Source organism: Paraburkholderia phenoliruptrix, assembly GCF_047325075.1.
Taxonomy (GTDB): Bacteria; Pseudomonadota; Gammaproteobacteria; order Burkholderiales; family Burkholderiaceae; genus Paraburkholderia; species Paraburkholderia phenoliruptrix.
In genome coordinates this window covers 1,765,622-1,822,356 of the sequence record NZ_CP168531.1, presented here as the reverse complement: position 1 = coordinate 1,822,356, position 56,735 = coordinate 1,765,622, and the positions used below count along the sequence as shown (strand labels likewise).

The 56,735-nt window shown below is 64.6% G+C and carries 53 protein-coding genes and 1 pseudogene (2 of these 54 running past the window's edge); 13 read left to right on the top strand and 41 right to left on the bottom strand.

All coding sequences use genetic code 11. The features are described 5' to 3' along the window. The 8 genes from der to ndk form a co-directional block, all read right to left on the bottom strand. Positions 1–748 carry the 5' portion of a ribosome biogenesis GTPase Der gene (der, locus tag ACEN8U_RS20350; protein WP_013588883.1) on the bottom strand. Its footprint begins 590 nt before the window's first position, so the window shows 748 of its 1,338 coding nt (coding positions 1–748); its start codon is at positions 746–748; its stop codon lies beyond the left edge, outside the window. 408 nt (positions 749–1,156) lie between these two features. Continuing rightward, a complete protein-coding gene (gene bamB, locus ACEN8U_RS20345) occupies positions 1,157–2,302 on the bottom strand; it encodes an outer membrane protein assembly factor BamB (RefSeq protein WP_015003157.1) in 1,146 nt (381 codons plus the stop codon). Positions 2,303–2,364: 62 nt separating this feature from the next. Continuing rightward, positions 2,365–2,994: a YfgM family protein gene (locus ACEN8U_RS20340; protein WP_015003158.1), complete on the bottom strand. Its 630-nt coding sequence runs from the start codon at positions 2,992–2,994 to the stop codon at positions 2,365–2,367. A 46-nt stretch (positions 2,995–3,040) separates the two neighbouring features. Continuing rightward, positions 3,041–4,381 carry a histidine--tRNA ligase gene (gene hisS / locus ACEN8U_RS20335; RefSeq protein WP_015003159.1) on the bottom strand — a complete coding sequence of 447 codons (1,341 nt, stop codon included), beginning with the start codon at positions 4,379–4,381 and terminating at the stop codon, positions 3,041–3,043. 2 nt (positions 4,382–4,383) lie between these two features. Continuing rightward, the gene (ispG, locus tag ACEN8U_RS20330) at positions 4,384–5,718 is read right to left on the bottom strand and encodes a flavodoxin-dependent (E)-4-hydroxy-3-methylbut-2-enyl-diphosphate synthase (RefSeq protein ID WP_015003160.1); all 1,335 of its coding nucleotides are present in this window, start codon (positions 5,716–5,718) and stop codon (positions 4,384–4,386) included. Positions 5,719–5,801: 83 nt separating this feature from the next. After that, complete coding sequence (locus ACEN8U_RS20325) at positions 5,802–6,890, bottom strand: helix-turn-helix domain-containing protein (RefSeq protein ID WP_041745546.1); 1,089 nt, start codon at positions 6,888–6,890, stop codon at positions 5,802–5,804. 216 nt (positions 6,891–7,106) lie between these two features. Beyond that, entirely contained in the window at positions 7,107–8,258 is a 1,152-nt protein-coding gene (rlmN, locus tag ACEN8U_RS20320; protein WP_041745548.1) for a 23S rRNA (adenine(2503)-C(2))-methyltransferase RlmN, read from the bottom strand. A 160-nt stretch (positions 8,259–8,418) separates the two neighbouring features. Next, positions 8,419–8,844: a nucleoside-diphosphate kinase gene (gene ndk, locus ACEN8U_RS20315; RefSeq protein WP_013338797.1), complete on the bottom strand. Its 426-nt coding sequence runs from the start codon at positions 8,842–8,844 to the stop codon at positions 8,419–8,421. 315 nt (positions 8,845–9,159) lie between these two features. Between ndk and ACEN8U_RS20310 the strand changes: the two genes are divergently transcribed. Continuing rightward, on the top strand, positions 9,160–9,858 hold the full coding sequence (locus ACEN8U_RS20310; RefSeq protein ID WP_013588890.1) for a Bax inhibitor-1/YccA family protein: 699 nt from the start codon (positions 9,160–9,162) through the stop codon (positions 9,856–9,858). Positions 9,859–9,984: 126 nt separating this feature from the next. On the opposite strand, the gene ACEN8U_RS20305 is transcribed toward ACEN8U_RS20310, so the two are convergent. The 10 genes and pseudogenes from ACEN8U_RS20305 to ACEN8U_RS20260 form a co-directional block, all read right to left on the bottom strand. After that, entirely contained in the window at positions 9,985–10,758 is a 774-nt protein-coding gene (locus tag ACEN8U_RS20305) for an MBL fold metallo-hydrolase (RefSeq protein WP_013588891.1), read from the bottom strand. 7 nt (positions 10,759–10,765) lie between these two features. Then, the gene (gene bamC, locus ACEN8U_RS20300; protein WP_013588892.1) at positions 10,766–11,905 is read right to left on the bottom strand and encodes an outer membrane protein assembly factor BamC; all 1,140 of its coding nucleotides are present in this window, start codon (positions 11,903–11,905) and stop codon (positions 10,766–10,768) included. Between the two features lie 122 nt (positions 11,906–12,027). Beyond that, positions 12,028–12,870: a 4-hydroxy-tetrahydrodipicolinate synthase gene (gene dapA, locus ACEN8U_RS20295; RefSeq protein WP_368578641.1), complete on the bottom strand. Its 843-nt coding sequence runs from the start codon at positions 12,868–12,870 to the stop codon at positions 12,028–12,030. A 199-nt stretch (positions 12,871–13,069) separates the two neighbouring features. After that, entirely contained in the window at positions 13,070–13,669 is a 600-nt protein-coding gene (locus tag ACEN8U_RS20290) for a class I SAM-dependent methyltransferase (protein ID WP_015003165.1), read from the bottom strand. A gap of 28 nt (positions 13,670–13,697) precedes the next feature. Next, positions 13,698–14,900, bottom strand: coding sequence for a tryptophan--tRNA ligase (locus ACEN8U_RS20285; RefSeq protein WP_013588895.1), 1,203 nt, complete (start codon positions 14,898–14,900; stop codon positions 13,698–13,700). 6 nt (positions 14,901–14,906) lie between these two features. Beyond that, on the bottom strand, positions 14,907–15,569 hold the full coding sequence (locus ACEN8U_RS20280; RefSeq protein ID WP_013588896.1) for a site-2 protease family protein: 663 nt from the start codon (positions 15,567–15,569) through the stop codon (positions 14,907–14,909). A gap of 47 nt (positions 15,570–15,616) precedes the next feature. Next, positions 15,617–16,252: an L-threonylcarbamoyladenylate synthase gene (locus ACEN8U_RS20275; RefSeq protein WP_015003166.1), complete on the bottom strand. Its 636-nt coding sequence runs from the start codon at positions 16,250–16,252 to the stop codon at positions 15,617–15,619. A 139-nt stretch (positions 16,253–16,391) separates the two neighbouring features. Further along, on the bottom strand, positions 16,392–17,222 hold the full coding sequence (locus ACEN8U_RS20270; RefSeq protein WP_041746300.1) for a 3',5'-nucleoside bisphosphate phosphatase: 831 nt from the start codon (positions 17,220–17,222) through the stop codon (positions 16,392–16,394). A 199-nt stretch (positions 17,223–17,421) separates the two neighbouring features. Beyond that, positions 17,422–18,306: an alpha/beta fold hydrolase gene (locus ACEN8U_RS20265; RefSeq protein WP_041745550.1), complete on the bottom strand. Its 885-nt coding sequence runs from the start codon at positions 18,304–18,306 to the stop codon at positions 17,422–17,424. 92 nt (positions 18,307–18,398) lie between these two features. After that, positions 18,399–19,288 (bottom strand): annotated as a pseudogene (locus ACEN8U_RS20260) (ferritin-like domain-containing protein). Here ACEN8U_RS20260 and ACEN8U_RS20255 point away from each other — a divergent pair. The 4 genes from ACEN8U_RS20255 to ACEN8U_RS20240 all read left to right on the top strand — a co-directional run bounded on the left by ACEN8U_RS20255 (position 19,242) and on the right by ACEN8U_RS20240 (position 21,692). Beyond that, complete coding sequence (locus tag ACEN8U_RS20255) at positions 19,242–19,364, top strand: hypothetical protein (RefSeq protein ID WP_310107331.1); 123 nt, start codon at positions 19,242–19,244, stop codon at positions 19,362–19,364. The pseudogene ACEN8U_RS20260 and the gene ACEN8U_RS20255 overlap by 47 nt on opposite strands. 302 nt (positions 19,365–19,666) lie before the next feature. Continuing rightward, positions 19,667–20,191: a gamma carbonic anhydrase family protein gene (locus ACEN8U_RS20250; protein WP_015003170.1), complete on the top strand. Its 525-nt coding sequence runs from the start codon at positions 19,667–19,669 to the stop codon at positions 20,189–20,191. A gap of 73 nt (positions 20,192–20,264) precedes the next feature. Continuing rightward, complete coding sequence (gene hslO, locus ACEN8U_RS20245; RefSeq protein WP_013588902.1) at positions 20,265–21,215, top strand: Hsp33 family molecular chaperone HslO; 951 nt, start codon at positions 20,265–20,267, stop codon at positions 21,213–21,215. A gap of 90 nt (positions 21,216–21,305) precedes the next feature. Further along, on the top strand, positions 21,306–21,692 hold the full coding sequence (locus ACEN8U_RS20240; protein ID WP_013588903.1) for a hypothetical protein: 387 nt from the start codon (positions 21,306–21,308) through the stop codon (positions 21,690–21,692). 201 nt (positions 21,693–21,893) lie between these two features. On the opposite strand, the gene ftsB is transcribed toward ACEN8U_RS20240, so the two are convergent. The 9 genes from ftsB to ACEN8U_RS20195 form a co-directional block, all read right to left on the bottom strand. Next, a complete protein-coding gene (ftsB, locus tag ACEN8U_RS20235) occupies positions 21,894–22,325 on the bottom strand; it encodes a cell division protein FtsB (RefSeq protein WP_015003172.1) in 432 nt (143 codons plus the stop codon). A gap of 119 nt (positions 22,326–22,444) precedes the next feature. Continuing rightward, entirely contained in the window at positions 22,445–23,728 is a 1,284-nt protein-coding gene (eno, locus tag ACEN8U_RS20230; protein WP_013588905.1) for a phosphopyruvate hydratase, read from the bottom strand. A gap of 184 nt (positions 23,729–23,912) precedes the next feature. Beyond that, the gene (gene kdsA, locus ACEN8U_RS20225; protein ID WP_013588906.1) at positions 23,913–24,767 is read right to left on the bottom strand and encodes a 3-deoxy-8-phosphooctulonate synthase; all 855 of its coding nucleotides are present in this window, start codon (positions 24,765–24,767) and stop codon (positions 23,913–23,915) included. Further along, entirely contained in the window at positions 24,764–26,437 is a 1,674-nt protein-coding gene (locus ACEN8U_RS20220; protein ID WP_013588907.1) for a CTP synthase, read from the bottom strand. Before ACEN8U_RS20220 ends, kdsA begins: the two co-directional genes overlap by 4 nt. Before the next feature lie 143 nt (positions 26,438–26,580). Continuing rightward, entirely contained in the window at positions 26,581–27,384 is an 804-nt protein-coding gene (locus tag ACEN8U_RS20215; protein WP_015003173.1) for an alpha/beta fold hydrolase, read from the bottom strand. Positions 27,385–27,568: 184 nt separating this feature from the next. After that, complete coding sequence (locus ACEN8U_RS20210; RefSeq protein WP_310106569.1) at positions 27,569–30,454, bottom strand: DNA internalization-related competence protein ComEC/Rec2; 2,886 nt, start codon at positions 30,452–30,454, stop codon at positions 27,569–27,571. Positions 30,455–30,585: 131 nt separating this feature from the next. After that, positions 30,586–31,374 (bottom strand): TatD family hydrolase, encoded by a 789-nt coding sequence (locus tag ACEN8U_RS20205; protein ID WP_015003175.1) that lies wholly within the window; start codon positions 31,372–31,374, stop codon positions 30,586–30,588. Between the two features lie 107 nt (positions 31,375–31,481). Next, the gene (gene lolD, locus ACEN8U_RS20200; protein WP_013588911.1) at positions 31,482–32,225 is read right to left on the bottom strand and encodes a lipoprotein-releasing ABC transporter ATP-binding protein LolD; all 744 of its coding nucleotides are present in this window, start codon (positions 32,223–32,225) and stop codon (positions 31,482–31,484) included. After that, on the bottom strand, positions 32,218–33,471 hold the full coding sequence (locus ACEN8U_RS20195; protein WP_013588912.1) for a lipoprotein-releasing ABC transporter permease subunit: 1,254 nt from the start codon (positions 33,469–33,471) through the stop codon (positions 32,218–32,220). The genes lolD and ACEN8U_RS20195 overlap by 8 nt, the downstream gene beginning before the upstream one ends. A 422-nt stretch (positions 33,472–33,893) precedes the next feature. Between ACEN8U_RS20195 and ACEN8U_RS20190 the strand changes: the two genes are divergently transcribed. From ACEN8U_RS20190 to ACEN8U_RS20170, 5 genes are all read left to right on the top strand, one after another. Continuing rightward, positions 33,894–35,030: a hypothetical protein gene (locus tag ACEN8U_RS20190; protein ID WP_041745552.1), complete on the top strand. Its 1,137-nt coding sequence runs from the start codon at positions 33,894–33,896 to the stop codon at positions 35,028–35,030. Between the two features lie 37 nt (positions 35,031–35,067). Continuing rightward, positions 35,068–36,774, top strand: coding sequence for a single-stranded-DNA-specific exonuclease RecJ (gene recJ, locus ACEN8U_RS20185; protein ID WP_015003178.1), 1,707 nt, complete (start codon positions 35,068–35,070; stop codon positions 36,772–36,774). Positions 36,775–36,938: 164 nt separating this feature from the next. Beyond that, a protein-coding gene (gene prfB, locus ACEN8U_RS20180; protein ID WP_013588915.1) for a peptide chain release factor 2 occupies positions 36,939–38,043 on the top strand; the annotation gives its coding sequence in 2 pieces (ribosomal slippage) (positions 36,939–37,019 and positions 37,021–38,043; 1,104 coding nt in all). A 114-nt stretch (positions 38,044–38,157) separates the two neighbouring features. Further along, a complete protein-coding gene (lysS, locus tag ACEN8U_RS20175; RefSeq protein ID WP_015003180.1) occupies positions 38,158–39,684 on the top strand; it encodes a lysine--tRNA ligase in 1,527 nt (508 codons plus the stop codon). A gap of 250 nt (positions 39,685–39,934) precedes the next feature. Beyond that, positions 39,935–40,747: a glycine zipper 2TM domain-containing protein gene (locus tag ACEN8U_RS20170; protein ID WP_015003181.1), complete on the top strand. Its 813-nt coding sequence runs from the start codon at positions 39,935–39,937 to the stop codon at positions 40,745–40,747. A 110-nt stretch (positions 40,748–40,857) separates the two neighbouring features. Here ACEN8U_RS20170 and iscX read toward each other — a convergent pair whose 3' ends face one another. The 10 genes from iscX to ACEN8U_RS20120 form a co-directional block, all read right to left on the bottom strand. After that, a complete protein-coding gene (gene iscX / locus ACEN8U_RS20165; protein ID WP_013588918.1) occupies positions 40,858–41,055 on the bottom strand; it encodes a Fe-S cluster assembly protein IscX in 198 nt (65 codons plus the stop codon). Positions 41,056–41,070: 15 nt separating this feature from the next. Continuing rightward, positions 41,071–41,412, bottom strand: coding sequence for an ISC system 2Fe-2S type ferredoxin (gene fdx / locus ACEN8U_RS20160; RefSeq protein ID WP_013588919.1), 342 nt, complete (start codon positions 41,410–41,412; stop codon positions 41,071–41,073). Between the two features lie 114 nt (positions 41,413–41,526). Beyond that, positions 41,527–43,398 (bottom strand): Fe-S protein assembly chaperone HscA, encoded by a 1,872-nt coding sequence (gene hscA, locus ACEN8U_RS20155; protein ID WP_015003183.1) that lies wholly within the window; start codon positions 43,396–43,398, stop codon positions 41,527–41,529. 117 nt (positions 43,399–43,515) lie between these two features. Beyond that, on the bottom strand, positions 43,516–44,043 hold the full coding sequence (gene hscB / locus ACEN8U_RS20150) for a Fe-S protein assembly co-chaperone HscB (protein ID WP_041745556.1): 528 nt from the start codon (positions 44,041–44,043) through the stop codon (positions 43,516–43,518). Between the two features lie 135 nt (positions 44,044–44,178). Beyond that, entirely contained in the window at positions 44,179–44,502 is a 324-nt protein-coding gene (iscA, locus tag ACEN8U_RS20145; protein ID WP_013588922.1) for an iron-sulfur cluster assembly protein IscA, read from the bottom strand. A gap of 145 nt (positions 44,503–44,647) precedes the next feature. After that, positions 44,648–45,061 (bottom strand): Fe-S cluster assembly scaffold IscU, encoded by a 414-nt coding sequence (iscU, locus tag ACEN8U_RS20140; protein WP_013588923.1) that lies wholly within the window; start codon positions 45,059–45,061, stop codon positions 44,648–44,650. Positions 45,062–45,144: 83 nt separating this feature from the next. Beyond that, positions 45,145–46,368: an IscS subfamily cysteine desulfurase gene (locus tag ACEN8U_RS20135; RefSeq protein WP_013588924.1), complete on the bottom strand. Its 1,224-nt coding sequence runs from the start codon at positions 46,366–46,368 to the stop codon at positions 45,145–45,147. A gap of 72 nt (positions 46,369–46,440) precedes the next feature. Next, positions 46,441–46,971, bottom strand: coding sequence for a Fe-S cluster assembly transcriptional regulator IscR (gene iscR, locus ACEN8U_RS20130; RefSeq protein WP_013338762.1), 531 nt, complete (start codon positions 46,969–46,971; stop codon positions 46,441–46,443). Between the two features lie 132 nt (positions 46,972–47,103). Further along, positions 47,104–47,601: a low molecular weight protein-tyrosine-phosphatase gene (locus ACEN8U_RS20125; RefSeq protein WP_015003187.1), complete on the bottom strand. Its 498-nt coding sequence runs from the start codon at positions 47,599–47,601 to the stop codon at positions 47,104–47,106. Positions 47,602–47,765: 164 nt separating this feature from the next. Then, positions 47,766–48,005: a hypothetical protein gene (locus tag ACEN8U_RS20120; RefSeq protein WP_015003188.1), complete on the bottom strand. Its 240-nt coding sequence runs from the start codon at positions 48,003–48,005 to the stop codon at positions 47,766–47,768. A 268-nt stretch (positions 48,006–48,273) separates the two neighbouring features. On the opposite strand from ACEN8U_RS20120, the gene ACEN8U_RS20115 reads away from it, so the two are divergent. Continuing rightward, entirely contained in the window at positions 48,274–48,795 is a 522-nt protein-coding gene (locus tag ACEN8U_RS20115) for a hypothetical protein (RefSeq protein ID WP_015003189.1), read from the top strand. Positions 48,796–48,934: 139 nt separating this feature from the next. Here the strand turns inward: ACEN8U_RS20115 and ACEN8U_RS20110 are convergent, their stop codons facing one another. Together ACEN8U_RS20110 and ACEN8U_RS20105 are read right to left on the bottom strand one after the other, a co-directional pair. Then, positions 48,935–50,350, bottom strand: a complete 1,416-nt coding sequence (locus ACEN8U_RS20110) for a lactate utilization protein B (RefSeq protein WP_015003190.1) — start codon at positions 50,348–50,350, stop codon at positions 48,935–48,937. 10 nt (positions 50,351–50,360) lie between these two features. Beyond that, positions 50,361–51,083: a (Fe-S)-binding protein gene (locus tag ACEN8U_RS20105; protein ID WP_015003191.1), complete on the bottom strand. Its 723-nt coding sequence runs from the start codon at positions 51,081–51,083 to the stop codon at positions 50,361–50,363. A gap of 180 nt (positions 51,084–51,263) precedes the next feature. On the opposite strand from ACEN8U_RS20105, the gene ACEN8U_RS20100 reads away from it, so the two are divergent. Further along, positions 51,264–52,079 carry an IclR family transcriptional regulator gene (locus ACEN8U_RS20100; RefSeq protein ID WP_015003192.1) on the top strand — a complete coding sequence of 272 codons (816 nt, stop codon included), beginning with the start codon at positions 51,264–51,266 and terminating at the stop codon, positions 52,077–52,079. 119 nt (positions 52,080–52,198) lie between these two features. Here ACEN8U_RS20100 and pbpG read toward each other — a convergent pair whose 3' ends face one another. Continuing rightward, a complete protein-coding gene (gene pbpG, locus ACEN8U_RS20095; RefSeq protein ID WP_015003193.1) occupies positions 52,199–53,374 on the bottom strand; it encodes a D-alanyl-D-alanine endopeptidase in 1,176 nt (391 codons plus the stop codon). A 770-nt stretch (positions 53,375–54,144) separates the two neighbouring features. Here pbpG and ACEN8U_RS20090 point away from each other — a divergent pair. Continuing rightward, positions 54,145–54,717, top strand: a complete 573-nt coding sequence (locus ACEN8U_RS20090; protein WP_006051259.1) for a phasin family protein — start codon at positions 54,145–54,147, stop codon at positions 54,715–54,717. Positions 54,718–55,142: 425 nt separating this feature from the next. Here the strand turns inward: ACEN8U_RS20090 and lpdA are convergent, their stop codons facing one another. Continuing rightward, positions 55,143–56,735 carry the 3' portion of a dihydrolipoyl dehydrogenase gene (gene lpdA, locus ACEN8U_RS20085; protein WP_310106581.1) on the bottom strand. Its footprint extends 171 nt past the window's final position, so only the last 1,593 of its 1,764 coding nucleotides appear in the window; the start codon falls outside the window, past its right edge — the gene reads right to left on this strand; it ends in the stop codon at positions 55,143–55,145.

Below are 56,735 nucleotides of genomic sequence, written 5' to 3'. Positions count from 1 at the left end.
ACTTTTCGATCGCCTCGAACACTTTGCCGCGGCGGCGCAAGCCGGCCGTGTCGATCAGCGTGTAGGGCTTGCCCTGACGCTCGAAGTCCACGTAAATCGAATCGCGCGTGGTGCCGGGCATATCGAACGCGATCACGCGCTCTTCGCCGACAAGCGCATTGATCAGCGTCGACTTGCCGACGTTCGGCCGGCCGACGATCGCGATCTTGATGCCGTGCGCCGCCTTCTCCTCGTCGCTCTCTTCGGGCTGGCCCGCGTACGCGACGCCGAGCGCCTCGTTGATCATTTCCGTCACGCCGTCGCCGTGCGCAGCGGAAATCGCGCGCGGGTCGCCGAGACCGAGTTCGTAGAAGTCCGCCGCCACCGCGCTGTACTTCATCCCCTCCGCCTTGTTGACGACGAGGAAAATGGGCCGCCCGGTCTTGCGCAGATAGTCGGCAATCACCTTGTCTTGCGGCGCGAGACCATTGCGGCCGTCGACGATGAACACGACGATGTCCGACTCCTCCACCGCCTGGCGCGTCTGGCGCGCCATTTCGTGCAGGATGCCGTCTTTCGCGACGGGTTCGAAACCGCCTGTGTCGACGACGAGATAGGGCCGCTCGCCGGTGCGCCCTTCGCCGTAGTGGCGATCCCGGGTCAGGCCGGGCAAGTCGGCGACGAGCGCATCACGCGAGCGCGTGAGACGATTGAACAGCGTGGATTTCCCCACATTGGGGCGCCCGACGAGGGCAATAACGGGTTTCATCAGATGTTGTTCACGGTGAAACGCGGATCGGAATCGACCGTCCGCATGACGACGCCATTGCGCCGCTATACGGCAGCGTTTGACGCAAATTATCACGAATTCGACCAGTCCCGGCTGCGCTAGCCAGCGGCGCGCCGAGGCGGACGGGGGTTTGGCTGGTTGGGCAGCGCCGTCGGGCTGCCTGGTTGCGCTAAGTGAGCCCGCCGCTGCTGTCGATCGCTTTTCCGGCGGTTCCTGTCGAAGGCCTGCTTTTATTAACCGCCTGCTTGAAAGACCGCTTCTCGATCTCGCCGGATCAGCCGGCCCGGCGAAATTCATCTGCTGGTTATGCGGCGCCCTACACAGGCACCGGAAAAACGCGCGTGGCCGGCAAGGCCGGCCAACACGCTCGACGCCGTCGCCGCGAGATTAGCGCGGGCGATAGCCGTACAGATCGCCGTCGCGCGTTTGCACGACAAGCGTCTCGCCGGCCAGCACCGGTGCCGCGCTAATCGCGCTGCCGTCGGTCTTCATGCGGGCGACGAGCGTGCCGTCGTCGCGCGACAGGAAGTGCACGTAGCCCTGATAGTCACCGAGCACCGCCGCGTGTCCGAGGATGAACGGCACGCCCAGCTCGCGGTTCTTCAGCTTGTCGTTCTTCCACAGCGGAGCGCCGTTGCTGACGTCGAACGCGGACACGACCGACCAGTCATCCGCCGCGACGACTGCGCGGTCGTCCTGCGCGAGGCCGCTCGCGCTCGAGAACGCTTTTTCCCACAGCGCCCGTCCGGAGTTCGCGTCAAAACAGCCAATCTGACCCTGGAAGGTCACCGCGCACGTTTCCGATCCGACCAGTGTGGGCGGCCCGGTCACGTCGTTGATGCGCTCCACTTCTGTCACGCCCTTCGGGTAAGAAACCGGCGTCTGCCAGTAGGCTTCACCGGTTTGCAGATTGATTGCCGAAAACGCGCCGCCGGGGAAACCGGCCAGCACCGCGGCGTCGCCCGCGAAGGTCATACCCGACGACACGCGCAAATTCAGCGGCACCGCGCGGTTGCGATAATTCCACTTCTGCTCGCCGGTTTGCGCGTTGAACGCGACGATCTGGCCGTCCACGGTACGCACCACCACGAGACCATTGCCGACGAGCGGCGGCGAGATGATTTCGCCCGGCGCCTTCGCCGTCCACAATTGCTTGCCGTCCGCGCCGAGCACGTAGACATCGCCCTTCAGGCCGCCCACCGCCGTCAACGTGCCGTCGCTGCCCACGCCCGCGGAGATGTCGTCGTGCAGCTTGACTCGCCAGATGTCCTTACCGGTTTGCGCGTCGATCTTCGCGACCGAGCCGTTCGCGCCGGCTGCGTACACCGCGTCGCCGACCGCGACCGGCGAGAACAGATAACGGCCTGCCTTACCGACGCTCGTCTTCCAGGCTTGCTGCACGTCAAGCACGGGCTTGAACTCGGTGAGCGGCGTCGGCACGCGGCGCTCGTCTTTCGTGGATGAGCATGCCGCGAGAGCGAGGACGGTCATCGCACAGACAACGGGCACAGCGTAACGTTTCAGCAGATTCATCGGTGGACGAAGCATTCAGGAAATAGGTTAAAGAAAGGCCGGTTGGTCGTAGCTCGCGGCGCTTAACCGCCCAGCGCGTCCAGCTTGAACTGGATCAGCTGGCGCTCGGAGCTGTCGCTCTTCGGCAGCGACTCGAGCGCGAGTTTGTAGGCCGCGCGCGCGTCGTCGCGCTTGCCCTGGGCGGCGAGCAGATCGCCGCGGCCATTGGCCACGATGCCCTTGAACGCGTCGGACTGCGGCTCGGCGAGCAGTGCGAGACCCTGGTCGTAAGCCTTTTCGTCGAGCAGCAGTGAAGCAAGGCGCAGCTTCGCGATCTGCTTGAACTCGTCGTCCTTCGCGTGATCGATGGTCCATTGCAGCTGGGCTTTGGCGCCGGCTTCGTCGCCGGCCGCGTAGAGCGCCTTCGCGACGCCGAGCGCGGTCATTTGCGCGTACGCCGTGCGGCTGAACTTGTCTTCCATGTCGGCGGCGACGCGGCTCACCTTCGCCTTGTCGCCCGATGCCACGGCCTGCTGCACCTGGTCGTACAGGACGGCGGCTTCCGCCGCCTCGCGCCGCTGCCAGAAGTTCCAGCCGTTCCATGCGGCTGCGGCGACCAGCACCACCAGCACAATCCACGTGGTTGCATTACCCCACTGCGTCCACCAAGCCTTCAGACTTTCAATCGATTCTTGTTCGTCGTGGTAACTCATTGCCCGGCGATTTCCTCATTCTTGCTACGTGTGCGTGTCATCGCGATCAGTCGTCGCCGTCTTCGGCGGTTGCAACCATCGCATTGATTAGAAATTCGGTCAAGTCTTCGGCGGGCACGTTATGTTGCTCGCTTTTACCGCCGTTAGCGCTCGTGTCGCGCAGCGGTTTGACGCCCACCGTGCCGTTGGCGATTTCGTCTTCGCCGAGCACGACTGCGAATGCGGCGCCGCTCGCGTCGGCGCGCTTCATCTGCGATTTGAAACTTGCCGACTGGCCGTCCGCACTGCAATGGAGGATCACGTCGAGGCCGGTGTCGCGCAGCCGTTCGGCGATGATGAAGGCCTGCTCGCGCGCCGCGTCGCCCTGGTGGACCACATAGACGTCGCAACCTTCGTCTTCCGGCACGAGTTGTTCTTCTTTCAGCAGCTCGAGAATCCGTTCGATGCCCATTGCCCAGCCGCACGCGGCCGTGGCTTTGCCGCCGAGCTGCTCGATCAGCGGATCGTAACGGCCGCCCGCGGCGACGGTGCCCTGCGCGCCGAGCTTGTCCGTCACCCATTCGAACACGGTCAGATTGTAATAATCGAGACCGCGCACGAGACGCGGATTGATCGTGAACGGAATGTTGTTCGCTTTGAGAATGCGCTGCAAACCTTCGAAGTGCGCGCGCGATTCCGTGCCGAGGAAGTCGATCAGCTTCGGCGCGTTCTGCGCGACCTCCTGCAGCGCCGGGTTCTTCGTGTCGAGCACACGCAGCGGGTTCGTGTACAGGCGGCGCTTCGCGTCTTCGTCGAGCACGTCCATGTGCTTTTCGAGGTACGCAATCAGTTCGACGCGATGCGCCGCGCGTTCTTCCGCGAGCCCGAGCGAATTGATTTCGAGCTTGATGCCGGTGAGACCCAGGTCGTCCCACAGCCGCTGGCACATCATGATGATTTCGGCGTCGGCGTCAGGACCGGCAAAGCCGAGCGCTTCCACGCCGACCTGATGGAACTGGCGATAGCGGCCGCGTTGCGGGCGCTCGTGACGGAACATGGGGCCGATATACCACAGGCGCTTGGGACCGTCGTACAGCATGTTGTGCTCGATCGCCGCGCGCACCACCGCCGCCGTATTTTCGGGTCGCATCGTCAGATTTTCACCGTTCAACGCGTCGGTGAAGCTGTACATCTCTTTTTCGACGATGTCGGTCACTTCGCCGATACCGCGCGTGAACAGCTGCGTATGTTCGACGATCGGCGTACGAATATTCTGGTATCCGTACGAACGCAGCATCGACTTGACGGTGGTCTCGAAAAATTCCCACAGCCCCGCGTCCTGCGGAAGGATGTCGTTCATGCCCTTCACGCCGGACAGCTTGTCGAGCTTTTTCTTCTGTTCAGTCATCTCTATTGAATTGCCGAGGTTGAGTCGAGCGCCTCGGCGCGGCCGTAGCGGCGCTCGACGTAGTCACTCACGATTTGCTGGAATTCTTGCGCGATGTTCTCGCCGCGCAGCGTCTTCACCTTCTCGCCGTCGATAAACACCGGCGCAGCCGGATTTTCACCGGAGCCCGGCAGGCTGATGCCGATGTTCGCCTGCTTCGACTCGCCCGGACCGTTGACGATGCAACCCATCACCGCGACATGCATCTTTTCGACGCCCGGGTACTGGTCGCGCCACACCGGCATTTGCAGGCGCAGATAGGTCTGAATTTGCGATGCCAGTTCCTGGAACAACGTGCTGGTGGTGCGGCCGCAGCCGGGGCACGCGATCACCATCGGCGTGAACGAGCGCAGACCCATGGTCTGCAGGATTTCCTGGCCGACGATCACCTCACCGGTACGCGGCGCGCCCGGTTCGGGCGTGAGCGAAATGCGGATCGTGTCGCCGATGCCCTGCTGCAACAGCACGGACAATGCAGCCGTGGACGCGACGATGCCTTTCGAGCCCATGCCCGCTTCGGTCAAGCCGAGATGGAGCGCGAATTCGCAGCGGCGCGCGAGCTCGCGATAGACCGCGATCAGATCCTGAACGCCGCTCACCTTGCACGACAGAATGATCTTGTTGCGCGAGAGGCCAAGCTCGACCGCGCGCTCCGCAGAGCCGATCGCCGACTGGATGAGCGCTTCGTACATCACGCTCTGCGCTTCCCACGGCGTGGAACGGGCGGCGTTTTCGTCCATCATTTTGGCGAGCAGGTCCTGGTCGAGACTGCCCCAGTTGACGCCGATTCGCACCGGCTTGTCGTACTTGACGGCTGCCTCGATCATCTGCGCGAATTGCGTGTCGCGCTTCGCGCCATGCCCGACGTTGCCCGGGTTGATGCGGTACTTCGACAACGCCTCGGCGCACGCGGGATAGTCGCGCAGCAGCAGGTGGCCGTTGTAATGGAAATCGCCGACGAGCGGCACCGACACGCCCATGCGGTCGAGCTGATCGCGCACGGCCGGCACCGCTGCAGCCGCCTCCGGCGTGTTGACCGTGATGCGCACCAGTTCCGAACCCGCTTGCGCCAGCTCCTTGATCTGGATGGCAGTGCCGATGGCGTCGGCGGTATCGGTGTTCGTCATCGACTGCACGCGCACGGGCGCGTCGCCGCCGATGGTGACGAGCTGGCCGCCCCACCGGACGTCGACCGCATGCGACTTGCGCCGCGGCGCCTCACCGCCGAACACCGGCTCGTTTGACACGATCTTGCTACTGGATTGGGATTGAGCTTCGGATTGCATCGAAAAACCCATTTACGCCGCACGCGCCACAAAAATGCAGCGCCTGAATTGAAAAAGCGCCGCGGTCCGGTTGGCCGCGGCGCACACCGTCTGTATCAAGGCAACGCGAAGCGCGCCACGTTGCCTTTTGCCGCCGAATATTTCGACGGATCGACCGGCTGGCCGTCGAGCGTGATCGACTCGAGCCCCGCCTTGTTGCCGACCGTGACCTTGAAAGGCCCCTCGCCCGTCACTTCTTTCGTATCGCCTGCATGCACGAGGCCGGAGAACACTTCCTTGCCGTCCTTGCCGCGCACGCTGAACCAGCTATCTTGTGTCACGCGCAGCGCGACGATGGCCGAACCTGCGGCCGGCGCAGCAGCCAGAGCGGAGGCTGCCGCCACTGCGGCCGGCGCACTCGCCGCGGGCGCAGCCGGCGTTGCCGTGACCGGCGCAGCGGACGCCGGCGCGGTACCGGCGGCAAGCGGCGCAGGCATGGGTGTCGCGGACGCCCCACCCGGTGCGGCCGCGTTCGTCTCCGGCGCAGATGCGGACTCCTGGCCAGCATCCTGAGCCGCCGCCTCGGAGCCGGCCGCCGCCGTGCCTTGCGCGACGGCGCCGGATGCGCCCGTTGCGCCACCCGCGCCGCCATTCGCGCTCGCTTTCAGGCGCGCGAGCCACGCCGTGGAATCGCCGCCATTCGTGTGCCACATGGCAAGCGCAATCACCGCAACGATCACCGCGGCCACGCCCCACAACCACGAGCGGCTTTTTTGCGCGCCGCCGCCGAGCGACAGCGACACGCGCCCGCGCGGCAAATCTTTACCCGACGAGGCCGGCATCGAAAGATCCGGCGCCGGCACGCCCTTCTCGCGACGCAGCGCCTGCGTGAACGGCGTGGGATCGGCGCCGAGCATCTTGGCGTAGCTGCGCACGACGCCCAATGCAAACGTGGTGTCCGGCAAATGGCTGATATCGCCCGACTCGAGCGCGCGCAGTTTGGCGGGCGCCACCTTCAGCCGAGCCGACACGTCTTCGATCGACCAGCCCTTCAATTCGCGCAGTTGCGTCAAGCGCGCGCCTACCGCCGCCAGCGAGTCCAGGCCCGGCTGCCCCACAGGCTGCACCGCCGCCCGCGCGACAGATGCCGGGCGGCCTTCGTTCGTGTCTGTGTCCTGCGGCTGCGGGTGCTGCGGCTCACTCATCCCAAATCCTTTCGCGTCGATTCTTTTTTCACTTGTGCGACCGGACCGGTCCCAACCTCATGTCCGAATCGCAGACCGTTTATAACAAAATGCGCGGCCTCTTGTGCCGCTTCCGATCGATTCTGCAAACTTTCTTTTCAATTGCCCGGGGCGCACTACGCCTTTGAGCAATCTCCGGCGCGCCGCACGGAAATGCCCGCAGCCCGCCCCTTGCTGCTACACGGCGCGAACCTCGATGATCTTCGCCGCCTTCCCGGTGCGCTCAGCGAGGCGCGTGCGGTCTTTCACCGCACCGGCCAACTGACCGCAGGCAGCGTCGATATCATCGCCGCGTGTTTTACGCACTGTGGTGACGACGCCCGCGTCCATCAACACTTGTGCAAACCGCTTGATCTGTTCCTGCTTCGAGCGCACGAGGCCCGACTCCGGGAACGGATTGAACGGAATCAGATTGAACTTGCACGGGACGTCGCGAGTGAGCGCGAGCAGTTCGCGCGCTTGCGCTTCGCTGTCGTTCACGCCGTCGAGCATGCAATATTCGAAGGTGATGAAATCGCGCGGCGCGACTTTCAGATAGCGCTGGCAAGCCGCCATCAACTCGCGCAGCGGATATTTCTTGTTCAGGGGCACGAGCATGTCGCGCAGCGGATCGCTCGGCGCATGCAGCGACACCGCCAGCGCAACCGGCAGATCGGCGCCGAGCCGGTCCATCATGGGCACGACGCCCGAGGTCGACAACGTGACGCGCCGCCGCGACAGGCCGTAGGCGTTGTCGTCGAGCATGAGGCGCATGGCGGGTACGACCGCGTCGTAGTTCAGAAGCGGCTCGCCCATGCCCATCATCACGACGTTCGTGACGACGCGCTCGCCCTTGCCCTCGCCGCCCGTGGCCCGGCCGCCGGCCGCGCCGAGCGACGCCCGCAGCGCGAACTCGGCCATCCGCAACTGGCCGATGATTTCACCGGTTGTGAGATTGCGCGAGAAACCCTGCTTGCCCGTCGAGCAGAAACGGCAGTTCACCGCGCACCCGGCCTGCGACGACACGCACAGCGTGCCGCGCGCTTCCTCCGGAATGAACACGGTTTCCACTGCGTTGCTGTTGCCGACGTCGATCAGCCACTTGCGCGTGCCGTCGGCGGAAATATGGTCGCTCACGACGCCCGGCATGGTGAGCGTGGCGCGCCCCTTGAGCTTTTCGCGCAAGGACTTCGCGAGATCGGTCATGCCGTCGAAGTCCGCAGCGTTGTACTGGTGGATCCAGCGCTGCAATTGTTTGGCGCGAAACGGCTTCTCGCCCAGGCTTTCGCAATAGGCGACAAGCCCCTGGGCGTCGAGGTCGAGAAGGTTGACGGTGGAACTGCTCGTCATATCGAATCCTGCCATTTCAGTGCGAGACTGCGCTCATGCAACAAGCTGCATGAACGCAAACCGTTCGCGCCCATCCCTGCTGCTTTTACCTTACTACGTTGCGCGGCGATTGGTGTGAATAAAGCCGATTGGCTGCCCCGACCGCCTGCGCAATCCAGCATTAGCGCGAATAAACGTTGACTTGCGGGAAAAAGAAGGCAATTTCAACCGCCGCCGTTTCAGCCGCGTCCGAACCGTGCACCGCGTTAGCGTCGATGCTGTCGGCGAAATCCGCACGAATCGTGCCCTTTTCCGCCTTCTTCGGGTCCGTTGCGCCCATCAGGTCGCGGTGCTTCAGGATGGCGTTCTCGCCTTCCAGCACTTGCACGACCACCGGGCCGGAGATCATGAATTCGACCAGGTCCTTGAAGAACGGACGTGCAGCGTGCACCGCGTAGAACTTCTCAGCGTCGGCGCGCGACAGATGGACCATGCGCGAAGCCACGATCTTCAGGCCGGCGTTTTCGAAACGGCTGTAGATCTGGCCGATCACGTTCTTGGCCACTGCGTCCGGCTTGATAATGGACAGGGTGCGTTCGATCGCCATAAAAACTCCAAAAAATTAAGAGGTTACAGATTCAAATGAATCCGCTATTGTAGCATGTTCCCGTGTATGATTGCGATTGAACCCTTACAGCACTGAAAGACTCCAAGCAGGAGTTTCTGAATACTGGTAGCGTAGGCTGTGTGAGCCCTTTCCACGCATTTTTCGAAGCGTCGGCGGCATTGAAACTCCGGGCCGCCGCACTAATCTTAGGAACGGGTAGTCCGCGAGGGCGAGGAAGTCTCCGCGGCGCATGCAGGAACGCTGGACAAACCGCTTACACCATCACGCAACACGCTTCTGACGTAAGGAGAGACCATGAACGATCATCCGTATAGCTTTGGCCGCACCGGCGCGGTCAGCACGGTCGAAACGCGTAACCGCGTGCTACGAAACACCTACTGGCTGCTCGCACTGTCCATGATCCCGACCGTGCTCGGCGCGTGGGTGGGTCTCGCCACCGGTTTCTCGCTGTTCGCCGCCACTAGTCCCGCCATGAGCATGCTCGCGTTCTTCGCGATTGCGTTCGGCTTCATGTTCGCGATTGAAAGAACCAAGAACAGCTCCGCCGGCGTGTTCGTCCTGCTCGGCTTCACGTTCTTCATGGGCCTGATGCTGTCGCGCATTCTGGGCTTCGTGCTGGGTTTCTCCAACGGCCCGTCGCTCATCATGCTCGCCTTCGGTGGCACCGGTGTGATCTTCGCCTCCATGGCGACCATCGCCACCGTCAGCAAGCGCGACTTTTCGGGCCTCGGCAAGTGGCTCTTCATGGGCGTGATCGTGCTGCTGCTGGCCTCGGTCGCGAACGTGTTCCTGCACTTGCCGGCGCTGATGCTCACGGTGTCCGTCATGGCGATCGTGATCTTCTCGGCGTACATGCTGTTCGACGTGCAGCGCGTCGTGAACGGCGGCGAGACGAACTACATCACCGCGGCACTCGCCATCTATCTCGACTTGTACAACGTGTTCGTGAACCTGCTGGCGCTGCTCGGCATTTTCGGCGGCAACCGCAACTAAGCTTCATGCAACACGGCGAGGCACGGCGCTTAACGTGCCGGCCTCGCAAAAAAGCCCATAACGAACAATCGTTATGGGCTTTTTTATTCCCGCCGCTCTAGTCGCAAAGTGCCGGCTCAGCAGCGTTCAAAGGCTCAGCCACTCAAATCCTTCAGCCTGCGAGGCAACCACGACGTCGGTCGATGCGGCACCCAGCACGCCCGCCATAGCCGCCTGCGCGAGTTCCGGCAGGTTGTTTTGCTGGCTTAGATGGGCGGCAACCAGGTGACGCAGGCGCGACCGGTCGAGCGAGGCGAGGATTTCCGCCGCGGCGTCGTTGTTCAAATGCCCGTGATTCCCGCCGATGCGCGCCTTCAGCGATTGCGGATAGCGGCTGCCGGCGAGCATGCGCACGTCGTGATTGCATTCGAGCACCAGCGCGTCGCAACCGCTCAACACGGCGCTGATATGCGGCGTGGACGTGCCGACGTCCGTCAGCACGCCAAGGCGGCTCGCGCCATTCGAGAAGACATATTGCAGCGGCTCGCGGGCGTCGTGAGGAACCGTGTAGGGCAGCACGCTCAGATCGCCGATGGCGACTGCTTCGTCACCCCACAGCACTTGCAGATCGACGTCGGCGTCATCCGCACCGACCGCGCGCGCCGTGCCCCAGCTCATGTACAGCGGAATCGACCACTTACGCGCCAGCGTGAGCGCGCTGCCGATGTGGTCGCTGTGTTCATGCGTAATCAGAATGGCGTCGAGGCCTTCAGCGCTCGAGCCGAGCCGCGCGAGGCGGCGCTCGACTTCCTTCGCCGAAAAACCGCAATCGAGCAGCACGCGTGTGGTGGTCGCGCCGCTTTGCGCCTCCACCAGCAACGCGTTGCCTTCACTGCCGCTGCCAAGACTTGCGAACCGCACAGCCCGATCAGTTCAGTTGCGCGTGCAGGAGCGTGACGATGCGCTGCGCGTCGGACGAATTGTCGATCTGCCCGTTCGCGTCGAGCACCGCCACTTGCGTCACGGTGTCGCCCTTCGGACGCACGTTGACGAGGAATTCCTGGCCCGGCTTCTTCGCCGAATTGCCGCCGTAGAACAGCTTGCCAAGGAGCCCCTCTTTCTTCAGCTCCTGCATCGAGTCGGCGTAGCGCACATAGTAAATACCCTTCTCGCGGTCGCGGTTGTCGACGGTAAAGTTCGTGCGATCGAGCGCGAGACCCACGCGCAGCCACGCGCGGTCGAACGATTCCTGCAGATCGAGCGTGGATGCGCCCGCGCTCTTGTCGAGCGTTGACGGTGCGGTGGCCGGACGCGCTTCCGTCAGCAATTGCTTGGACTGCTTGTCGGTCAGGCCGAATTTCTGCATCAGCTTGGTGAGAAACAGCGCTTCCAACGCGGGATCGCGCGGACGCTCTTCCCAGCGCGACGACGTCTTGTCCTGACCCGTCAGCACTTCTTCCATTGCGCTATGCGTGACGGAAATGTCCGTCGTGTCGGAAGGACCGCGCGACACGAGGGTGCGGAAACTGTCACGCGTGCCCGACGAATACGCGAAGTCGATCACTTTGCCCACCGTGCGGCGGAACCAGTCGTCCGGAATGTTGGCGCGGTTCTCCGCCCAGTCGGTCACCATGATGCCGGTAGCCGGCGCATCGGTTTTCAACGCAAAGCCGTTTTCCTGCCAGAACTCCTGCAGTTGCGGCCACAGTTGTTCCGGCGAGCGGCCGTCGACCACAAGCCAGCGGCGGTCGCCGTCGCGCTCGATATGCATGCCGTACGGGTCTTGCGCGTTCGGCTGGCCTTCCGTCGAATTACCGGCCGCCGTGACCGCACGCTTGGTTGCGCCGCCGAGCGCGAGATTGGCCGGCGGTGCGACGTAACGCTGATCGGTTGCCGTGGTGCTCAGATCGCCGGGAATGGCGAGCGGCGGCGCGCTGCCCGCGGCCTTGTAATTCACGCGATCGGAAGCAAACCAGTCGTTCAGGGTGTCACAGCCGGCGAGCGTCACCAGGGCAAGCGTCAGCGCCGCCATGCGGGTTGCGTGGAGGGAAAGTGCGGAACGTTTCATGAGGTCCTTCGTGATGCTGGAACGCGGTGCCTGGTTCTGTGTGCCGGGAACGTGGGCTGGATCGACGTCGGTTAAGGAAATGCCGGTGGCTGGGTGGCGCTGACGGGTACGGCCGTAGCCGCCTAGCCGAGCAGGCCCGCTTCGCGCAGCGCGCCGCGCACCACTTCGTGGTATTGCGCGTCGAGCGGCGTGAGCGGCAGGCGGATCCCGCCCTGCACACGACCCAACTGCTGCAGCGCCCATTTCGCCGGAATCGGATTCGATTCGATGAACAGGTTCTTATGCAGCGACAACAGCTTCAGATGAATCTCACGCGCGGTCTTTGCGTCCGCCGCGAGTGCCGCCTTGCACAGCTCGCTCATGGCGCGCGGCGCGACGTTCGCGGTCACCGAAATATTGCCGTGGCCGCCGAGCAGCATCAGCGCGATCGCCGTAGGATCGTCGCCGCTGTAGATGCCGAAGTGCGCGGGCGCCGACTTGATCAGATGCGCGGCGCGGTCGATGTTGCCAGTCGCTTCCTTCACACCAATGATGCCCGGCACCTGCGCGCAACGCAGAATGGTCTCGTTGCTCATGTCCGCGACCGTGCGGCCCGGCACGTTGTACAGAATCACCGGCAGATCGACCGTTTCGGCGATCTTCACAAAATGGCGATAGATGCCTTCCTGGGTCGGCTTGTTGTAATACGGCACGACCTGCAGCGTGGCGTCCGCGCCGACTTCCTTCGCCTCGCGCGTCAGTTCGATCGCTTCCGCAGTCGAATTGCCGCCCGAACCGGCGATCACCGGAATCCGGCCCGCCGTGTGCTCGACGGCGGTCTTGACCATCAGCACGTGCTCTTCGACGGACAGCGTAGCCGACTCGCCGCTCGTACCGACCACCACGAGCGCGTTCGTGCCCTCGGCGACATGCCAGTCGATCAGTTTGCGGAATGCCGGCAAGTCGAGGCTGCCGTCTTCGAGCATCGGAGTGATGATGGCAGGAATGCTGCCGCGAATCTGGACGCCGCTGGTGCCGGGCGCATTGTCCGCTTGAGTGCCTGCCGCTTGAATGCCCGCCGCTTGAGTGCCCGCCGCTTGAGTGCCCGCCGCTTGAGTGCCCGCTTGTGTGACGTTAGTCATGAAAAGCCATGAATTTGATCAGGTAAACCGCGATTGTAGCGGATTAGCCAGCCAACTCGTAACAAGGCGGGGGTGCCGCCTGCGCGGGGTTGTCTGAGCGGTCCGCCTCCAGAATGGCGCAGATGCGCTGGACGTAAGCCGGGCGTGGCTGCGCGAGAAAACCGTCCTGAAACGCGACCACCCTCAACTGGCCGCGCACCACCTCGAGCAGCTCGCCGGGCGCGAGCAGAAACGCCGGATTAGAGGGCTTGCCGACCGTTTCGTTTCCTTTCGCAAAGGTCTCGTAAACCAGTACGCCGCCGGGCGCGAGGGATTGAATCAGCCTTCCAAAAAGCGGACGGTGCAAATAGTTGGTGACGACGACGGCCGCGAATGTCGCCTCCGCGGGCAACGGCCATGGCGCGCTCTCGATGTCTGCGACTACCGGCGTGACGAGCGGCTCGTCAGCGAGCGTATTCAGCGCGGCGACGTCGCGGTCGATCGCCGTCACCGGATGACCCAGCGACGCAAAAAACCGCGCGTGGCGCCCTGCTCCCGAGGCCACGTCGAGCACCGCGCCACCCGCCGCGACGAGATGCGCCCAATGGCGCACCCAGCGCGACGGCTCGCCCAATCCATGCACGTTGACTGCGGGGCTGCTCATGACGTGGCGGCGAATGCTCAGTTGTACTTCAGTTGTACGACAGACCCATCGCCTCGCGCACGTCCCGCATGGTTTCCGTGGCGAAGCGGCGCGCCTTGTCGCAGCCGTCGGCGACGATCGCGCGCAGCAGCGACGGGTCGTCCATGTACTTCTGCGCGCGCTCGAGCATGGGCTGCTGTTCGCGCAAAATACCTTCGATCACCGGCTGCTTGCACTCCAGACAACCGATGCCGGCCGAGCGGCAACCTTTCTGAACCCACTCATGCGTGGTTTCGTCCGTGTAGACCTGGTGCAGTTGCCACACCGGGCACTTGTCCGGATCGCCCGGGTCCGTGCGGCGCACGCGTGCCGGATCGGTCGGCATGGTGCGCACCTTCTTCGTGATGGTTTCGGCGTCCTCGCGCAGACCGATCGTGTTGCCGTACGACTTCGACATTTTCTGGCCGTCCAGCCCCGGCATACGCGACGCTTCCGTCAGCATGACCTGCGGCTCGACCAGAATGATCTTGCGCGAGCCTTCCAGGTAGCCGAACAGGCGCTCGCGGTCGCTCATCGACAGGCTTTGCGACTCCTGCAACATGGCGCGCGCCTGCTCGAGCGCTTCGTCGTCGCCTTCCTGCTGGTAGGCGTTGCGCAGCTCGTGATACAGCTTGGAGCGCTTGCCGCCGAGCTTCTTCGCGGCTTCGTTCGCTTTCTCCTCGAAGCCCGGCTCGCGGCCATACAGGTAGTTGAAACGGCGCGCGATTTCACGCGTCATCTCGACGTGCGGCACCTGGTCTTCGCCGACCGGCACGAGCGACGCGCGATACAGCAGAATGTCCGCCGCCATCAGCACCGGATAGCCGAGGAAGCCGTAAGTCGACAGATCTTTCTCCTTCAGCTTCTCGATCTGCTCCTTGTAGGTCGGCACGCGCTCGAGCCAGCCGAGCGGCGTGCTCATGCCGAGCAGCAGCGACAGCTCCGCGTGCTCGGGCACGCGGCTCTGAATGAAAAGCGTGGCCTGCGCCGGATCGATGCCCGAGGCGAGCCAGTCGATCAGCACTTCCCAGACGTTTTTCTCGATGACCTCAGGCGTTTCGTAGTGAGTCGTCAGCGCATGCCAGTCGACGACGGCGAAGAAGCACGGGTATTCGGACTGCAGCCGCACCCAGTTTTTCAGCACGCCGTGATAGTGGCCGAGGTGCAGCGACCCGGTGGGCCGCATGCCGGAGAAGATACGGTCTGGGAACATGGTTATTTAGAAAAGCGAAACAAGTGGAGTCAGAATTGCGGTGATGGCGCTGTAACCGAGCGTGACGAGCGGGCTCAGCCAGTAGCGCGTCAGCGTGCCCGTCATGACGAGCGCCATCACGATGAAAAAGCCGTATGGTTCGAGGCGCGACAGCGCGATGGCCTGGCGCGGCGGCAGGAGCGCCATCAGCACACGGCCACCGTCGAGTGGCGGCAAAGGAAACAGATTGAGCACGCCCAGCACGAGGTTCACGCCGACGCCCGCGCCCGCCATGCGCGTGAAAAACGGTTCGTCGACAGCAAGGACGGCCAGCGCCACGCCGAACAGCCCCCAGATCAACGCCTGCACGAAGTTGCACGCGGGACCCGCCGCCGCGACCCACAGGCTGCCCCAACGCGGGTTGCGCAGATTGCCGAAAGCGACCGGCACCGGTTTTGCATAGCCGAACATGAACGCGCCGCTCGTGGCGAAGTACAGGAGCAAGGGAATGGCAATGGTGCCGAGCGGGTCGATGTGCCGCATCGGATTGATGGAAACGCGGCCGAGCACGTAGGCCGTGTTGTCGCCGAGCCAGCGCGCGACGTAACCATGCGCGGCCTCATGCAGCGTGATGGCGAAGATCACCGGCAACGCGTAAACCGCGATGGTTTGTATCAGGGAAGAATCCATAACTCGCTATTGTAACAATGCGATTGCGTGCATCTGTCCGCTTTCGCTCATGCCGTCTCTTCGAGACCGAATGGCGCGAGAGAACCGCGCCCTGCCCGCACCAGCACCGGCTCGTCGCCGGTCAGATCGATCACCGTGGACGGCTCGCACACGCAAGCGCCGCCGTCGATCACCAGATCCAGTTGTTTTTCGAGCCGCGCGCGGATGTCCTCCGGGTCGTTGAGCGGCGTCGTTTCGCCCGGCAGGATCAGCGTGGAGCCAAGAAGCGGCTGACCGAGTTCGCCGAGAATGGCGAGCGTGATGGCGTGGTCCGGCACACGCAGGCCGATTGTCTTGCGCGACGGGTGCGACAGGCGCCGCGGCACTTCCTTCGTTGCCTGCAGCACGAACACATAGGGCCCCGGCGTCACCGATTTGATGAGCCGGTACTGGCGATTGTCCACCATCGCGAAGTTAGCGAGCTCCGACAGATCGCGCACGAGGAGCGACAGCAGCTGCTTCTCGTCGAGCCCACGAATCCGGCGCAGGCGCTCCACGGCGTTCTTGTCGTCGAGATGACAGGCGAGCGCGTAGCTCGAGTCCGTCGGCAGCGCGACCACGCCGCCGTCGTTGATGATCTGCACGGCCTGCTTGACGAGGCGCGGCTGCGGGTTATCTGGATGAAGCCGGAAGTATTGGGACATGGCGGCTAACGATGACGACGAGAAACAACGTTTGATGGCGCGGTCCGACGCAAAACGACCGCGGACCGTGAGCGTCAGGCGCGGGCACGCCGAAGCGCCGGCTCGCGCGCACGACGTGCCGAAGCGGCACGGCGGGCGTTCACAGCCAGCGTTCCCAGACAGGCTTGAGATCGGAAGGAAGCGGCGGCAGCGTACCGAGCTCGACGCGGCCCTCGCCCGGCGCGTGAAAATCGGAGCCGCGCGACGCCTCGAAACCGAAGCGGCGCGCAACGTCGGCATATTCGCGGTATTGATCGGGCGTATGGCTGCCCGTGACGACTTCGATCGCCTTGCCGCCCAGATCGATGAATTCGCCGAAAAACGCGTCGAATTCGGTCGGCGAGTACGCATAGCGGCCCGGATGCGCGATGATCGCCTCGCCGCCCGCTGCCTTGATCCAGCCGACCGCGTCCGCCAGCTTCGACCAGCGGTGCGCCACATAGCCGGGCTTGCCGTCGCCGAGATAGCGGTTGAACACATCTTGCGTGGAACTGGCATAACCGCTTTCGACCAGAAAGCGCGCGAAATGCGTGCGCGAAATCATGTCCGGGTTCGAGACGTACTTGAGCGCGCCTTCATAGGCGCCGGGAATGCCGAGCGTGGCCAGCTGCTCGCCGATTGCCTCCGCGCGCGCCGCGCGCCCGTTACGCGTGCGGGCAAGCCCGTCGATCAGCACCGAACTCGTGGGGTCGATACCGAGCCCGACGATGTGCACCGTCCGCGCCGCCCACGTCACCGAAATTTCCACGCCGCTCAGATAGCGCATGCCGAGCCCCTCGGCGGCCTGACGCGCTTCATGCTGGCCGCCGAGTTCGTCGTGGTCGGTGAGCGCCCACAATGTCACGCCTCCCGCGTGCGCACGGCGCGCGACGTCGGCGGGCGCGAACTGGCCGTCGGAAACGGTGGAGTGGCAGTGAAGGTCGGCGTTCATCATCGTGTGGAGAAAGTTCTGCAGCCATTTTACTGCAACGCAGTAAGTGAACGCAGAGCAATTCTCACGCCGGAAAGCTTGCGCCTAGCGGGTGATCCGGCCCCTGGCGCCCTCGCCCTCGCCCTCGCCCTCGCCCTCGCCCTCGCCCTCGCCCTCGCCCTCGCCCTCGCCCTCGCCCTCGCCCTCGCCCTCGCCCTTGCTAAGCGCAGAATCCCTCGATCAGCGCGGCGACCTGTTCGGGCTGGTCGTGGTGCACCATGTGCCCCGCTTCGTCGATGATCTTCTCGCGCCAGTCGGCAAACGCCTGAAAGCGCGCCTTGAATTCGTCGAGCGAAATATCGCCCGCCAGCGCGGCGAGCGTGGGCGAATGGGCGGCTTCCACATGCAGCACTTTCGCGCTCACCTTGCGCCAGACGGCCATCACTTCGTCCAGACGGTACAGCGTCGGCCCGCGCAGTTTATGCGCGGGGTCGGCGAGCAGCATGAAGCCGCCGGCGCCGTCCGGCTTCGACCAGTGCTTCGCCAGGAATTGCGCGCGGGCGGGCGCAAGCCGCGGATTGGTTTTGGTGAGCCGCGCGGCGACGTCTTCGAGGGACGCATAGCGCTTCAGTTGCGGCGGATCGCGCAGCTCGTCGAGCCAGTTTTGCAGCCGTTTGGGCGCCTGTCCGGCGTGCGCGGGCGCCAGCCCGAAACCTTCCAGATCGACCACGCGCCGCACGCGCTGTGCACGCGCGCCCGCATAGAGGCAAACGACGTTCGCGCCGAGACTATGTCCGACCAGGTTGACCTGGCCGGTCGGCGCGTAATGATCGAGCAGCGCGTCGAGATCGGCGAGGTAATCGTGGAACCAGTAATGGCCCCCGCCGTTTTGCGCGACCGGCCAGTCCGACAGACCGAAGCCGCGCATGTCGGGCGCGATGACCTGCCAGTCGCCGCCGAGCGCATCGACGACGAACTGGAACGACGCCGCCACGTCCATCCAGCCGTGCAGCATGAAGAGCAGCGGCGCATCGGGATTGCCCCAGCGCCGCACATGCAGACGGATGCCTCGCACGGGGATGAACTCGGAGCGGGAAATATTCATGGTCGGATGCACGCCAAAAAAGAATGGTCGTTCGATTATAACGACATAGGCGGACGGCAGTGGCGACAGGCGGCAACCCCGTCGCAGGTGAGTCAGTCGCGAGGCAACCGGCCGGTCGGCTCAGTGCCCAGGCCGACGCCTGCGAGCGCCGCCAGTTCGGCTAGCTCGGCCTCGTCGAAACCTGCGTCGCGGCGCGCCTCGAAATTGAACGGCCCGCGCAGTTTCGGCGCGTGATACTGGCCGGCGAGGCGCGTGTAGGTCGCATGCGGATCCAACCCGCCTTCCTCGCACAGATGACGAAACCAGCGGTTGCCGATCAGCACGTGGCGGATTTCGTCGCGCAGGATCACGTCGAGAATCGCGGCGGACTGACGGTCTCCCGCCTGCTGCAGACGCGCGCGAATAGGCGGTGACGCATCGAGGCCGCGCGCCTCCAGCGTGCGCGGCACGAGCGCCATGCGCGCGAGCACGTCGCCACGCGTGCGCTCGCACATGTCCCACAGGCCGTCGTGGGCGGGAAAGTCGCCATACGCATGGCCGTAATCCGCGAGGCGCGCGCTCAGCAGCGAGAAGTGATATGCCTCTTCGGCGGCGACCTTCAGCCAGTCGGTGTAGAAGTCGGCGGGCAGGCCGGCGAAGCGCCACACGGCGTCGAGCGCCAGATTGATCGCGTTGAATTCAATATGCGCCAGCGCGTGCAGCAGCACCGCGCGTCCTTGCGGCGACTGCATGCTGCGCCGCCCCAGCTGGCGCGGTTCGACGAGCTCGGGGCGCACGGGCCGCCCAGGCAGTCCTGGTGGCTCCGGCGGTTCGTCGAGCGTGACGTCGGCGAGACACGTCGCGCTGCCGTCGAGCACCGCCGCGTATAACGCTCGCGCGGCGGCTGCCTTCGTCACTGGATCGGTCTCGCGCAGCGCAGCGCGGCGAGCGCCGCCGTGCGTGCGCAACACGGCGCGCCGCTCGCGTCCGGCGCGGGCCCGATGGACGAAGCGGACGGCCCGGAGCGCGTGGACGTGGCTGGGAAAGCGGGCGAAACGGCGGACATCATGGAAAGGTGATCGGGCAAGGCAGTGAAACCGACGGGTGTTGAATGGCGCGGACTGCGGACGGCGGGCGCCGAGGCGAGAGGCGTGCGCGCCGAAGCGTCAAGCACTGACGCCGAAGCGGCCACCTCGAACCCCGCTCGCGCGTGACGCAAAGCGGCGCGACGACACAACCGTTTACAATACCCGATTCGACGCTCGCCAGCGCCCGGCGCCACCAGGGGCCGCCCAAGGGCCGGGCGAAAAACAGGAAGAACCGTCAAACCAGACACGCCGCGAGCCGTCCGCGCCCGGCAACCGATCCACGAGGAGACAACGTGACCATTTACAAGCTTGGCGACGCCGCACCGACCATCCACGAAAGCGTGTTCGTCGCGGATTCCGCGACCATCATCGGCAACGTAACGCTGGAGGAAAATTCGAGCGTCTGGTTCGGCGCGACGCTGCGCGGCGACAACGAGCCGATCACGCTCGGCGCGGGCAGCAACGTCCAGGAAAACGCGGTCTTGCACACCGATCCCGGCTTTCCGCTGACGATCGAGGCAAACGTCACGGTCGGGCATCAGGTCATGCTGCACGGCTGCACGATCAAGGAAGGCGCGCTGATCGGAATTCAGGCGGTGGTCTTGAATGGCGCGGTAATCGGCCGCAACTGTCTGGTCGGAGCGGGCGCCATCGTGACCGAAGGCAAGGTGTTTCCCGATAATTCGCTGATTCTCGGTGCGCCCGCGAAAGTGGTGCGCGAACTGACCGAGGCGGACATCGCCAACATGCAGCGCGGCACGGCAAGTTACGCCGAGCGCCGCGAGTATTTCAAGGCGCAGCTCGTGCGCATCGGCTAAACAGCCGGGCGCGCGGCGCGCACGGTGCGTGCACGGCCTTCGCCGGGCCGCGCCATTCGATAGAGGAAAAGTTGTGAGCGACCAGTTGCAAAAATTCATGTTCAGCGCGGCGCCGGTGCGCGGCGAAATCGTTTCGCTGCGCAATACGTGGCAGGAAGTGCTGACGCGCCGCGAGTATCCGGCGCCCGTGCGGACGATTCTCGGCGAGATGATGGCGGCCTGCGCGCTGCTGTCGGCGAATCTGAAGTTCGACGGCACGCTGATCATGCAGATTTTCGGCGACGGCCCCGCCAAGATGCTGGTGGTTCAATGCAGCTCCGACCTGTCGATGCGCGCGACCGCCAAGCTTTCCGGCGACGAAGGCAGCACGATCGGCGAGAGCACCTCGATGGTGGAACTGCTCAACGCAAGCGGCCACGGCCGCTGCGTGATCACGCTCGATCCGCGCGACAAGAAACCCGGTCAGCAGCCGTATCAGAGTATCGTGCCGCTCTCGGGCGAAAATGGGCCGCTCAACTCGATGGCGGAAGTGCTCGAGCACTACATGCATCACTCCGAGCAGCTCGATACGCGCCTGTGGCTCGCGGCGAATTCGGAACGCGCGGTCGGCATGCTGCTGCAAAAGCTTCCCGGCGACGGCGGCATCGTCCCGCATCCCGGCGAACTGGACGCCGATACGTGGGAGCGCGTCTGCACGCTCGGCGGCACGCTGTCGCAGGACGAACTGCTGAAGGAAGAACCGGAAACCGTGTTCCGCCGCCTCTTCTGGCAGGAAAACGTGCAGCACTTCGAGCCGGCCAGCGCGCGCTTCGAATGCACCTGCTCGCGCGAGAAGGTCGGCTCGATGCTGAAGATGCTGGGTCGCGAGGAAGTGGACGGCGTGATCGAAGAGCGCGGCCACGTCGAAATTCATTGCGAGTTCTGCAACCAGCGGTACGAGTTCGACCCGGTCGACGTGGCGCAACTTTTTCTCGCCAATGCACTCTCACAAGGAGTCACGCCGGCCGCCGAGCAACGGCACTGATACCGCTGGCGGGCTGACGCTTTGCGCGTTCACCGGGTGCTGGATGAGGCGCCCGGCGTTCGTCCGGGTATCGACCGATCGAGATTCAACATGAGCATGCCCACTTCGTTGCCGCGTCCCGCCCGCGCTTTTGCCGTGTTGACGGCACTCGCGGGCCTTACTGCGTTGAGCGGTTGCATGATGGACCCGCCGGGTCCGTCGCCGATATACAGCCGGCTGCCCGCCGACCAGTCGGGCATGGCCAGCACCGCTCAGCCGCTGACGCCTGCCGAGCGCCAGCGGTACGACGCCATCGATCGCCAGGTCATGGCGGAGCAGAACCAGGCGATTGCCGCGGAAAGCGCCGCACAGGCGTGGTCCCGCTATTACAGCCCGCCTGTGCCCGTCACCGTGTACGGCAGCTACTACGGCGGTGGCTGGGGGCATGGCTGGGGCACCGGCGTCGGCTTCGGCTACGGGCCGTACTGGGGCTGGTAGTGGGCTGAGCGGCGCGATGCGGGTTGGCGGGATATCGGCGAGGGCCGGGTTTGGCCGGACTTTCGCCGTGTCGTACCTGCTAATGGTACCTGCTAATGGGTACCTGCCAATGCAAAAAGGCGCGGTTTGTGAACCGCGCCTTTTTTACGCCCGGTGAGCCGTCTCGCCCGGCCATTGCCGTCGAAGCATTTGGCGGCAACCTCAGTGCGCCGGCTTCTTCTCTTTTGCCGCCTTACCGCCGTGCTTGCGCTCCGGTTTCGCGCGCGATTCCGGATTCGGCACCACATGCAGCGGCGCGGCCGACATCTCGCCGCGAGTCGACGTCGTGGTGGAAGGTGCATTGGCCGTCGGCAAAGGTGCATTCGGCGACACGAACTGGACGAACACCTCGCCGTCTTTCACCATGCCCATCTCGTACCGGGCGCGCTCTTCGACGGCAGCCGTGCCGTTCTGCAGATCTTGCACCTCGCCCTGAATGCGCTCGTTGCGCAGCTTGGCGTCGGCGTTCTTTTGCATCTGCTGCGCGAGTTGCTGCTGCAGTTCGTGAACGCGCAACCATCCGCCATGGCCCCACCACAGCGGATACTGGATCAACGCCAGCAGAACGATCAATACAGCAGTGACGAGCCGCATGAAGTAAGCACAATAAATACGCGCCGCCCTGCGCTTTACGCAGGGCGGCGAGGTCAATCAGACACGAGGAAAAGCCGGCTCATCGGTCAGTGCAGAAACAGTCTGGTCCTGACCATTCATTAGCGCAGATTGTAGAACGCCGACTTGCCCGGATAGCTGGCGATATCGCCGAGGTCTTCTTCGATACGCAGCAGCTGGTTGTACTTCGAGATACGGTCCGAACGCGACAGCGAGCCCGTCTTGATCTGGCCGGCGTTCAGGCCGACGGCGATATCGGCAATCGTCGAATCTTCCGTTTCGCCCGAGCGGTGCGAGATCACCGCCGTGTAGCCCGCGCGCTTCGCCATTTCGATGGCGGCGAAAGTTTCGGTCAGCGTACCGATCTGGTTGATCTTGATGAGGATCGAGTTCGCGATGCCCTTCTCGATACCTTCCTTCAGAATGCGCGTGTTGGTGACGAAGAGATCGTCGCCCACCAGCTGGATTTTCTTGCCGAGCTTCTCGGTGAGCAGCTTCCAGCCTTCCCAGTCGCCTTCGTGCATGCCGTCTTCGATCGACACGATCGGGAACTTGTCGGCGAGCGTGGCCAGGTAGTCGGTAAATTCCGCCGACGACAGTTGCAGGCCCTCGCCCGCCAACTGGTACTTGCCGTCGTGGTAGAACTCGCTCGCTGCGCAGTCGAGCGCGAGCAGCACGTCTTCGCCCGCGCGGTAGCCTGCTTTCTCGATGGCTTGCAGGATGGTGGACAGGCATTCGTCGTTGCTGCCGAAGTTCGGTGCGAAACCGCCTTCGTCGCCGACCGCCGTGCTCATGCCGCGATCCGACAGGATCTTCTTCAGCGCGTGGAAAACTTCTGCGCCGCAGCGCAGTGCTTCGCGGAAGGTCGGCTGGCTGACCGGGACGATCATGAATTCCTGGATGTCCAGGCTGTTGTTCGCGTGTGCGCCGCCGTTGACGATGTTCATCATCGGGACCGGCAGTTGCATCGCGCCCGAACCGCCGAAGTAACGGTAGAGCGGCAAGCCGGCTTCTTCTGCGGCGGCCTTCGCGACGGCCATCGACACAGCCAGCATCGCGTTCGCGCCGAGGCGCGACTTGTTGTCCGTGCCGTCGAGTTCCAGCAGCGTCTTGTCGAGGAACGCCTGCTCGGAAGCGTCGAGGCCCATGATCGCTTCGGAGATTTCGGTGTTGATGTGCTCGACAGCCTTCAGCACGCCCTTGCCGCTGTAGCGGCCGGTTTCGCCGTCGCGCAGTTCGATTGCTTCGCGCGAGCCGGTGGACGCGCCCGACGGCACCGCGGCGCGGCCCATCGTGCCGGACTCGAGCAGCACGTCGCATTCGACGGTGGGGTTGCCTCGCGAATCGAGAATCTCTCGACCGATGATATCTACGATAGCACTCATGGTTTCCTCAAGAAATGACGATGAATTCTTTGCTGTGACACCGCACCTGGCGCCTCGCGTGGCGTCGGCCGGCCACACCGACAGACCACTTGCGCGCCGATACGTTCGACGACCATTGTGTGCATTTGCCGCGCGCCCGCTGCCGTGACCGGCTCATGCTGCGAGCGCGCGGCGCATGCCTGATTCAGTTGAAATCGCTTTCGAGGAACGGCGCGCGCTTCACGGCCTGATCGAGCGTGACGAGCGTTTCGAGCAGATCGGCCATGCGATGCAGCGGCACGGCGTTCGGACCGTCCGACTTCGCTTCTGCCGGATTCGGATGTGTTTCCATGAAGAGCCCTGCCACGCCGACCGCAACGGCCGCCCGCGCGAGCACCGGCACGAACTCGCGCTGACCGCCCGAACTCGTGCCCTGCCCGCCTGGCAACTGCACCGAATGCGTCGCGTCGAACACGACGGGCGCGTTCGTTTCGCGCATGATCGCGAGCGAGCGCATGTCCGACACCAGGTTGTTATAACCGAACGACACGCCGCGCTCGCACGCCATGAAACGGTCTTCGGACAGGCCTGCTTCGCGTGCCGCGTCGCGCGCCTTGTCGATCACGTTCTTCATGTCGTGCGGCGCGAGAAACTGGCCCTTCTTGATGTTGACCGGCTTGCCCGAGCGCGCGCACGCGTGGATGAAGTCCGTTTGACGGCACAGAAAGGCCGGCGTTTGCAGCACGTCGACCACCGAGGCGACCTGTTCGATCTCGTGCTCCGCGTGAACGTCCGTCAGCACCGGCAGGCCGAGCTGACGCTTCACTTCCGACAGAATGCGCAAACCTTCGTCCATGCCGAGACCGCGAAACGACTTGCCGCTGCTGCGATTGGCCTTGTCATACGACGATTTGTAGATGAACGGAATGTTCAGCTTCGCGCAGATTTCCTTCAGGCGGCCCGCGGTGTCGATCGTCATTTGCTCCGATTCGACGACACAGGTGCCCGCGATCAGGAAAAACGGCTTGTCGAGCCCGATTTCGAAATCGCCCAGCTTCATGCTTTCTCCCCGACTTCATTCGCGACCCGCGACTGCTGATGCGCAAGCGCTGCCTCGACGAACGACTTGAACAGCGGATGGCCGTCGCGCGGCGTGGACGTGAATTCCGGGTGGAACTGCACGCCGACGAACCACGGGTGCATGCTGCGCGGCAGTTCCATCATTTCCGGCAGATCTTCACTCGGGGTACGGGCGCTGATGATAAGACCGCCGGCCTCGAGCTGGGGCACGAAGCGGTTATTGACTTCATAACGGTGACGGTGACGCTCGTTCACGTCCTTGCCGTAGATTTCCTCGGCCATCGTGCCGGGCTTGATCGGGCAGCGTTGCGAACCGAGGCGCATCGTGCCGCCGAGATCCGACTCTTCCGTGCGCTTTTCGACGCGGCCTTCGCGGTCATACCATTCGGTGATGAGCGCGACCACGCGGTTCGGGGTTTCCTGATCGAACTCGGTACTGTTCGCGTCTTTCAGGCCCACGACGTCGCGCGCGAATTCGATCACTGCGAGCTGCATGCCGAGGCAGATGCCGAGATACGGCACCTTCGCTTCGCGCGCATAGCGGATGGCGGCGATCTTGCCTTCCGTGCCGCGACGGCCGAAACCGCCAGGCACGAGCACGGCGTCCAGATGCTTGAGACTTTCGACGCCTTGCGTCTCGATCTCTTCGGAATCGATATATTCGATGTTCACGCGTGTCGCCGTGTGCATGGACGCGTGGCGCAACGCTTCGATCAGCGACTTGTACGACTCCGTCAGATCGACGTACTTGCCGACCATGCCGATCGTGACTTCGTGTTCCGGGTTTTGCAGCTTTTCGACAAGTTCCGACCACATGGACAGGTCGGCCGCTTTCGGCGTGAGCTTGAGCTCTTCGCAGATGATCGCGTCGAGACCCTGATCATGCAGCATCTGCGGAATCTTGTAGATGCTGTCCGCGTCCCACACCGAAATGACGGCGTCTTCGGGCACGTTCGAGAACATGGAGATTTTCGCGCGCTCGTCGTCGGGAATGCGGCGGTCGGCGCGGCACAACAGCACGTGCGGCGAAATACCGATTTCGCGCAGCTTCTGTACGCTGTGCTGCGTGGGCTTGGTCTTCAGCTCGCCGGCGGTGGCGACCCAGGGCACGAGCGTGAGATGCACGAAGCACGCGCTGTTGCGGCCCATGCGGAGGCTCATTTGACGCGCAGCCTCGAGGAACGGCAGCGATTCGATGTCGCCCACCGTGCCGCCCACCTCGACGATCGCGACGTCCGGCTCGCCGCAGGTGGCCGACGCCGCGCCACGCTCGATGAACGCCTGGATTTCATTCGTGATGTGCGGAATGACCTGGACCGTCTTGCCGAGATAATCGCCGCGGCGTTCCTTGCGGATCACCGATTCGTAAATCTGGCCCGTGGTGAAATTGTTGGCCTTGCGCATCTTCGTGCTGATGAAGCGCTCATAGTGGCCGAGGTCGAGGTCGGTCTCCGCTCCGTCTTCCGTTACGAACACTTCGCCGTGCTGGAACGGGCTCATCGTGCCGGGGTCGACGTTGATGTAGGGATCGAGCTTGAGGAGGGTGACTTTCAGACCGCGCGATTCGAGAATCGCGGCGAGGGAAGCGGCGGCAATACCCTTGCCGAGGGAAGATACTACGCCGCCGGTGACGAAAACATATTTGGTCATCGCTGGATGCTCGCGGGAAAAACGGATTATACCGTAAAGCGGGGCCTCAACCCAGCGAAATGCGAGCAAGCCCGGCGCGCGCATGCGCCGCGCAGACTACAGGCAAACCACGGCCAAACGCCACACGATCGCCGCCCGCCGCGTCAGCCGCGCTCGCCCAGTTCGCGCAACATCCGCTGCACCGCGCGCGCGGTTTCGATCGGCTTTTCCATCGGAAAAAGATGGCTGCCCTCGATCCATTCGACGTGACCGCCCGTGGCGCGGCGGGTGGCGCTCAAACCGACCTGGCGGATTTCCTTCGACCGCGTGCCGGCGATGAACCCGACCGGCACCGGCGCGCCGCGCGCGAGCCGCGCGCCGAGCGTGTGCGGCAAGGTCCGGTAGATCTGATATTCGATGCGCCGGTCGAACGCGAGGCTGCGCGAGCCGTCGTGTGCAACCTGCGGAATACCGAAGTCGATATAGTCGGACAGCATGCGCTCGTCCCAACGCGCGAACGCGGGCTTCGAATAGAAATGCCGCCATGCCTCTTCGCGGCTCGCCCAGTGCGTGCGGCGTGTGCGCGTGGCGGCGGCCGGCGAGAGCCGCTCGTCGAGCCCCGTCCACTGCGACACGCGCAGAATGCTGCTGCGCCAGCCGGCCACCACCGGCGAATCGAGCATTACCACGCCCCTCACCCACTGCGGCTTTTTCAGCGCGGCCATCAGCGACAGATAGCCGCCGAGCGAATGACCGACGAGCCAGACCGGCTGTTCATAACGGCGCCCGATGTCGTCGAGCAACTGCTCCACCAGATGCGGCCAGTCCTGCGTGACGGGAAAGCGCGGATCGTGCGCAATGCGTTCGATGTAGCGCACTTCGTAGTCGTCGGAGAGTTCGGCGAAAATAGTCCGGTAAGTCGAGGCCGGAAAGCCGTTCGCGTGCGAAAAGTGAATAATGTTTTTCAACTGCGGTTATCTCCGTTCTGTTGTCGCGCGGCCGCTGAAGCTTTGCGCCTCGTGCAGATGCTCCGCGGCGCCCTCGTCGCGACGCCTGCCTGGTGGCTGCGTGGGCAGGCCGCCGCTCTTTTAGCGTCTTCTTTTGTGATGACTCCGTGTTCACGGGCCGAATCCGCGCACGTGGAACGAGCGTTCAACGGTCCATCCAGTAGCGCCGCTGCGTTTCGCGATAACGCTCGACCGTGAGCGCGGCGCCTCGCGTTTGTGGATCTGCATCCGGGCCTGCCGTTGGACCTGTCGTTGGGCCTGCCGTTGGACCTCCGGTCAGGCCCGCTTGCGGACCCGCTTGTGACCCCGCGTTGCGATCTCCACGCGCCGCGAAGTGCGGCTCCACAAGAACGCGCACGGCGCCATCCGCATCGCTCCTGCCCAGCTCGATATGCCGCGCCGAATAGCGCGCGAGCACGCCCGCACTGGGATGATGAAACCGGTTGCGATAGCCTACCTGAAATAGCGCGACGAGCGGGTCGATAGAGTCGAGGAACGGCTCGGTGGAAGAAGTCTTGCTGCCGTGATGCGGAACCACGAGCACCTGAGCGCGCAGCATCGCGGGATCGCGCGAAAGCAGAATGCGTTCGGTCGGCGCCTCGATGTCCGCGGTCAGAAGAGCGGCCAGCGGCTCGCCCTCGACTTGCCGGTCGCGCGTGCGATTCGCCGCACTGCCCGCTTCGCTAACCGCCGCGTTCCGCTCGCGGGCCGGTGCGTTGGTTGGTGCGTTGGTTGGTGCGTTGCTTGGCCCGTCGTGCGCGCCGCTAATCGCCCCGTTAGTTGGCCCGTTAGCCAGCCCGTCAGTCGGCCCGCCCCCCGCCCGAGGCAACGTGCTCACTCGCAGCACGCAGCAATGCGCGTTCGGCTTGCCTTGCAGCGGCCCCGCGTCGGGCCAGAGCATCGCGAATTCGACGCCGTCCCATTGCCAGCGCTGCCCCGCCGCGCACGGCAACGTGTCTGCGCCGTGTTGCCGCGCATTGGCCCAAAGCGCATTGGCGGGCGCGAGCGCCGCGACCATCTGACGAACCTCGATGGCCTCGAGCACAGCCGGCACGCCGCCCGAGTGATCGGAATCGGCATGGCTGACGATGAGCGTATCGAGCGCGTTCACGCCTTGTGCGCGCAAAAACGGCACCACCACGCGCTCGCCGGCGTGGGTCGACTCGGGCCCCGGCCCGGCGTCGAACAGCAGTGCATGATGCGCGGTCTCGATGAGCACCGACGTGCCCTGACCGATATCGAGCGCGGTCAGCCGGAAACTGCCGTGCGGCGGGCCCGACGGCGCCGCGGCGACGAGCGGCAACCACGTGAGCGGCGCCGCCCAGCGCAACGGCCAGCCGCGTGGCGCAAGACACCACAGCACGCCCGCCGCGGCGGCGGCGAGCGTCCATCCGTCCGGCTGCGGCAGCCACCAGAGTGCCCAGCGCGGCCCCGACAGCCATTGCAGCCTGGCCATCATCACATCGAGCAGACCGTGAGCAAGGCGCAGCGCGAAGGCGTCGAGCGGCGCAGGCAACACGAGGCCCGCCAATACCGACGGCGTAATGAGCACGCTCACCCACGGAATCGCAAACGCGTTTGCGAGCGGGCCGATCAACGGAATTTGCGCGAACCAGTAAACGGTCAGCGGCGCGAGCGCGAGCGTGACGGCGAGTTGCACTTGAGCAGCGCCGTGCAGCCGCTCGGCGAAGGCGCGCAGGCGCCGCGCAGCAGCAGCGCGCATGCGCGACCAGCGTGAAGCGCGGCCCGCCGCGAGGCCGCTGGCCTCGTCGATCTCGTCGGTGTGCTGCTCATGGTCCTGGATGCGCGGCCGTCCCGACGTAGCGTAAAGAATGGCCGCCACCGCGCAAAACGACAACCAGAATCCCGCCGACACCACCGCCCAGGGGTCGATCAGCAACACGAGCCCGAGCGCCCACGCCAGCACGGCCGAGCGCGGCACATTGCGCCCGCTCACATAGGCGAGCGCGACCACGCTCGCCATCCACAGCGCGCGCTGCACCGGCACGTTGAAGCCGGCGAGCGCGGCGTGCAGTGCGGCGAACAGCACGCCGCCCGTCACCGCGACGATCTGCGCGGGAAGCCGCAACGGCCAGTTGCGGCCGAGCCACCCGGAGCGTCGCCAGAAGGTGCCGAAAAGCCATGCGGCGAGGCCCGCGGCAAAGCCGATATGCAAGCCCGAAATCGCCACCAGATGGCTCGTGCCGGTCGCGCGCATCAGCTGCCAGTCGGCGGCGCTGATTTGGTCCTGCGCGCCGATCGCCAGCGCGACGACGATCCCGCGATGCGGCGCGCTCGCAAGCATCTTGTCGATTCGCGCACGCAGCGCCGCGCGCCAGCGGTCGACGCTCACGCCGATTCCGTGCGCGCCTCCTGCCAGCCGGACCGACTGTGCCGGCGCACTCACATAGCCGGTGGCCCGCACGTCGCGGGCGAGCAAGGCGGCTTCCGCGTCGCGCAGCCCGAAATTGGCATTGCCGTGCGGCCGTTTCAGACGCACACGCAGACGCCAGCGCTCGCCGGGTTCGAGTGGCGGCGGCGGGGCCTCATCCGCTATCCATGCGAGCTGGACGACGCGCGGCAAGCCGGCCCGCGCGGCGGGCGCGAGACCCGAGTCGGGTGTGTCGAAAGACTCGACGTCGAAGAAAAAGCGCGCGCCTTTCTCGTCGCGCGCAGGCAGACCCTTAATCGTGCCTGTGACGTCGACGTCGCGCCCCTCCCACGCGAGCGGCAAGCTGAACGCGAGCCTCGCTTCGGCACGCGAGGCGGCATAACCGAAACCCGCGCACCACGCCGCGCAGCAAAGCGCACCCCAACCCGCGAAGCCACGCCCGTGTCGCAACGCCTCGTGTAAAGGCGCGCCTTGCTCCTCGCCCCAGACAAGGCAGCGGCCACGCAAGCCCCAGACCGCGGCGGCCGACGCCACACCGCTCAACACGACAAGCGCGCACCAGCCGCCCAAGCCAGGCAGCGCGGCCTGCCGCTGCAGCCACACCACGCCTAACGCAAATCCACCCCACCATGCGCGCATCCGCCCTCCGCCCGCCATGCGCCGGCGAAACCACGGACATCGCCCGGCGCACAGCGCACCGCGCGCGAAGCGCGAGCGTCGCCCGGGCGTGGATCCCGCCCGGCGCGAACCACTCAGATCAACCGGAACGATTATGCAGACGAAAGCGCGAGCCGCGGCAGCGCGGCCAGCGCGTTAGCCGTTGTGCCTAGGGCGGCTTCGTCGACGGCCATGCCGCGCAATTGCGCGAGGCCCGCGCCGATGCCCGGAATCTGCTCGGGCGAGTTGCGCTGTTTGTAGATCCACGCAGGCGGGATGTCGGGCGCGTCGGTTTCGACCACGAGCGCGTCGAAGGGCAACTGTTCGGCCAGCCGGCGAATCTGCCGCGCGCGCTCGAACGTCAGATTGCCGCCGAAGCCGAGGTGCATGCCCTGATCGATATACGCCTGCGCCTGCTGGAAGCTGCCGTTAAACGCATGCGCAATGCCGCGGTGAATCTGATGGCGGCGCAAGCCTTTGATCACCTGATCCTGCGATTTGCGCACGTGGCAGATCACCGGCAGATCGAATTCCCGCGCGATTTCCAGCTGGCCGTTGTAGAAGAACTGCTGCCGCGCGTCGTCGAGGCCGTCGACGAAATAGTCCAGACCGATTTCGCCGATGCCGACAAAGCACGGATCGTCGAGACTCGCTTCCACTTCCGCGCGCAGCAGATCGAGGTCGTGTTCCTGCGCGGCAGGCGTGAAGAGTGGATGAATACCGAGCGCGTACGCGCCGCCTTCAAACCGATGCGCGAGCTCCCGCACGGTCGCGAAGTTCTGCCGCCCGATCGCCGGAATCACGATACGCCCGACACCCGCGCCGTGCGCCGCCGCCGCAACGTGCTCGCGGTCGGTGTCGAATTCAGACGCGTCGAGATGGCAGTGCGTATCGATCCACATGACTTGCCTCGTTATCAGAGCGGATTTGGCGAGCGGATGGCCGCCGTAGAAGCAAGGAAGCACAGCTCGCGCCTGCGTATGCCGCCGGCAGCCTCACTGCCTCGCTGTCACACCGGCACGGGCGGCTCTTCGTACAGCACGCCGTCGCGCAAGCGCATGATGCGATCGCAGCGCCCCGCCAGTTCCGGGTCGTGCGTAACGATCACAAAGCTCGTTTCGAGCGTTCGCGACAGTTCGAGCATCAGATTGAAGACCGTGTCGGCCGTGCTGCCGTCGAGGTTGCCGGTCGGTTCGTCGGCGAGCACGCAGGCCGGTTTCGTGACGAGCGCCCGCGCAATCGCCACGCGCTGACGCTCGCCGCCCGACAGCTCGCCCGGCCGATGCTTCGCGCGATGCGCCATGCCGACCCGCTCCAGCACCGCGAGCGCCTCGCGGCGCGAGGCTTCCGTCGTCATGCGGCGGATGCGCAGCGGCATCGCGACGTTGTCGAGCGCGGAAAACTCCGGCAGCAGATGATGAAACTGATACACGAAGCCGAGCGCGCGATTGCGCAGGTCGTTGCGTTCGCGCTCGGAGAGTTGCGTGAACGGCTTGCCCATCACCGAGACATGGCCTGCGCTCGGGTCGTCGAGACCGCCGAGCACGTGCAGCAGCGTGCTCTTGCCCGAACCGGACGCGCCGACGATCGCGAGCTTCTCCCCGCGCCGCACGCTCAGTTGCGTATTGTTGAGCACCTGGACGTTCAGCCCGCCCTGCACGAAGGACTTCGAAATGCCGGTCGCTTCCAGCACGTAGGGATGCGGCGTCATTTCCTGAGCAGCCATGGATAAGGTTGCGGAACGGTCATTCATAGCGCAGCGCCTCCGCGGGACGGACCCTGGCGCCGCGCCAGCTGGGGTAAAGCGTCGCCACCGCCGACATCAGGAAGGCAATGATGCCGATGCGCGCGACGTCGGCCGGAATCAACTCGGACGGCAGCTCGCTGATGAAATACACGGAAGGCGGCAGGAACTGCACGCCGAGCGCATGCTCGATCATCGGCACGAGCCATGGAATGCTCCACGCGATCAGGCAACCGAGCGCGACGCCCGTTGCCGTGCCGATAAAACCGATCGTCACGCCCTGCACGACAAAGATCTTCATGATCGAGCGCGGCTGCGCGCCTAACGTGCGCAAAATCGCGATATCGGCCTGCTTGTTGGTCACCGTCATCACAAGCGACGACACCAGATTGAACGCCGCCACCGCGATGATCAGCGTGAGGATGATGAACATCATGCGTTTTTCGATCTGCACGGCCGAGAACCAGGTCTTGTTCTGCTGCGTCCAGTCGCGGATATACAGGTCGCCCGACAACGTGCGCGCGAGCTGATGCGCGACTTCGGGCGCCCGCTGCATGTCGACGAGGCGCAGCCGCACGCCGGTCGGCGCGGGCAGCCGGAACAGCGCCTGCGCGTCCTTGATGTTGATGAGCGCAAGTGTGCTGTCGTACTCGTAATGCCCGGATTCGAAAATGCCCACCACCGTGAACTGCTTCAGGCGCGGCAGCATGCCGGCCGGCGTAATGGTGCCTTCGGGCGCGACGAGGGTGATCTTGTCGTTGACCGCCACGCCGAGATTGGTCGCGAGATCCGCGCCCAGCACGATGCCGAACTCGCCGGGCACGAGATTGGTCAGCTTGCCGCCCTTCATTTCCTTGCCGATGTCCGACACCTGCGGCTCGAGCGTCGGTTCGACGCCGCGCAGCGCGACGCCGCTCACCGCATCCTGACGCGTGAGCAGCGCCTGCGCTTCGACGTAGGGCGCGGCGCCGATCACTTCTTTGTTCTGGCGCGCCTCCTGGGCGGTGAGCTGCCAGTTGGGCATCGAGCCTGTCGGCGAAAAAATTTCGACGTGGGCGAGCACCGACAGCATGCGGTCGCGCACTTCCTTCTGGAAGCCGTTCATGACCGAGAGCACGACGATGAGCGCCGCCACGCCGAGCGCGATGCCCGACATGGACACGAGCGCGATGAACGAAATGAAGCCGTTGCCGGTCGTGCGTTTGCCGGCGCGCGTGTAGCGCCAGCCGATCTGCCATTCGTAGGGAAATTTCAAGCGAGTCCTTTTCTGCGTTCTTCGGCCGCCCAGACCGCCGTGCCGCGGCTGCGGGCTTCTGGCGAGTTGCTGGCGGGTTGCATCCGGCGCCCGAAGTGTCCTGATCATTGGTGTCGCGGCACTGCGGATGGTTCCGGTCCGGCAGCGCCGTTCAAGCCCGTCCAGACGATTGCCGGTGCCGCCACCGTCAACCAAGCGCGAAGTTTGCCATACAATGCCGCGCCGCCGCGTAAAGCGACCGCTGGGACCCGCGGACCGGGCGACGGCAGGTGGTGGCTGCCCGCGCAGTCCCCCGCCACGCGCTCGTGGCCAGCGCGCTGCCCCACGCAGTCCCTCGCCACGCGACCCGCCACCGGGCGGCACCATGCAGGTGGCGTGCGCCGCGCCGCTTCGATCGAAACCACCGCGCGCTTTGCCCTACAATGCGCAGCATCATGCACGCCAACCGCCTCCATCTTCTGCTTCCTTTCGCGCTGCCCGCCGCAGCCGACGCCGCCACCGCCCTCCACGACATTCGCAGTCCCGCCCTCGACCGGCTGATCACACGCGCGACGCTCGTGGAACGCGTGATCGGCGAGGATTTCCAGCGCACGCTGCCGCACGAACGCTGGATCGCGCGCCAGTTCGGCGCTTTATCCGCCGGCTCCGCCGCAGCCACAGTAGCCGCTGCAACCGCCGACGAAGCGCCGCTCGCGCCGTACATGCTGCGCGCCGACGGCGGCCAGCCCGGCGACGCGACCTGGGCCTGCGTGCAGCCCGTGCACGTGCGCATCGCGCATGATCATCTCGTGCTGATCGACCCGGCATCGCTCGACCTGTCCGATGAAGAGGCGAGCGCACTCCTCGCGGTGGCGCGTCCGCTGATCGAGGAGCTGGGCGTGCGCATCGTGGCGCCGAAGCCCACGCGCTGGTATCTGTCGGGCGAAGGTTTCGGTACGCTCGCGGGCGCTTCGCCGTTGCGCGCGAGCGGCCGCAACATCGAAATCTGGCTGCCGCACGAAGCGCATTCCGGCGAGCGTTCGCGCGCGTGGATGAAACTGCAGAACGAAGTGCAGATGGCGTGGTTCCAGCACCCCGTTAATGAAGCGCGCGAGGCGCGCGGCCTGCCGGCCGTCAACTCGATCTGGTTTCATGCGCAAGGCGCGGCGCGGCCGGTGCACAGCCCGTTTGCGCGCGTGTTCTCCGACGCCGCTGCAACACGCGGCCTCGCGATGACGGCCGGCGTCCAGAACGCCGCCCCGCCGGCGTCGTTCGGCGGGCTCGTCAGCAAGCGGGGCGACGCGGACGCGGCAAGCGCCTCCTTACAAAGCGCGCTCGTCGAACTGGATCCCTTTTCCGCGCCTTTCATCGAGCAGGATTGGGCGCGCTGGAACGCGTCGTTCGCGGCGCTCGAGGACGACTGGTTCGCCCCGGCGCTCGCGGCGCTCGAATCCGGCGCGCTCGCCGAACTCGGCCTGACGCTGTGCGGCGACACCGGCTCGGTCACGCTTGCGCTCACGCGCGGCGACCTGCGTAAATTCTGGCGGCGGCGCGTGCTGGCCTCGCTTTTCATCGAATGACCCAACGTATGACCGACCTGACTCACGGCCTCCCAGCATGACCCGAATCGTTACGCGCGCCTGTTCTCCCGCCGACGCCGAAGTCCTCGTGCGCCACGGCCTGCATCCGGTGCTCGCGCGCCTCTATGCGGCGCGCGGCGTGTGCCTGCCCGACGAAATCGAAACCGGTCTCGCGCGCCTCGTGCCGCCCGCCGCGCTCAAAGGTTGCGACGAGGCCGCCGTGCTGCTCGCCGACGCGATCCAGCAAAAGCGCCGCATGCTGGTGGTCGCCGACTACGATTGCGACGGCGCCACCGCCTGCGCGGTCGCGGTGCGGGGGCTGCGCATGTTCGGCGGGCAGATCGACTATCTCGTGCCGAATCGCTTCGAATACGGCTACGGCCTCACGCCGGAGATCGTCGCGCTGGCCGCGCAGCGCGCGTCGGGCAAGCCCGAGCTGCTGATTACCGTGGACAACGGCATTGCGAGCGTGGAAGGCGTCGAGGCGGCCAACGCACTCGGCATCGACGTGCTCGTCACCGATCACCACCTGCCCGGCGACCAGTTGCCGGCGGCGCGCGCCATCGTCAATCCGAACCAGCCGGGCTGCGAATTCCCGAGCAAGTGCATCGCGGGCGTCGGCGTGATGTTTTACGTGCTGCTCGCGTTGCGCGCGGAACTGCGCCGGCGCGGCGCGTTTGGCGACGCGTTCCCCGAGCCGCGTCTGGACGGTCTGCTCGATCTGGTCGCGCTCGGCACCGTCGCCGACGTGGTCAGGCTCGACGGCAACAACCGCGTGCTCGTCGCGCAAGGCCTGCAGCGCATCCGCAAGGGCAAGATGCAGCCGGGCATGGCCGCCCTCTTTCGCGCGGCGGCACGCGACGCGCGCAACGCGTCCGGCTTCGACCTCGGCTTTGCGCTCGGCCCGCGGCTGAACGCGGCGGGACGCCTCTCGGACATGTCGCTCGGCATCGAATGCCTGACCACCGACGACGTCGGCCGCGCATGGGAACTCGCGCAGCAGCTCGACACGATGAACCGCGAGCGCCGCGAAATCGAGGCCGGCATGCAGCAGCAGGCGCTCGACGACCTCTCGTCGATCGACCCCGACGGCGCCACCACCATCACGCTCTTCAACCCGGCGTGGCACCAGGGCGTGATCGGCATCGTCGCGGGACGGCTGAAGGAGAAGTTCCACCGCCCCGCGTTCACCTTCGCGCTCGCCGACGACAGCGGCCGGCTCGTCAAGGGCTCGGGGCGCTCGATCGCGGGCTTTCATCTGCGCGATGCACTCGATCTCATTTCGAAGCGCGAGCCTGGCCTGATCGTCAAGTTCGGCGGCCACGCAATGGCCGCGGGTCTCACGCTCGCCACCGCGGACGTGCCGCGCTTCACGGCCGCGTTCGAAGCGGTCGGCCGCGAGTGGCTGACGGACGACGCGCTCTCGCGCACCGTCGAGACCGACGGCGAACTGGAAGACGCCTACTTCACGCCGCAGTTCGTCGAAATGCTGGATGCGGCCGTTTGGGGCCAGGGCTTTCCGGCGCCGGTATTTTCGGGCGAATTCGATGTCGCCTCGCAGGCGCTCGTGAAGGACAAGCACCTCAAGCTGCAGCTCATGCGCGGGCGCCAGCGCTTTAACGCGATCTGGTTCAATCACACGGACACGCTGCCCGCGCGCACCACGGTTGCGTACCGGCTTGCGAGCGACACATGGAACGGCGTCTCGCGCGTGCAGCTGATCGTCGAACACGCGGCAAGCTAGAGCGCTCGCGGCAAGCCGCCCGCCGCCGCGCGCTAAATGTGCGCGGGGCGGCGAAAATCTCCGCAAAATCAACCCCAAACACGCGCCGGATCGCCGACAGGCCTGCGGCGCGGCACGCCGATCGGCTATAATTTCCCCTTTTTACGAAGCCACACAAGATCGACATGGAAGCGGAACGTCTCAACGCGATCGAAGCCTCTCTGGCGGACCTGCGCACGCGCGCGGCCGACCTACGGGGGTATCTTTGACTACGACGACAAGTCACGTCGTCTGATCGAAGTCAACCGGGAACTCGAAGACCCGGACGTCTGGAACGACTCGAAACACGCCCAGGCGCTCGGCCGGGAAAAGAAACTGCTCGACGACACCGTCGGCAAGCTCACCTCGCTTCACAACGACCTGCGGGACGCACAAGACCTGTTCGAGATGGCGCGTGAAGAAGGCGACGACGAAACGCTCGTCGCCTGTGAAGCGGACGCACAAGCGCTCGAGCAGCGCGTCGCCGACATGGAATTTCGCCGCATGTTCGCGAATCCTGCCGACCCGAACAACGCGTTCCTCGACATCCAGGCCGGCGCGGGCGGCACCGAGGCGTGCGACTGGGCGTCCATGCTGCTGCGCCAGTATCTGCGCTACTGCGAACGCAAGGGCTTCAAGACCGAAGTGCTCGAACAGACGGACGGCGACGTCGCCGGCATCAAGAACGCCACCATCAAGATCGAAGGCGAATATGCGTACGGTTTCCTGCGCACCGAGACCGGCGTGCACCGGCTCGTGCGCAAGTCGCCGTTCGACTCGTCGGGCGGACGCCATACGTCGTTTTCGTCGGTGTTCGTGTATCCGGAAATCGACGATTCGATCGAAGTGGACATCAACCCGGCCGATCTGCGTATCGACACGTACCGCGCGTCCGGCGCGGGCGGTCAGCACATCAACAAGACCGATTCCGCGGTGCGTATCACGCACATGCCGTCGGGCATCGTCGTGCAGTGCCAGAACGACCGCTCGCAGCACCGCAATCGCGCGGAAGCCATGGCCATGCTGAAGTCGCGCCTGTACGAAGCGGAAATCCGCAAACGTCAGGCCGAGCAGGACAAGCTCGAAGCGGGCAAGACGGACGTGGGCTGGGGTCACCAGATCCGCTCGTACGTGCTCGACAACAGCCGCATCAAGGATCTGCGCACGAACGTCGAAATCAGCAATACGAAGAGCGTGCTCGACGGCGATCTCGATCCGTTTATCAGCGCGAGCCTGAAGCAAGGCGTCTAAGCGACAACCGGCGCGGCACGCCTGCCGCGCCGCATCTTTATTGCCTGAGGTTTTTCGCCGACGGGCTGTTCGCAAGCGGCTCAACCCACGCGGACCACGAACACCAAGACCATCATGAACGAACCGATCCAACCGAACCTCGCGCCCGAGGCGGACGACAACAAGATCATCGCGGAGCGCCGCGAAAAGCTGCGCGAGCTGCGCGAGCAAGGCGTCGCCTATCCGAACGACTTCCGCCCCACGCATCACGCGGAAGATCTGCAGGCGCAGTTCGAGCACACCGACAAGGAAACGCTCGAAGCCAATCCGCTCGAAGTCGCGATTGCGGGCCGCATGATGCTCAAGCGCGTGATGGGCAAGGCGAGCTTTGCGACCGTGCGCGACGGCTCGGGTCAGATCCAGTTCTTCATCACGCCCGCCGACGTCGGCCAGGACACGTACGACGCCTTCAAGAAGTGGGACATGGGTGACATCGTCGCGGCGCGCGGCGTGCTGTTTCGCACCAACAAGGGCGAGCTGTCGGTGCGTTGCACGGAACTGCGTCTGTTGTCGAAGTCGCTGCGTCCGCTACCGGACAAGTTCCACGGTCTGTCGGACCAGGAAATGAAATATCGGCAGCGTTATGTCGATCTGATCGTCACGCCGGAAACGCGCAAGACTTTCGTCGCGCGTACCAAGGCCATTTCATCGATCCGCAAGTTCATGGCGGATGCCGGCTTCATGGAAGTCGAAACGCCAATGCTCCACCCTATTCCCGGCGGCGCGGCGGCCAAGCCGTTCACCACGCACCACAATGCGCTCGACATGCAGATGTTCCTGCGCATCGCGCCGGAGCTGTATCTGAAACGCCTCGTGGTCGGAGGCTTCGAGCGCGTGTTCGAGATCAATCGTAACTTCCGCAATGAGGGCGTCTCCGTGCGCCACAATCCGGAATTCACGATGATCGAGTTCTACGCGGCCTACACCGACTACAAATGGCTGATGGACTTCACGGAACAGTTGATCCGCCAGGCCGCCATCGACGCATTGGGCACCGCGACCATCACGTATCAGGGGCGCGAGCTGGATCTGGCGAAGCCGTTCCACCGTCTGACCATCACGCAAGCCATTCAGAAATACGCGCCGCAGTACACGAACGAGCAGTTGGCCGACAGCGCGTTCCTGCGCACCGAGCTCAAGAAGTTCGGCGTGGATGCGTCGCAGCCACAGTTCCTGAACGCGGGCGTGGGTTCGCTACAACTCGCGCTGTTCGAAGAGACCGCCGAGTCCCAACTGTGGGAGCCGACGTACATCATCGACTATCCGGTCGAGGTCTCGCCGCTCGCACGTGCGTCGGACAAGGTGGCAGGCATTACGGAGCGCTTCGAGCTGTTCATTACGGGCCGCGAGATTGCCAACGGCTTCTCGGAACTGAACGATCCGGAAGACCAGGCGGCGCGCTTCAAGAAGCAGGTCGACCAGAAAGATGCCGGCGACGAGGAAGCCATGTTCTACGACGCGGACTACATCCGCGCGCTCGAATACGGCATGCCGCCGGCGGGCGGTTGCGGCATCGGCATCGACCGTCTGGTAATGATGCTCACCGACAGCCCGAGCATCCGCGACGTCATTCTCTTTCCGCATCTGCGTCGCGAAGACTGAACGCGCTGCGGTTTTCGCGGTTCTCAGAACAACGCCCGGCTCGCCACGCCGGGCGTTGTCTTTTGCACGCCCGCACTTAAGGCGCTGCGAACCGGCGTCGCCTGCTTTGTAACCATAGGTAAAAACCACCCGCGAGCAACCGCACTCGCGTGAGCTTTCCGGCAAATCGTTACAATTCGAAACGTCGCGCGGATCGAATTCCGCGAGACTGGGTCTCATTAAAAGTCACTCTGCCGAAGACGGAGGTCCTATGAACAACCCGAACACGCAACCCGCCACGCAAGCTGCCCCGACCACGCCGTCGCCGCCCTCCCAGCGGCGGCTTCACCCGCTCGTCGCGACGGCTGCGGGCGCCGTGCTCGTCGCGAGTCTCGTCGCCACGGCGGCGGTGACGGGCATGTTCCCGAAGGCGTCCAGCACCGGCGAGCCGAGCAATCAGACGCAAGCGGCGCAGGTTGTGCCGCAGACCAGCCAGCCACCGGTTGTGGATTCGGCGGCGCCCGCTAACCTCGCGGCGCAGCAAAGCTCGCAGCAGTATTCGCAGCCAGCGGCACAACCAGCCGCACAACAGGGCGCCCAGCCGGCAGAACCGGAACCGCAGCCGCGACGCGCGCCGGCTGCCGCCCCGGCGCAGCAGTACGCCCAACAGCAATACGCGCCGCAGCAACCGGCGCAACCGGCGCAACCGGCGCCCCAATACGCTCAGCAACCACCCGTGCAGGCGGCACATTGCTCGACGTGCGGTACGGTCGTGGGTATCTCTGCCGTGCGGCAGGAAGGCCACGGCACGGGCATCGGCGCGGTGGGCGGCGCGGTGGCCGGCGGCGTGGTCGGCAACCAGTTCGGCAGCGGCAATGGCCGCACGGCCATGACGCTGCTCGGCGCGCTCGGCGGCGGGCTTGCCGGCAATTCGGTGGAAAAGCATCTGCGCAGCACGACGTCGTATTCGGTGCGGGTGCGGATGGAAAACGGCAAGACGCGCTACTTCACCTATCACGAAGCGCCGCCGTTCCAGCAGGGCCAGCGCGTTCGCGTGCAAAACGGCTCGCTGGTCGCCGACTGAGCGCGGCTTTTTTAACGCCGGCGCGCATCCGGCGCGCATAAAAAAGGCGATTCCAATGGAATCGCCTTTTTCTTCAAAGCCTCGGCACGCGCAAGCGCCGACTTGCACACTCAGTAATCCGCGTCTTCGATCCATGCAGCCTGAATCGCTTCGAGGATTTTTTCGTTCGACCGGTTGGGGTCGTCGTCGAATCCTTCGAGTTCCGTCACCCAGCGGTGCAGGTCCGTGAAGCGCACCTGCTGCGGATCGACGTCCTGATGCTTGTCGGTCAGGGCCATCGCGATGTCTTGCGTATCGGTCCACTTCATGGCTGCGTCCTCCTGTTAGTGGTTTTCCTTCGCGTGATTGATCGAGTAACGCGGGATTTCGACGACGAGATCCTGGTCCGCCGGCACGATCGCCTGGCACGACAGACGCGAAGCCGGTTCGAGCCCCCACGCCTTGTCCAGCAGATCGTCCTCGTCTTCCTCGGACGGCGTCAAGGCGGCGAAACCCTCACGCACGATCACGTGACAGGTCGTGCACGCGCACGACTTCTCGCAGGCGTGCTCGATTTCAATGCCGTTATCGAGCAGATTGTCGCAGATGCTCTTGCCGGGCACGGCATCGATCACCGCGCCTTCCGGGCACAGTTCGACGTGAGGCAGCACAACGATTTGAGGCATACAGTTTCCGTTTGGGTCTGAGGCGCGGCCTCAAACAGGCATCGCACCATTTTACTGGCGACGCGCGGCGTTTTTAAGTCCGCGCGTCTTCGAGTTCGCGCAAGTTTGCGAGCGTCAGATCTCGTCGAGCTTGCGGCCGGCGAGCGCGCGGCGAATGCCCTTGTTCATGCGGCGAGCGGCGAATTCGTCGGTACCTTCGGCGAGCTTTTTGGTGGCCGCTTCGATCGCGCCGGCGTCGTCGCTTTGCGCGACGTCGCGCAAGCCGTTCAGCAGCGCGTCCAGATCGGCGCGTTCGCTGTCGTCGAGCAGTTCGGCGTCGGCGGCGAGCGCCGCGTCGGTCGCCTCGATCAGGCGCCGCGCCTCGACTTGCGCCTCACGCAACGCACGGGCGCGCATGTCCACTTCGGCGGTCGAGAAGCTGTCCTCCAGCATGCGGGCGATGTCGTCGTCGGCGAGACCGTACGACGGCTTCACGACCACCGACGCCTCCACGCCCGAGCCCAGCTCGCGCGCGAACACGGACAGCAGGCCGTCCGCATCCACCTGATAGGTCACGCGGATGCGCGCGGCGCCCGCCGCCATCGGCGGAATGCCGCGCAGCTCGAAGCGCGCAAGCGAGCGGCAGTCGCTGACGAGCTCGCGCTCGCCTTGCACGACGTGGATCGCCATCGCCGTCTGGCCGTCCTTGAAGGTGGTGAAATCCTGCGCGCGCGCGACCGGAATGGTCGAGTTGCGCGGAATGATTTTCTCGGTCAGGCCGCCCATCGTCTCCACGCCGAGCGAGAGCGGAATCACGTCGAGCAGCAGCCAGTCGTCGCCGTCCGCGCCGCGGTTGCCCGCGAGCAGGTCCGCCTGGATCGCCGCGCCCAGCGCGACGACCTGATCCGGGTCTAGATTGGTGAGCGGCGGCTGGCCGAAGAACGCTTCGACCGCGCGGCGAATCACCGGCATGCGCGTCGCGCCGCCGACCAGCACCACGCCCTTGATCTCCTTCGTCGTGACTTTGGCGTCGCGCAGCGCTTTCTTCGTCGGGCCGAACGTGCGTTGCACGAGCGACTGCGTGACGGCCTCGAAAGTCGCCTCGTCAATCGTCAGATCGAGCTTCACGCCGTTGGAAAGCGCCACGGCGAGGGTAGCCTCGCGCGCGTCCGACAGTGCCTCCTTGGTCGTGCGCACGCTGTCGAGCAGCAGCCGCACGTCTTCCGGCGCGAGCGAATGCGGCGCGATGCGCGCCAGCTGCAGCACGTGCCGATACAACGCGTGGTCGAAATCGTCGCCGCCGAGCGCGGAGTCGCCGCCCGCCGCCAGCACTTCGAACACGCCCTTGGTGAGCTTGAGGATCGACAGGTCGAAGGTGCCGCCACCCAGGTCGTAGACCGCGTACAGGCCTTCCGAGCCGTTGTCGAGGCCATAGGCGATGGCCGCCGCGGTCGGCTCGTTCAGAAGACGCAGCACGTTCAGGCCGGCGAGGCGCGCGGCGTCCTTGGTCGCCTGGCGCTGCGCTTCGTCGAAGTAGGCCGGCACGGTGATCACCGCGCCGACCAGCTCGTCGCCGAGCGTGTCTTCGGCGCGCTGGCGCAGCGTCGCGAGAATTTCCGCCGACACTTCGACCGGGCTCTTCACGCCGTCGACGGTGCGGATCTGCACCATGCCGGGCGCGTCGACGAAATCGTACGGCGCGTTTTCGGCGCCTTCGACTTCCGCCTTGCCGCGGCCCATGAACCGCTTGACCGAGACGATCGTATTGCGCGGATCGCTCGCCGCCTCGGCCTTGGCCATGCGGCCGATGCGCCGGCCGCCCTTCTCGAGGTAGCGCACCACCGAGGGCAGCAGCACGTGGCCGTCCTCGTCGGGCAGCACGTCGGGCACGCCGCTACGCACGGCGGCGACGAGAGAGTTGGTCGTGCCGAGATCGATACCGACCGCCAGACGCCGCTGGTGGGGCGCCGGCGCCATGCCGGGTTCGGAGATTTGCAGTAAGGCCATCTGGATCTTCTCGGAGCCGCGAGGCCCCGTCCTGAATTTTGCGTTGCTGGATGTAATGCCAAAGCCGCAGTCAAAGCCACGCGCGCTCGCCGAAGCGCTGCGCCGGCCTGCGTTCGCCTAGCGCTCGAGCCGCTCGATCTGCGAGCCGGTTTCCGACGCCACCCGCTCGATGAACATCAACTGCCGCACGGCCTCGCCCGCCGCCTGGTTCGCGCCGCTGTCGAGCAACGCGCCGAGCTTTTCGAAACGCACGCGCTCTTCGTCGCGCAGTTCCGCGAGCAACGCGTCGAGCGCATCGACGTTTTTCGCCGCCGCGGCGTCTTCGATGCTTTCGCGCCATTCCATCTGCTGCATCAGAAACGCCGGCTCCATGGCCGTGTTGTCGTGCGCGCCGATGTCGATGCCGCGCAGATGCAACAGATAGGTCGCGCGCTTGAGCGGATCGCGTAGCGTCTGATACGCCTCGTTCGCGCGCGTCGCCCATTGCATCGCGATGCGCTTTTGCGCGTCGCCGGCCGCCGCGAAGCGATCCGGATGCACTTGCGCCTGCACCGTGCGATACGCGTGATCGAGCGCGGCAGGATCGAGCGCGAATTGCGCCGGCAGACCAAAGAGGTCGAAGTGGCTATCGTTTAGCGAGGCCATCGAGTTAGAAATTTTCCCTTCCTTCAGAAAACGCGCGCCAGTGCGCGTCGGTGCAATACCGGCCTGCAATGTCGCGCGGCAAACTAAAAAGGCGGCCCGCGCCGCCTTTGGTCCGCTGCACGCGGAGGTGTGCCGTTAGACGCGGAACGACTCGCCGCAACCGCACTCGTCCTTCACGTTCGGGTTGTTGAACTTGAAGCCCTCGTTCAGACCTTCCCGCGCGAAATCGAGCTCGGTTCCGTCGATATAAGCGAGGCTCTTCGGGTCGACAACGATCTTCACGCCGTTGCATTCGAACACCTGGTCCTCCGGCGCGAGTTCGTCCACATATTCGAGCTTGTAGGCCAAGCCGGAGCAGCCGGTGGTGCGCACGCCAAGACGCAGGCCCACGCCTTTGCCGCGACGGGTCAGATACTTCTGCACGTGCTGTGCTGCCTTTTCGGTCAACGTAATTGCCATAGCGTTTCTCATTGCGCGGTGCATGCGAATGCACCGCGACCCTGCCTGCATCAAATATCGCTCGCGCCTGACGGTGCCTTCGCGTCAACCGCGTGGCACTGCGCGCTTTCCTTCGGTTTCACCGACCGCTCGTCGACGCCCAGCCTCAGGCGTGCTGCTTGTCGCTCTCTGCAACCGCTTCGCCGTGGCGCTGCTTGTAGTCGGCGACCGCTGCCTTGATCGCGTCTTCCGCGAGAATCGAGCAGTGGATCTTTACCGGCGGCAGCGCGAGTTCCTCGGCGATCTGCGTGTTCTTGATCGACATGGCTTCGTCGAGCGTCTTGCCCTTCACCCACTCGGTGACGAGCGAGCTCGACGCAATCGCCGAACCGCAGCCGTACGTCTTGAACTTCGCGTCTTCGATGATGCCGTCCGCGCCCACGCGGATCTGCAGCTTCATCACGTCGCCGCAGGCGGGCGCGCCGACCATGCCGGTGCCGACCGCGTCGTCGTCCTTCGAGAACGAGCCGACATTGCGCGGGTTTTCGTAGTGGTCCAGAACCTTGTCGCTATAAGCCATGATCAAACTCCTTGATTCGTTTCAATCTGCGTGTTTCGCTGATTGCGCAATTCCGTGCGCGATTGTTTCGACGACCCGGCGCGTCAGTGCGCTGCCCACTGGATGGTCGAAATATCAATGCCGTCCTGATGCATTTCCCACAGCGGCGACAGATCGCGCAGCTTGGCAATTTTCGTCTTCAGCAGATTGATCACGTAGTCCACGTCCTGCTCCGTCGTGAAGCGGCCCACCGTGAAGCGGATCGAGCTGTGCGCGAGTTCGTCGTTACGGCCGAGTGCGCGCAATACATAAGACGGTTCGAGCGACGCCGACGTGCACGCCGAACCCGACGACACCGCCACGTCCTTCACCGCCATGATCAGCGATTCGCCCTCGACGAAATTGAAGCTGATGTTCAGGTTGTGCGGCACACGCTTTTCCATGTCGCCGTTCACATACACTTCTTCGATCTCCGACAGGCCGCGCAGCAAACGGTCTCGCAGCATGCGAATGCGCTCGTTTTCGGTGGCCATTTCTTCGCGTGCGATGCGAAACGCCTCGCCCATGCCGACAATCTGGTGCGTGGCCAAGGTGCCCGAACGCATGCCGCGCTCGTGACCGCCGCCGTGCATCTGCGCTTCGATGCGCACGCGCGGCTTGCGGCGCACGTACAGCGCGCCGATGCCCTTCGGACCATACGTCTTGTGCGCCGAAAAGGACATGAGGTCGACCTTCAGCTTTTGCAGATCGATGTCGATCTTGCCGGTGGCCTGCGCCGCGTCCACGTGGAAAATAATGCCTTTTTCACGGGTGATGTCGCCGATCGCCTCGATGTCCTGAATCACGCCGATTTCGTTGTTCACCGACATGACCGACACGAGAATCGTGTCCGGACGGATCGCCGCCTTGAACTTTTCCAGGTCGATCAGACCGTCTTCCTTCACGTCCAGATAGGTGACTTCGAAGCCTTCGCGCTCCAGCTCGCGGCAGGTGTCGAGCACGGCCTTGTGCTCGGTCTTCACCGTGATGATGTGCTTGCCCTTGCTCTTGTAGAAGTGCGCCGCGCCCTTGATGGCGAGGTTGTCCGACTCCGTCGCGCCCGAGGTCCAGATGATTTCGCGCGGATCGGCGTTCACCAGCGCCGCGACGTTCTCGCGCGCTTCCTCGACCGCGCGCTCCGCTGTCCAGCCATACGAATGGCTGCGCGACGCGGGGTTGCCGAACTGCTCGCGCAGATACGGAATCATCTTGTCCACCACGCGCGGATCGACCGGGGTCGTGGCGCTGTAGTCCATGTAAATGGGCAGGTGGGGAATCTCGTTGTTCATCTATCGCTCCGGGGGACGTCGTGTGCTCTGGCTTCTGAATTCGTTCGCGCTGCGGTCATGCCGCGCCGCGTCTTACGAACCGGCCATGTTGAAAACGGAATTGGGACCTTTCGGCGCGACGCGGACGGGCTCGACCGCCGGCGCCTCGCTGCGCCTGTCGCGCAGAACCGCGGGTGCGCCTTCGCGCGAACGCTGCTGATCGACCAGATCTTTCAGCGAGACCGAATCCAGGTACTCGACCATTTTCTGGTTCAGCGTGGACCACAGCTCATGGGTCATGCAATGGCCGTCGTGCTGCTTCGTGCCTTCGCACGAGCCCTTGCCGCCGCATTGCGTGGCGTCGAGCGGCTCGTCCACCGCAATGATGATGTCGGCCACCGTCACGTCTTCGGGACGGCGCGCGAGATTGTAGCCGCCGCCCGGTCCGCGCACGGACTCGACGATTTCATGACGACGCAGCTTGCCAAACAGCTGCTCGAGGTACGACAGGGAGATGTGTTGGCGCTGGCTGATACCCGCAAGCGTCACCGGGCCCTGCTCCTGGCGCAAAGCCAGGTCGATCATCGCCGTAACGGCGAACCGGCCTTTCGTGGTGAGTCTCATATATATGGGGAACCGCTATTCTCGACAAGTTTTGTCAAGTATAAATACATGAGCGATTTAGTCAAGTATCCCTGCCGTGATTCGGGTCATTGCCTTGCACGCCGGGGCGCCTCTTGCAGCGGCGGGGGCAACCTAACCCATCAATTGGGGACGCAGTGCCGCGATGAGGCCGCGGCACGCCGCCTCGCACTGGTCGAGTACCTGTTCGAAACCTTCCGCGCCGCCGAAATAGGGATCGACGACCTCGCGGGCGCCGCTCCAGCGGGCGTCGCTTTCCGGCACGAACTCCATCAGGAGACGAATCTTGTCCTGCTGCTCCGGCGGGCACACGAGCCGCAGCGCGGCGACGTTCTTGTCGTCCATCGCGATCAGCAGGTCGAAGCGGTCGAAGTCGATGTCCGCGATCTGGCGCCCGCGCAGCGCCGCGAGGTCATACCCGCGGCCACGCGCGGCGTGCTGGGCGCGCTCGTCCGGTGGCTGGCCGATATGCCAGTCGCCCGTGCCGGCCGAGTCGATCAGAATGCGCTCCGCAAGCTTCGCTTCTTCGACGAGACGGCGCATCACGCCTTCCGCGGTCGGCGAACGGCAGATGTTCCCGAGGCAGACAAAGCAGATGGACACAGTTTTCATCGAAGGCTTCTTGTCGCGCTCTGGCGCGCAGTGAAGTGCGAAGGACGGCAACAACGCGACGTCCGCCGCGCGGTGCCGCGATTATACAAAGGCGCGCAAAATCGCGCCGGACGCGCTGCGCGACATTCGCCGCGGGCTGCGGCGGCTCGAGGACTCCGACGAATTCACGACGCCTGCGGCAGCGGCAGCGCCGTAACCGCGCGCAAGGGCTTTGCCGCGGCGGATGAGGCATCGTCGATCATGCCGTACGATACCGCCCGCGCGAGTTCCGCGGTCAATTGGTCGGCGGCGAGCGGAGCCTGCGCGCCGCGCGCCGCGACGTCGCCGGAAACCTGCAGATACCCTGCCGCCGCCAGTCCCGCGACGAGTGCGAGAGGCCAGTACACCGCTATTGTCTTTTTCATGATGTCGTTCTTCCAGAGGATGGCTAGTCAGCTCATCGCCCACTATGCCCATCACAAATGCTATAGAAAACGACAATCAGGAAAAACCCGCTGCGGCGCGAAACAGCGTTGCCCCAAATGGAACAGTGAGGGATGCGAGCCGCCTGGGCGCCCGGCCCCAGTCTGCCTGGCACGAAAAATAAGTCCTTACAAAAGCATACAAAGCTCGCGCGACAGATGCGCATAATTGCGGTCTCATAGCTATGAAACCTTCTGCCTCGAGCTTGAAATGAAACGCTTTGCACCCCTTGCCGGTGTTGCCGCCGCCACAGTCACTGCCCTGCTGGGCGGCTGTGCCGTCTATCCGGACGGCACCCCCATGTACAGCAACGGCTACAGCACGTACGACAGCTACGACGCGTACGGCGTGCCGGTCGTCCCGCAGACCAACGTCTATATGGGCTATAGCAATTATTACGGTCCCGGCTATTACGACGGTCCGGGGCGCTACTACGGGCCGGGTCCGGGGTATCGGGGCTATCCGGGGCGCCCCTATCACGACGGGGACAACGGCAATCGCGGCGGAAACGGCGGCTGGCATGGTCAGCCGAGCGGCGGCCCACCGCCGCAGGGCGCGGTGGCGGGTCCACGCGGACCCAGCGGATCGAATGCACCGCGGCCGGGCGCCGCACCTCCGCCGGCCCCGGCACCCGCGCCGCAGGCGGGCGGGGGTGGCGGCGGCCGCGGCGGTGGTGCTCCGGTGGCAAGAGGGTATCCGAATCGGCCCTCGGGCGGACCGACGGATCATTGAGACGGCGCTTTTGAGTGTCGTGCTGTAGTGGCGTGCTGTAGTGGCGCACGTCGCTGTGCATCGAGGCGCGTACCAAGGCAAAGTTCGCGACACTCCTTGCAAGACCGCCGCGGTTGCGCCCACCAGCCGGCCCTCATTTTTAGCCGATATGGCTGCGCTGAGCGGCGTACAACTCCCTGAACGTGCGGCCCACCGGCGCGGGCATGTCACGCGTGTCGGTCCAGCCGGCGCCGCCCAAAGGCAGCTTCGCAATCGAACGGCTCTTGCCGCCCATGCGCTCGAGCACCCTCACGGCGAGCTTCGTGACAAGCGCATAAGCGTCCGGATGCATCGCCAGAAAGCCCCATATGGCGAGGCCGGCCCGCTCCTTCCATGGACGCAGGCGCCGTTCGACCTGCTTCTCGCGCAACTTGCGCAGCAGGTCGGATAACGGAATGCCGACCGGGCACACGCTATTGCATTCGCCGCACAGCGTGGCCGCTTGCGGCAGGTCCAGCGCCTTGTCCAGTCCGACATAGCTCGGCGTCAACACAGAGCCCATCGGGCCCGGATACACCCAGCCATAAGCGTGTCCGCCCACCTTCTGATACACCGGGCAATGATTCATGCACGCGCCGCAGCGGATACAGCGCAGCATCTCCTGAAAATCACCGCCGATGAGCCCGGTGCGCCCGCCGTCGACGAGCACCACATACATATGCTCCGGCCCGTCCTGGTCGCCCTCGGCTCGCGGGCCGGTCAGCACGGAAAAATAGTTGGACGTGGTCTGGCCCGTCGCCGAGCGCGGCAGCAGGCGCATGGCTGTCGCAAGGTCCTCGAGCGTGGGCAACACTTTTTCGATGCCGGTCACGGCAACGTGCACACGCGGCATGACCGTGCACATGCCTTCGTTGCCCTCGTTCGTGACGAGCACGACGGAGCCGGTCTCCGCGATCACGAAGTTGCCGCCCGTCACGCCCATGTCCGCGCTCATGAAATGCGGCCGCAGCACCTGCCGCGCTTCGAGCGTCATGTCCGGAATCTCGGTGAGGCGCGGCCGGCCATGCGTTTTGGCGAAGAGGTCGGCAATCTCGTCCTTATCCTTATGGACGACCGGCGCGATGATGTGGCTCGGCGGCTCGTTGCCGTTGATCTGCAGAATGTATTCGCCGAGATCGGTCTCGATGGATTGCACGCCCAGTTGCCCGAGCACTTCGTTCAGGCGCATTTCCTCGGTGACCATCGACTTCGTCTTGATCACCTTCCTGACCTCGTGCCGGCGGGCAATGTCGCCGACGAGCCGCGCGGCTTCCTGCGTGGTCTCCGCAAACAGCACCGTAACGCCGCGCCGGGTCGCTTCGCGCTCGAAGGTCTCGAGCCACACGTCCAGGTTTTGCAGCGCGCGGTTGCGGCGCTCCTTGAGCGCGGCGCGCGTGGCCGGAAAGTCGATGGCCGTCAACGCCGCGGCGCGCGCCGACACGAACTTCGTGGAAAGCTTCGTCAGGTTCTGCTGCAGCCGCTGGTCGGCAAGCTTCTGACCGGCGCGCGCCTTGAACTGCATCGATTGGATTTGCATGGCGATTCCCTCACACGTCGCCGGCCAGCACCTGCGCGATATGCAGCACGCGCGTGGCGGTGTCGCCGGTGCGCCTCAGGCGCCCTTCTATATTGAGCATGCAGCCGAGATCGCCGAGCACCACCGCGCCGGCGCCGCTCTCGCGGATGTTGGCGCATTTTTCGTCGACGATCGCCGTGGAAATGTCGCCGTACTTGACCGCAAAGGTGCCGCCGAAGCCGCAGCAATGCTCGCAGCCCTTCATTTCCGTCACCGCCACGCCCACCTGCGCGAGCAGTTCGCGCGGCTGCGCCTTCACGCCAAGCTCGCGCAGACCAGAACACGAATCGTGATAAGTCACCTTTTCGGAGAAGTCGCCCGGCTGCAACTGCACCTTCGCGACGTTGACGAGGAAATCGGTCAGCTCGAAGACCTTGGCGCGCAGCCGGCCGAAGCGGTTCATCAGCTCGGGATCGTCGGCGAAAAGATCGCCGTAATGGGCGCGAATCATGCCGCCGCACGAGCCTGACGGCACCACGACATAGTCGAACTGCTCGAACTCGCGCAGGGTTTTCTCGGCCAGGTCGCGGGCAATGCGCCGCTCGCCCGAGTTGTACGCGGGCTGGCCGCAGCAGGTTTGCGCAGGCGGCGCCATCACATCAAAACCGGCGCCTTCGAGCAGCTTGATCACCGAAAAACCGATTTCGGGCCGCATCAGGTCGATCAGGCAGGTGACGAACAATCCGACTCGCATGAGCCCTCCTCTGGGAAAACGTCCCTGATTATCCGCTGTTTGGCGCACAATACCAACGCCCGAAAGGCATAGGACGAATGCGCGTGCAAATTCGAGGCGCGGCTCCAACTGCGTTCGCTTTTTTCACGATACGAGATACAATCAATTTTCCGCTGTTTGACGCGTCAATTGATCCCTCTTATGAGCGACACGAACCCGGATCCCAAAACCTCGATCCAGGTGATCGAACGCATGATGCGCCTGCTGGACGCACTCGCGGCGCATAGCGACCCGGTCAGCCTGAAAGAACTCGCCATCCGCACGGAGCTCCATCCGTCCACCGCGCACCGTATCCTGAACGATATGGTGATGTGCCGCCTCGTCGACCGCTCCGATCCCGGCACCTACCGGCTCGGCATGCGCCTGCTCGAACTCGGCAATCTCGTGAAGGCGCGCCTGTCCGTGCGCGACGCAGCGCTCACGCCCATGCGCGAGCTGCATCGCCAGACGGGCCAGACCGTGAACCTCTCGGTGCGTCAGGGCGACGAAATCGTCTATATCGAACGCGCCTATTCCGAGCGTTCGGGCATGCAGGTGGTGCGGGCCATCGGCGGGCGGGCGCCGCTGCATCTGACCTCGGTGGGCAAGCTCTTTCTCGCCGCCGACGAATCCACCCGCGTGCGCGCCTACGCGACGCGCACGGGCCTCTCGGGCCACACGCAAAACAGCATCACCGATCTCGCCAAGCTCGAGCGCGAACTGTCGCATGTCCGCCAGCAAGCCTGCGCGCGCGATAACGAGGAGCTGGAGCTAGGCGTGCGCTGCATCGCCGCGGGCATTTACGACGACACCGGCAAGCTGGTCGCCGGTTTGTCGCTCTCGGCGCCGGCTGACCGCCTGCAGGATTCCTGGCTCGGTCAGCTCAGCCAGACCGCGCTGGTCATTTCGGAGGCGCTAGGCTATCGGCCGCAAGCTTCGCAGGATCAGGGCCGGCATCATCCGAATTCGCACGCGTGACGCGTGAGGCGCACCGCAAATCGCTGCGCCTGAGAAGCAAAAAGCCCCGCATGTGCGGGGCTTTTTATTTGCCGCGGCGGCTTTAGACAAGCGACCGCGCGCAACACGTCAGCACGCGTTCAGGTGCCCGGGCCGCTCGCATCGGCGCTCGTAATACGCGGCTGATCGCCACCGTTGTCGAGCCACGTGCGCAGGCGCGTCGCATCCGCGAAACGCGAGTACTTGCCCGACGAATCGAGCAGCACCATCACCATCGGGCGGCCGTGAATGTTGGCTTGCATCACGAGGCATTCACCCGCTTCGTTGATGAAGCCGGTCTTTTGCAGGCCGATGTCCCACGTCGGGTTGCGCACCAGCGCATTCGTGCTGTTGTACGCCAGTGTGCGCTTGCCGGTGTAGACCTCGTAGCTGTGATCCGTCGAGAACTTGCGAATCAACGGATACTGATACGCCGCGTTCACCATCTTCACGAGATCGCGCGCGCTCGACACGTTCTGGCTCGTCAAGCCGGTCGGGTTCTCGAAGTGCGTGTCGGTCATGCCGAGCTGCCGCGCTTTCGCGTTCATCGCCGCGAGGAAAGCCGGGCGGCCGCCCGGGTAGTAGCGCGACAGCGCCGCCGCGGCGCGGTTTTCCGACGCCATCAGCGCGATATGCAGCATGTCTTCGCGCGAGAGCACCGAGCCGACCGACAGGCGCGAGCCGGTGTTCTTCTCGTAGTCGCGGTCTTCGTCCGTCACTTCGAGCTGGTCGGTCATCGGCTCTTTCGAGTCGAGCACGACCATTGCGGTCATCAGCTTGGTGATGGATGCGATGGGCACGACGGCGCGCGAGTTTTTGTCGAAGAGCGGCTCGCCGGTGTTCTGGTCGACCACGTACGCGACGCTCGAGCGCAGCATCAGCGCGTCGGGCGTCTCGTGCAGGCCGAACGCCTGGCCGACGCTCGGCTGACGCGGCTCGTACGCGACGCGCCGCATCACCGAGTGATGACGGCCGTTCGAGGTATAGGTCACGCGCTTGCGCTTGACGCTCGCGCGGGGCGCGTCGTCTTCCGCGGCTGCGCTCTTCGCGACCTGGCCGGCTTTCGCAGCCTTGCCCGATACCTTGGCGGCAGCGGCGGGCTTCTTGCCGGCCTTGGCGTGCTTCGAGGTTTTTGCGGCTGCAGCCGGTGTCGCGGCAAAAGTGCTCACTGGCGTGGCAAGCGCCGCCGCAAGGACCATGGAGGCGGCTACCGACAGAGCGGTGCTGCGCGCCGCGCCGTGGATCACTTTCAGCGACGAAAACATGTCGGTTTTCATGGGTGTTCTGTAGGGAGCGGCGAGAGGTTTCCGCAAGTGTAGTAAAACAACGAAAAATTAGCAATTTGAAGCACTTATGGGCGCTCTTTAAACCAGCTTGTAAGCTCCGATCGCAAAAACGCAAATAAGTGCCGCGCCTCGATCGATAAAAACAATCAAAGCGCTGTGCCTCGCCGCAACCGCGACCCTCGAAGGGGTGCAGTCCCTTCAGCATAACGGCAATATCGAGACAACCTTGATGAGGGGAAACACGACTCCCGCGCGAACCGATGTCCCGCACGGTGCGCGCCGGGCGGGCAATACCTGCCGCGCGTGCGATGTTAAACACCCGCTGCAAATCCGCAGACGCGCATTCGACTCGCATCATCGATTAACGTTCCGTGACACTTTATGGTTTACATCAATTCGCTTCGGCGCCGACCTTTTGTTAAATAGACACCCGCGAGTTTTTTTGCGGCGCAGTGCGTCGAGGCAAAAAATACGTCGACGAGCAGGAATAAACTACCGCTTTCCGCTTTGACGCCTCCCCGCGGCGGTCAATTGTGCTGCGTCACGCGCGTGTCATGCACGTTGCATAAGCTATTGTTTTCTAAGTGGTTTCTTAAAATTGTGCGATGCACAAAAAGCGCTTGACATTCTTGCGCGCCATCCTAAAATAGAACCCATTGCTGCGATGCACAATACATCGCGGTCCGGGCAGACGAATTTGTGCGTCTCGCCACCACCCAATGCGGTCCGCAAAGATCGGCCGCGATCCAGGAGCGTAAACCATGACTCTGCTGACCCCCGAGCAATTTGCTGCAGCCCAGAAAGCCAACTTTGAAACGCTGTTCGGCCTGACCACCAAGGCATTCGAAGGCGTTGAAAAGCTCGTCGAACTGAACCTGCAAGTCGTGAAATCGACGCTCGCGGAAAGCCAGGAAAATGCCCAGCGCGCGCTGTCGGTGAAAGACGCGCAAGAGCTGCTGGCACTGCAAGCTAGCCTCGCCCAGCCGGTCGCTGAAAAGGCGCTGTCGTACGGCCGTCACGTGTACGAAATCGTTTCGGCCACGCAAGGCGAGTTCGCCCGCGTAGCGGAAGCGCAATTCGAAGAGCAGAACCGCAAGGTTCAGTCGCTCGTCGAAAACGTCGCGAAGAATGCACCGGCCGGTTCGGAAACTGCTGTCGCCGTGATCAAGTCGGCCATCACCGCCGCCAACACGACGTACGAAACGGTTCACAAGGCCACCAAGCAGGCTGTCGAAATCGCCGAAAGCAACTTCAATGCAGCCGCTACGGCCGCATCGAAGGCAGCTTCGCAAGCCGCTGCGCAAGCATCGCGCTCGGCCAAGAAGCCGGTCTAAGTTTCCGGTTCTCTTGTCAGGCCTCGCTTGCGGGGCCTGTTCTCAAGCCAGATTCAGGCATCGTCCACGCCGGCCCAGCTTCCCGCTGCGCCGGCGTTGTTGTAAGCAACAGCGTCGTGCCTTTGCCGCTCGCACGGTTCCAATTGGCCGAACGCTCCGATACGTCGAACGGCGTATCGTTTGCCCGGCGAAGCGCCGGGATTTTTTTGCGCCGCGCTTTGCGGCATGTTTTGCGTCGCTTCCGGCTGGACCCTTCGCGGGGCGCTTTCAGCTTCTCACAATGCTTGTCAGGCGGGGCTCGCTGCCCGCCTGCGATCCTGCGGCACATAGATCCCGCTCGTTGTTGCATATAAAAACGGCGCGCCCCGCAAAGGGCGCGCCGTTTCTTCAGCGCCATCCGCACGGATGCGGATGAGCCACACGCGTTACTTCTTTTTCTGCGGCGGCAAGTCGGTGCACACGCCTTCGTACAGCTCGGCAGCCATGCCGATCGATTCGCCGAGCGTCGGGTGCGGGTGGATCGTCTTGCCGATATCCGTTGCGTCCGCACCCATTTCGACCGCGAGGCACACTTCGCTGATCAGATCGCCCGCATTCAGACCGACGATACCGCCGCCGATCACGCGATGCGTTTCCTCGTCGAACAGCAGCTTGGTGAAGCCTTCGTCGCGCCCGTTGGCAATGGCGCGGCCCGAAGCGGCCCACGGGAACACCGCCTTGCCGTACTTGATGCCGGCCGCCTTCAGCTGGTCTTCCGTCTTGCCGGCCCACGCCACTTCAGGATCGGTGTAAGCCACCGACGGAATCTGGATCGCGTCGAAGTACGCCTTCTCGCCGTGCGCCGCTTCCGCCGCGACGTGGCCTTCGTGCACGGCCTTGTGCGCGAGCATCGGCTGACCGACGATATCGCCGATCGCGAAGATGTGCGGCACGTTGGTGCGCATCTGCTTGTCGACGTCGATGAAACCGCGGTCCGTCACGGCCACGCCCGCCTTCTCCGCGCCGATCTTCTTGCCGTTCGGCGTGCGGCCGACCGCCACGAGCACGAGGTCGTAGCGGTGCGCTTCGGCCGGGGCCTTTTCGCCTTCGAACGACACGTAGATGCCGTCCTCTTTCGCTTCCGCCGCCGTGGTTTTGGTCTTCAGCATGACGTTCGCGAAACGCTTGCTGTTGTACTTTTCCCAGACCTTCACGAGGTCGCGGTCGGCGCCGGCCATCAGGCCGTCGAGCATTTCCACGACGTCGATCTGCGCGCCGAGCGTTGCGTACACCGTCGCCATTTCGAGCCCGATGATGCCGCCGCCGATCACCAGCATGCGCTGGGGAATCTGACGCAGCTCGAGCGCGCCGGTCGAATCCACCACGCGCGGGTCTTCCGGAATGAACGGCAGCTTCACCGCCTCGGAGCCCGCGGCGATGATCGCCTGCTTGAACCTGACAACCTTTTTGCCGCCTTCGGTCTGCACTTCCATGTGGTTCGGATCGACGAACGCGCCGGTACCCGTTACCACTTCGACCTTGCGCGCCTTGGCCATGCCGGCGAGACCGCCGGTCAGCTTTTTGACTACGCCCGACTTGAAATCGCGCAGCTTGTCGAGATCGATCTGCGGCTTACCGAACGTGATGCCGTGCGAGCCGAGCGCCTCGGCTTCGTCGATCACGAGCGCGGTGTGCAGCAGCGCCTTGGACGGAATGCAACCCACGTTCAGACACACGCCGCCCAGCGTCGAATACCGTTCGACGAGCACGGTCTTCATGCCGAGATCGGCGGAACGGAAAGCGGCCGAATAGCCGCCCGGGCCCGAGCCGAGCACGAGCATGTCGCATTCGATGTCCGCGCTGCCAGAGAAACTGCCCGCTTGCGGCGCGGGCGCGGCGGCCTTGGGTGCGGGCGCCGGAGCCGGAGCCGGCGCAGCGGCCTTCGGCGCGTCCTTCGCGGACGCAGCCGCGCCCGACGTTTCGACGAGCGCGATGACGGTACCTTGCGAGACCTTGTCGCCGGCCTTGATGCGGACTTC

Excerpts from the sequence above, each read along its gene's own strand:
- bamB (WP_015003157.1), bottom strand. The coding sequence starts at position 2,302 with ATGAATCTGCTGAAACGTTACGCTGTGCCCGTTGTCTGTGCGATGACC.
- ACEN8U_RS20340 (WP_015003158.1), bottom strand. The coding sequence starts at position 2,994 with ATGAGTTACCACGACGAACAAGAATCGATTGAAAGTCTGAAGGCTTGG.
- hisS (WP_015003159.1), bottom strand. The coding sequence starts at position 4,381 with ATGACTGAACAGAAGAAAAAGCTCGACAAGCTGTCCGGCGTGAAGGGC.
- ispG (WP_015003160.1), bottom strand. The coding sequence starts at position 5,718 with ATGGGTTTTTCGATGCAATCCGAAGCTCAATCCCAATCCAGTAGCAAG.
- ACEN8U_RS20325 (WP_041745546.1), bottom strand. The coding sequence starts at position 6,890 with ATGAGTGAGCCGCAGCACCCGCAGCCGCAGGACACAGACACGAACGAA.
- rlmN (WP_041745548.1), bottom strand. The coding sequence starts at position 8,258 with ATGACGAGCAGTTCCACCGTCAACCTTCTCGACCTCGACGCCCAGGGG.
- ndk (WP_013338797.1), bottom strand. The coding sequence starts at position 8,844 with ATGGCGATCGAACGCACCCTGTCCATTATCAAGCCGGACGCAGTGGCC.
- ACEN8U_RS20310 (WP_013588890.1), top strand. The coding sequence starts at position 9,160 with ATGAACGATCATCCGTATAGCTTTGGCCGCACCGGCGCGGTCAGCACG.
- bamC (WP_013588892.1), bottom strand. The coding sequence starts at position 11,905 with ATGAAACGTTCCGCACTTTCCCTCCACGCAACCCGCATGGCGGCGCTG.
- dapA (WP_368578641.1), bottom strand. The coding sequence starts at position 12,870 with ATGCTCGAAGACGGCAGCCTCGACTTGCCGGCATTCCGCAAACTGATC.
- ACEN8U_RS20290 (WP_015003165.1), bottom strand. The coding sequence starts at position 13,669 with ATGAGCAGCCCCGCAGTCAACGTGCATGGATTGGGCGAGCCGTCGCGC.
- ACEN8U_RS20285 (WP_013588895.1), bottom strand. The coding sequence starts at position 14,900 with ATGTTCCCAGACCGTATCTTCTCCGGCATGCGGCCCACCGGGTCGCTG.
- ACEN8U_RS20280 (WP_013588896.1), bottom strand. The coding sequence starts at position 15,569 with ATGGATTCTTCCCTGATACAAACCATCGCGGTTTACGCGTTGCCGGTG.
- ACEN8U_RS20275 (WP_015003166.1), bottom strand. The coding sequence starts at position 16,252 with ATGTCCCAATACTTCCGGCTTCATCCAGATAACCCGCAGCCGCGCCTC.
- ACEN8U_RS20270 (WP_041746300.1), bottom strand. The coding sequence starts at position 17,222 with ATGAACGCCGACCTTCACTGCCACTCCACCGTTTCCGACGGCCAGTTC.
- ACEN8U_RS20265 (WP_041745550.1), bottom strand. The coding sequence starts at position 18,306 with ATGAATATTTCCCGCTCCGAGTTCATCCCCGTGCGAGGCATCCGTCTG.
- ACEN8U_RS20240 (WP_013588903.1), top strand. The coding sequence starts at position 21,306 with ATGAGCATGCCCACTTCGTTGCCGCGTCCCGCCCGCGCTTTTGCCGTG.
- ftsB (WP_015003172.1), bottom strand. The coding sequence starts at position 22,325 with ATGCGGCTCGTCACTGCTGTATTGATCGTTCTGCTGGCGTTGATCCAG.
- eno (WP_013588905.1), bottom strand. The coding sequence starts at position 23,728 with ATGAGTGCTATCGTAGATATCATCGGTCGAGAGATTCTCGATTCGCGA.
- kdsA (WP_013588906.1), bottom strand. The coding sequence starts at position 24,767 with ATGAAGCTGGGCGATTTCGAAATCGGGCTCGACAAGCCGTTTTTCCTG.
- ACEN8U_RS20220 (WP_013588907.1), bottom strand. The coding sequence starts at position 26,437 with ATGACCAAATATGTTTTCGTCACCGGCGGCGTAGTATCTTCCCTCGGC.
- ACEN8U_RS20210 (WP_310106569.1), bottom strand. The coding sequence starts at position 30,454 with ATGCGCGCATGGTGGGGTGGATTTGCGTTAGGCGTGGTGTGGCTGCAG.
- ACEN8U_RS20205 (WP_015003175.1), bottom strand. The coding sequence starts at position 31,374 with ATGTGGATCGATACGCACTGCCATCTCGACGCGTCTGAATTCGACACC.
- lolD (WP_013588911.1), bottom strand. The coding sequence starts at position 32,225 with ATGAATGACCGTTCCGCAACCTTATCCATGGCTGCTCAGGAAATGACG.
- ACEN8U_RS20190 (WP_041745552.1), top strand. The coding sequence starts at position 33,894 with ATGCGCAGCATCATGCACGCCAACCGCCTCCATCTTCTGCTTCCTTTC.
- recJ (WP_015003178.1), top strand. The coding sequence starts at position 35,068 with ATGACCCGAATCGTTACGCGCGCCTGTTCTCCCGCCGACGCCGAAGTC.
- lysS (WP_015003180.1), top strand. The coding sequence starts at position 38,158 with ATGAACGAACCGATCCAACCGAACCTCGCGCCCGAGGCGGACGACAAC.
- ACEN8U_RS20170 (WP_015003181.1), top strand. The coding sequence starts at position 39,935 with ATGAACAACCCGAACACGCAACCCGCCACGCAAGCTGCCCCGACCACG.
- iscX (WP_013588918.1), bottom strand. The coding sequence starts at position 41,055 with ATGAAGTGGACCGATACGCAAGACATCGCGATGGCCCTGACCGACAAG.
- fdx (WP_013588919.1), bottom strand. The coding sequence starts at position 41,412 with ATGCCTCAAATCGTTGTGCTGCCTCACGTCGAACTGTGCCCGGAAGGC.
- hscA (WP_015003183.1), bottom strand. The coding sequence starts at position 43,398 with ATGGCCTTACTGCAAATCTCCGAACCCGGCATGGCGCCGGCGCCCCAC.
- hscB (WP_041745556.1), bottom strand. The coding sequence starts at position 44,043 with ATGGCCTCGCTAAACGATAGCCACTTCGACCTCTTTGGTCTGCCGGCG.
- iscA (WP_013588922.1), bottom strand. The coding sequence starts at position 44,502 with ATGGCAATTACGTTGACCGAAAAGGCAGCACAGCACGTGCAGAAGTAT.
- iscU (WP_013588923.1), bottom strand. The coding sequence starts at position 45,061 with ATGGCTTATAGCGACAAGGTTCTGGACCACTACGAAAACCCGCGCAAT.
- ACEN8U_RS20135 (WP_013588924.1), bottom strand. The coding sequence starts at position 46,368 with ATGAACAACGAGATTCCCCACCTGCCCATTTACATGGACTACAGCGCC.
- iscR (WP_013338762.1), bottom strand. The coding sequence starts at position 46,971 with ATGAGACTCACCACGAAAGGCCGGTTCGCCGTTACGGCGATGATCGAC.
- ACEN8U_RS20125 (WP_015003187.1), bottom strand. The coding sequence starts at position 47,601 with ATGAAAACTGTGTCCATCTGCTTTGTCTGCCTCGGGAACATCTGCCGT.
- ACEN8U_RS20120 (WP_015003188.1), bottom strand. The coding sequence starts at position 48,005 with ATGAAAAAGACAATAGCGGTGTACTGGCCTCTCGCACTCGTCGCGGGA.
- ACEN8U_RS20115 (WP_015003189.1), top strand. The coding sequence starts at position 48,274 with ATGAAACGCTTTGCACCCCTTGCCGGTGTTGCCGCCGCCACAGTCACT.
- ACEN8U_RS20110 (WP_015003190.1), bottom strand. The coding sequence starts at position 50,350 with ATGCAAATCCAATCGATGCAGTTCAAGGCGCGCGCCGGTCAGAAGCTT.
- ACEN8U_RS20105 (WP_015003191.1), bottom strand. The coding sequence starts at position 51,083 with ATGCGAGTCGGATTGTTCGTCACCTGCCTGATCGACCTGATGCGGCCC.
- ACEN8U_RS20100 (WP_015003192.1), top strand. The coding sequence starts at position 51,264 with ATGAGCGACACGAACCCGGATCCCAAAACCTCGATCCAGGTGATCGAA.
- pbpG (WP_015003193.1), bottom strand. The coding sequence starts at position 53,374 with ATGAAAACCGACATGTTTTCGTCGCTGAAAGTGATCCACGGCGCGGCG.
- ACEN8U_RS20090 (WP_006051259.1), top strand. The coding sequence starts at position 54,145 with ATGACTCTGCTGACCCCCGAGCAATTTGCTGCAGCCCAGAAAGCCAAC.